The organism is Caproiciproducens sp. (assembly GCF_053840905.1).
In genome coordinates, this window is record NZ_JBNLXQ010000006.1 from 56,055 (window position 1) to 112,373 (window position 56,319).

Consider the following 56,319-nt stretch of genomic DNA (forward strand, 5'->3'; position numbering starts at 1 on the left):
ACCATCGGCAAAAGCGGGAAAAAGGGAAACGCAAAAAAACTGTTTTCCGTTATGAGCCTTGCGGCCAAAAAGGGCGAAGAGGTTACGGTTACGGTGGAAGGCTCCGACGAGGAGCAGACAGTCAGGGATATTCAGGCCTTTTTTAAGGCAAATTTATAAGATTACAAGTTTTCATGATGATATCTCCATCTCACGCACAATTCCTTCCATCTGGAGAGACCGGCTCCAATGCTTCCGCATTGGAGCCGGTCTCTTGCTCTATTCCTCCGTATCCGCAATTTTGCCGCCGCACAGAACGACCTTGCGGTCCTGTATCCTGTAGGTTCCGTCCCTGACATAGGTAAGGGTGGGCACCTGCAGATAATGCTCCCAGCCGCGCCCCGCGAGCTCGGTCTTTACAACGCCGTACCGGTTCCCCCTGGCCTCGATCACCTCGCCCCCGCCGACATAAACGCCGATGTGGCCGCTCCTGTGGACCGCCAGCCCCGGGGTGTCCGGCATCGCGGAAATATCGCCCCTGACTTCGGCCGATTCGAAAAGGCCGTCCGCCGTACAGTCCGGCAGAGCGCCCGGCCGCTTTGCGGAGATTTCCCCCGTCGACTCGTCCAGCCAGCAGTACGCCTTGATCAGCCCGCTGCAGTCGAAGCCCGGCCTCCCCCCGAAATTCAGGTAGATGGCGTTGACCTGCTCCCCGCTCAGGTCCGCCCGGTCCACCCCGTCGAACCGCCGCTGCTGTTTTTGCAGAAAAGGCATCCGGATCGTCTGGCCGACCGCCCCGTAAACGTAGCCGCTCTTGCAGGCCAGCGCGTTCCAGGCGAAATTGGCAAGGCCGATATTGTTTTTCCGCCCGTCCCCGCTTTTCAGGTTTTTTTGCAGCAGGGAAACGGAATCGACGTACCCGGGCGTCAGCTCCGCGCTCATGCCGGCAATGGACTTTCTCTGCGCGCTGTCGACCGAAAGGCCGAATTCCAGCTCGATCCCCTCAAAAATCCCGTCCGTATCCTCAAGGGGCACGGGCGTATCCTTTTCCTCTCTATAGAAGCATTTTACAAGGCGTTCCCTCACGTCGCTTTTGTCCGGGTACCGGCTGTTGTCGAACAGGGTGATGTAGACGGCGTACAGCAGCTTCGTGTTGATCTGTTCCCCCTGCGGGGTACGCAGAAGCACCTGTGAAACCAGGGGCCTGAAATCCTCCGACACCGTTTCCAGCGCGTATTCCCTCAGCCTTCCCTTCTGCCCGGCGCAGCTTTTTACAACGGAAACGATCAGAAGAAGCGCCAGCAGCAGGATGCCGGCAGCTGCCCAAACCCGTTTTTTTATAAAAATTCGCGGAATACTATGTCTTGTGACGATCATGATTGCCGTACCTCCTGAATCTTACCTATTCACGGGCGGAGAAAAGTATGAGCAAACCGGAAAAGTTTTGAAGTTCCGCGCATTGACGGGCATGTCTATATCTGCTAAAATAGAAAATGTATAGTTAATTTGAAATTCAAAGCAGGCGGGGAAAATCCGCCCTTTCCCGGAACTCCGGGCGAATTTTGGAAGATTGTGCCATATTTATGAAAACAGGGAGTAAAAATAGATGAATGAAGAGAAAAAGCAGCGCGGCGACGACATTATCGCGGGAAGGAACGCCGTGAGCGAAGCCATGCGCAGCGGGCGCAGCATCGACAGCCTTTACGTCGTCCGCGGGGCGCACACCGGCAGCCTGAGCGCGCTGATCGCCAAGGCAAAGGAGAAAGGGATCGCCATTAAGGAAGCGGACGGCAAAAAGCTGGATTTCCTGTGCGGCAACGCCAATCATCAGGGCGTGGTCGCCGTGGCGGCGGTCAGGGAATACGCGACCGTCGACGATATTTTCCGGCTCGCCGAAGAGCGGAACGAGCCCCCGTTCATCATTGTGGCGGACGAGCTGGAGGACCCGCACAATCTGGGCGCGGTCCTGCGGGTGGCGGAATGCGCCGGCGCGCACGGCGTCATCATTCCCAAGCGGCGTGCGGCGGGTCTGACCTACGCGGTCGGAAAGGCCAGCGCGGGCGCGGTGGAATACGTTCCGGTGGCGAGGGTGACGAACATCACCGCCGCCATCGACGAGCTGAAAAAGCGCGGCGTCTGGATTTACGCCGCCGATATGGACGGAGAGCCCTGGTGCGGCGTGGATTATTCCGGCCCGGCCGCCGTTGTGATCGGCTCCGAGGGCGCGGGCGTCGGTCGGTTGGTAAAAGAAAAATGTGATTTTGTCATATCTTTGCCGATGAAGGGTAAAATAAATTCGCTTAATGCTTCGGTCGCCTGCGGCATCATCTGTTATGAAATTGCACGCCAGCGCAGTGGGATTAAGACAAAATAATACAGGAGCGATCAATATGGGCGACAAACAAAAAGCTCCGCGCGACAAATTTTCGTTAGACGAGATTTTAGCGGAAGCGCGCACTTTGGAAACAGGAAAACAGGAGCCTGCGCCCACCGAACAAAAGGCAAAGGCTGTTCCGGGACGAAAAAAGGCGGTTGCCACGCCGGAGGAAATTGCCCGGCAGGCAAAAATCGCTCTGGACGCAAAAGTGTCCTCTCTGCCGGAGCACCCCGCCGCGCCGGAACCGGAAAGAACCAAGGGCCGCGGCAGGGGACTTTTCAAACGCCGCAAACGGGACTTTCCGGAGCCGGAGGAGGACCGGGACATTTACTACGGCCTCCAGCTGCGGTCGCTGGAGGATTACCGCGAAGAATACGGAAAAATAGAGACCCCCGTGCCCCGTCCGGAAAAGAAAGAGGGAGATCCGGTCTTTTCCTATCTCTTCAGCGAAACCGGCGACGACGTGGTGGACGACGAGGTTGCCAAACGGTTCGAGCGCCTTCACAGCGAACGCAAAAAGCGTGTGAAAAAAATCATGAGCCAGGTCGGCCTGGATGAGGACGATATTTTTTCCCTGTACGAGGACCAGCCGTCCGGCGAAGGTCCGAAGGCGAAAGAACCGCCGCCGGAGCCGGAGGAGCCCCAGGAGCCGTATGCTCCGACCGTGATTCCTCCCGCGCCGCAGCCCGCCCCCGGCCCGGCTCCCCAGCCAAAGCCGGAGATAGCGCCCGGCCCCGCGCCGCAGCCGGAAATACGCGAGCCTCACCCGGAACCGGTGTTCCAGCCGTCGGCCCCGCCGATGACCCCGCAGACGCCGTTCCGGCCCGACGCCGTTCCTTCCATCCGCTGCCGGCTTCCGGAAGAGCCGGTCAAGGAGCCCGTGGCGGCGCCGGCGGTAAAGGAAGAGGTTCCGCTCCCGCCCCCCGTCAGGGAACCGGACAAGCCGGTGCCGCGGTCGGCGGAAAACGTCCGCGGCTACCGGGCGGATTTCAGAAAGCCCGTTCATTTTATCCAGCTGAATAATTATGAGGAAGTTTTGTCTGAAGCGGCGGCGGGCTATCCGCCCGCCAAGCCGAAGCAGCCTCCGCCGCCGATCCGGATTCCCGTCGAACCGTCCGGCGGCGCGGGCGTTCCGGAGGAAGGCGCGGAGCGGACGGAAGATTTTTCCGAGGAAGCTCCGCAGCCCATCCCCTTCCCCGAGCCCGTTCCCTCCCTTGCTGTGGATCCCGAAGAAGGGGAGGCGCCCGAAAGCTCTTTGCGGCCCGAGGAACCGGACGGAACCAAGCCGGCGAAAAAGAAGAGCTTCAGCGTGTTTGGAAATGAAGAGGAGGAAAACGACTCCACTGACAACCTGCCCGGCGAACCGGAGGAGCTGGACGACTACCAGAGTCCGTCGGACGCCCCCTCCATCTTCCACGACCTCAGCGCCAATATCCGGACGCTGTATCTCCGGCTGGCCGTTGCGGGCATCAGCTTTGCGATTCTCCTGATCTTCGGTATCCTGCGGGATCATTCCTCCCTGCTGCCGGAAATGGTCCGGGACTGGACGGGAGCGCAGCCGTACATAATTCTGAACCTTGTATTCCTGCTGACCGCCACCGCTTTCAGCATTACGCCCATCCTGAACGGATTAAAGGGGCTGGTCACGTTCCAGGCAAACGCGGACAGCGGCGTCGCCGTTGCGGATATCGCCGCGCTCGTCCAGAATATTTCCCTGCTGTTTTCCGTGCAGAGCCTGCAGGCGGGAAATCTGCATCTGTACTCCATCCTTGTGGTCATGGCCCTGTTTTTAAACGCCGCGGGGAAGCTCAGCTTTGCCAGGAGGATCGACCGCAATTTCCATTTTGTCGCCGCGCCCGACCAGAAACAGGCCGTGCAGCTTTTTGACGACCACAACATCGCGCTGCAGATGACGAGCGGCTGCGTGATGGACGCGCCGGTCGTCGCCTATCAGACAAAGACGAATTTTTTAAAACAGTTTTTAAGCCTTTCCTATGAGCCGGACCCAAGCGAGCAGTCCTCGCAGATAGCCGCTCCCATCGGATTCGTATCTTCTCTCATACTGTGCATCGTTACGCTCCTGTTATTTAAGGATATTTTCAGCGCGCTGACCGCCTTCGCGGCCGCCGCGTGCGTCTGCGTCCCCTTTGTCAATATGCTCAGCGTCAACCTTCCGGTCAACCGGGTCAGCCGCATCGCCGCCCGCTGCGGCGCGATGATCGTCGGCTATCCGGCGATCGACCGGTTCAGCGGGGTCAACGCCGTGCTGGTGGACGCGAAAGAGCTGTTCCCCAAGGGCACCGTCGTGCTGAACGCGATCAAGACCTTCGGCGGGCAGCGCATCGACGACGCCATTGTGGACGCCACCGCCCTGATGTGCGCGGTGGGCGGGCCGTTAAGCGACCTGTTCGACCAGATCATCAAGAGCCGCCGCGACATGCTGCCGAAAATCGACAATACGGTCTATGAGGACGACAAGGGCGTTACCGGGTGGGTTTCCGGGCGAAGGATTCTGGTGGGCAGCCGAAAACTGATGGAAGCCCACGGTATTGAGCCGCCCTCGCGCGACTATGAGGAAAAATACATCCGCACCGGAAAGAGGATCGTTTATCTGGCCTCCGGCGGGGAGCTGGTCGCCATGTTCGTTGTCTCCTACAATTCCGACCGCCGCCGCGCAATGGAGCTAAGGCGCATGGAGGACAACGGCATCAGCCTGATCGTGCGCACCTGCGACCCGAACATCACCCCGGCTCTGCTCGCGGAATGCTTCGGGCTGGACGAACACTCCGTGCGCGTACTGCCGGAGCGGCTGGGGAGCCTCTATACCGAAATGACGGCTTCCCCGCAGGAACGCTCCGAAGCGGTCATGGCCACAAAGGGCAGGCCGACCGCCATGATGCGTCTGCTGACGGCGTGCGTCCGCCAGCGCAGCAACATCTCCATCGCGCTTGCCCTGCAGAACGTCGCGGTGATTCTCGGCTTTCTGCTGGTCGCGTTTTTGACCTGCTACTCGGGGCTTGGCCAGCTGACCGTCACCGCGCTGATGATTTACGAGCTGTTCTGGGCGGCAGCAATCCTGATTGTGCCCAGGCTTCGCAAGCCTTGATTTTGACACGGATTGTGAGAGCGAACATATGAACAAAGACCTTTGCAAGCGCATGGCGATGGTGTGCGTCGGCACCCTGATCATGGGCTTTGCCGTGTCCCTTTCCGTATATGCCCGCCTGGGAACGGACCCCTGCACCTGTATGAACACCGGGCTGGCGCATCTGCTCGGCATGAGCTTCGGCGTATGGCAGCTGATCATGAACAGCATCGTGCTGGTTTTCACCTTTTTCTTCGCCCGCGACAAGATCGGCTTCGGCACGATCGTCAATATGGTCGCCATCGGCTTTCTGGTGGATTTTTTCAGCTGGCTCTACACCTTTTTCCTGCCGCCGGAGCCGCCGCTCTACCTCAGGATCGCCTGCATGCTTCTGGGCATCGGCATTCTCGCTTTTACCGCCGCGCTTTACATGTATCCCGATCTGGGCGTTTCACCCTACGACAGCATCGGCTTCATTCTCGCCCGCTTCCTTCACGCGCAGTACCGCTGGTGCCGCATCGGTTACGACGTTACGGCCGTCCTCCTCGGCGCTTTTTTTGGCGGCGTGGCGGGGATCGGCACCGTCATCACCGCGTTCTGCATGGGGCCGCTGATCAAATTTTTCGGCGACCGGATGCCGAAATGGTTTCCCCTTGAAGGGAAACCCCCGATGAGCAAATAAAAAAAGACCCGAAAAAACGGGCAGTGAAAAAAGAGACCTCCTGTTGTAGAATGGAAACTACGACAGGAGGTCATTTCATGCCCAGAAAATATACAAAAGTTGAAATTCTAAGCGAAGAGATGTTTCGGCGCGCGCCGCTTTCCGCGAACCGGCTATTCCAGAAAGCCGTCGATGATTTTCTGCGCTCCGGCGTTGTCGTCGGACACGCACAGGACGACATATTTTCCGCTTTTCACCAGAACGGGCGATTTCAGCTTCGCCATTTCCTGCGGCTGATAATCCGTGAAACCGGCCCGCTGGTCTTCTATTCTGTTCTGCGCGGCCTCTTCCACCTTCCCGGCGGAAGCTTCGTCCTTCGCTTCAAAAACCGCCACTTCCTCCGCCGTGGCCCCGGTGCTTTCATAAACGTCCGATCTGGAAACGGTGCTTTCGTCAAGCCCGTACAGCTTGAGCGCCGTTTTGCCGTCGAGCTTCGACATTTGATCCGCAAACCGGATCGAGGATATCAGTTTTTCCGCAGCCTCCCCGGTGTCCACCGACTTCGGGGCGCCCGCGGCACAGCCCGCCGCAAACAGCAGCGCGCCCGCCAGAATCACCATGATCGCTCTCTTCATTTTCTTCCTAATCCCTTTCCCCATTCGTGTGCGTCCGCAAATACTCGCACCATTTTTTACAGTATTCCCCATTCAAATGCACTCCGTCGACCGAAGCGTCTTCGGGCAGGTTTCCCTCCGAATCGGAAACCGCCGTATTGACCGCGAGATAGCGCACCCTGCTTTTCGCGGCCATCTCCTCGATCGCTTGATTGTAGGCTTCGATTTTCTGGTTGTTGTACACCTTATCCGTTTCGGATTTTTTCGCCGTTACCGGAAGGATGGACTGCACGTAAATCACAGCGCCCGGCTGGCTGGTTTTGATTCCGTCAATGACCTTCTGGTAGTCCTGAATAAAGGTGTTGAAGCTGCTCCAGCCAAGCTCGTTTACGCCCAGCATAATATAGATTTTCCCGTATTTCTCTTCTTTAAGCGCCTGCATCACCGGCAATTTTTTACCGTGGATTTCAATGGACGGCTTCGTGAAGATCGTGCTGACCATCAGCCCTTTCACGGCGTAATAGGTCGCGTTGTCCAGCCCGTCGTAATTTCGCAGCGCCTCCGTACGGCTGTCCCCGATCAGCAGCGCGTCGTCAAAATATCCCGTCGGAGCGACGGCGTCCCGCGGGGTGCTGCTGAGCGGTACGGCGGGCGACGAAATCACCTCGGGCGGATGGCTGGCCGACGCCGACTCCGCCTTTGACGGGCTGCTGCTGGCCGGCGGCGCGCTGCTCACCGTCTCCGAAACGGAGCTCTGCGTCCGCGAGGCGCCGTGGGCCATCTGGCCGATTCCCCGGAAGGCGGCAAAAGCGCCCAGCCCGATCAGATACAGGACCCCGGCCAGAAGGATGCAAATGACCAATCTCCGGAAAAAGCGCCTTCTCTTGTATTGTTTGTACCTTGTAACCTGCATATAACCGCTCCCCGCGTTTACTGACAGCCATTTGCAAAATAAAGTGACGATATTTCAAACGGTTTTTCTGATTCCCCATTAAAAAAGCCGTAATTCGATACTCCCTCTTGATTTGTTGCGCTCACTGCCGTGCTTATTCTGGAACGTTCGAACAGGTTTTATTATACCCCAAAACCTGTTTTTTGGGAAGTACAAAACAAGGGTATGACAAAACTGTCATGCCCTTGTAATCATTGTTATCATTTGCTTCGGATTGTCACAGACCTGTAACGGTTGCTTCTTCCAAAAGCTTATTTCTGCGCCTCGAAAACCGCGACCGCACAGGCCACCGTAGCGCCGACCATCGGGTTGTTGCCCATGCCGATCAGGCCCATCATTTCCACGTGCGCGGGAACGGAAGAGGAGCCGGCAAACTGAGCGTCGCCGTGCATGCGTCCCATGGAATCCGTCAGTCCGTAGGAAGCGGGGCCGGCGCCCATGTTGTCCGGATGCAGGGTGCGGCCGGTGCCGCCGCCGCTGGCGACGGAGAAATACTTCCTGCCGTTTTCCTGCGCCCACTTCTTGTAGGTGCCGGCGACCAGATGCTGGAAGCGGGTCGGGTTGGTGGAGTTGCCGGTGATGGAAACGTCGACGCCCTCCGCCTGCATGATCGCAACGCCCTCGCGGACGTCGTTCGCGCCGTAGCACTTGACCGCCGCGCGCTCACCGTCGGAGAAAGCTCTTGTCTCAACAACCTTCAGCTCGTCGTTGAAGAAGTCGAAATCGGTCTTTACATAGGTAAAGCCGTTGACTCTTGAAATGATATACGCGGCGTCCTTGCCGAGGCCGTTCAGGATGATCCGGAGCGGCTCCTTGCGGGCGCGGTTCGCGGTGCGGGCAATACCGATGGCGCCTTCGGCGGCGGCAAAGGATTCGTGGCCCGCGAGGAAAGCAAAGCACTTCGTCTCGTCACGCAGGAGCATGGCGCCCAGGTTGCCGTGGCCCAGGCCGACTTTTCTCTGCTCGGCGACGGAACCGGGAACGCAGAACGCTTCGAGGCCTGCCCCGATCTTTTCCGCGGCCTCTGCGGCGGACTTTACGCCGGTCTTGAGGCCGATCGCGCAGCCGAGGGTATAGGCCCAGCTTGCGTTCTCAAACGCGATGGGCTGTACGCCCTTGACAATTTTATCTACATCGATTCCTTTGGAAAGGCAAAGGTCGCGAGCGTCTTCGAGGCTGGCAAGGCCATACTCGGCAAGACACTTCTCTATTTTGGCCATTCTTCTTTCTTTTCCTTCAAACATGACATCGTTAGCCATATAGTTTGTCCTCCTTTATGGTCTTTATTATTCTTCACGCGGGTCAATATACTTTGCCGCGTTGTCAAAGCGGCCGTACTGACCGATATTCTTTTTATAAGCCTCTTCGGGGCTCACGCCGTGACGGATGTCCTCCATCATCTTGCCGAGCTTGACAAACTGATAACCGATTACCTCGTTGTTCTCATCCAGCGCGGTTTTCAAAACATAACCCTCCGCCATTTCCATGTAGCGGACGCCCTTCGCGCCGGTGCTGTACATGGTGCCGACCTGGGAGCGGAGCCCCTTGCCAAGGTCCTCCAGACCCGCGCCGATCGGAAGCCCGCCCTCGGAAAACGCCGTCTGGCTGCGGCCGTAGGCGAGCTGCTTGAAGATTTCCCTCATGGCGACGTTGATCGCGTCGCAGACAAGGTCCGTGTTCAGGCACTCGAGCATGGTTTTGCCCGGCAGGATTTCGGCGGCCATCGCCGCGGAGTGGGTCATGCCGGAGCAGCCGATGGTTTCCACCAGAGCCTCCTGTACAATACCTTCCTTCACATTCAGAGTCAGCTTGCAGGCGCCCTGCTGCGGAGCGCACCAGCCAATGCCGTGGCTCAAACCGGATATATCCTTGATTTCATATGCCTTGACCCATTTTCCTTCTTCAGGAATCGGTGCGGGGCCGTGTTTTGGTCCCTTTGTTACAGTACACATTTTTTCCACTTCTGGGGAATAATTCATATCGGTACTCCTTTCGGTTTCAGTGTTGGTTTTATTATTACCATACAACCAAACATACTGTTTTATTATAGTTTATTTTTCGCCTTTTATCAATAGAAACATGCCCGATAATTAATAATTTAACAAATAAAAAGCAGGGAATCCGGGGCTTGAAATCCTGCCATAAAATCCCATAAAAAAATAAAAGTCGGATTCTTGTATGAGCCGTCGAAAAATGCTGCGATAGAGACAAACCGGGGCGGCGGGTTACGGACCGGTTCGGCGCGGACGGCGGGCAGGGTACCGGCCGGGTCAATGTTCATGAATTCTTCTTTATTTTTATCGGACCGTATGCTATACTGATTTTATATGCAAAATCCATAAATTGATTTTTATGATATTTCAGAGGTGACTTTATGAGTAATATTCTGACTGCCTTTTTCGGCAATTACAGCAAACGCGAGCTGAAGCGCATTCAGCCAATCTGTGATGCCGTTCTGGCACTGGAGGACAAGTATAAAGGGATGTCCAACGAAGAGCTGATTGCCCAGACCCCCGCGCTGAAGGAGCGCCTGTCGAACGGGGAAACGCTCGACGGCATCCTGCCGGACGCTTTCGCGGTCTGCCGCGAGGCTTCGGACCGCGTTCTGGGGATGCGCCACTTCCCGGTACAGATCATCGGCGGGATCGTGCTCCACCAGGGCCGCATCAGCGAAATGAAGACCGGCGAAGGAAAAACCTTGGTCGCCACCCTTCCGGCCTACTTGAACGCCCTTTCCGGAAAGGGCGTTCATGTCGTAACCGTCAATGACTACCTTGCCCGCCGCGACTCCGAATGGATGGGCAAGATCTACCGCTTTCTGGGCCTGAGCGTCGGCCTGATCGTACACGATCTGGAAAACGACGAGCGCAAGAAGGCGTATAACGCCGACATCACCTACGGCACGAACAATGAGTACGGCTTCGACTACCTGCGCGACAACATGGTCATTTACAAGGAAAACAAAGTGCAGCGCGGCCACAACTTCGCCATCGTCGACGAAGTGGACTCCATCCTCATCGACGAGGCGCGCACCCCGCTGATCATTTCCGGCCAGGGCGACAAATCCACGGAGCTTTACAATGTGGCGGACCACTTCGCGCAGACCCTGAAAATGGTGAAGGTCGCGGAGCTGAACGACAAAGAGGACAACGACGAGCTGTACAAGGGCGCCGATTACATTGTGGATGAAAAAGCAAAGACCGCCACGCTGACGCAGTCCGGCGTGAAAAAGGGCGAAGCCTATTTCAAGCTTGACAACCTGACCGATGCCGACAACATTACGATCCAGCACCACATCAATCAGGCGATCAAGGCGCGCGGCGTCATGCAGAAGGATATCGACTACGTCGTCAAGGACGGCGAAGTCATCATCGTCGACGAGTTCACCGGCCGTCTGATGTACGGCCGCCGCTACAACGAGGGCCTGCATCAGGCGATCGAGGCCAAGGAGGGCGTAAAGGTCGCGCACGAAAGCAAGACGCTCGCCACGATCACCTTCCAGAATTTCTTCCGGCTATACGACAAGCTTTCCGGTATGACCGGAACCGCCATGACGGAAGAGGAAGAATTCCGTGAAATCTACAAGCTGGACGTCGTCGAGGTCCCGACCAACAAGCCGATGGTCCGCAAGGACTTCCCGGATGTTGTCTATAAGACGGAAAAAGCGAAGTTCAACGCGGTCATCGAGGATATCATCGAGCATCATGAGAACGGGCAGCCGGTTCTGGTCGGCACCATTTCCATTGAGAAGTCGGAAGAGCTCAGCGCGCTGCTGCGCCGCCGCGGCGTCAGGCACGAAGTGCTGAACGCGAAATACCACGACAAGGAAGCGGAAATCGTCGCGCAGGCCGGCCACAGGGGCGCCGTCACCATCGCCACCAACATGGCCGGACGCGGCACCGACATTGTGCTGGGCGGCAACAGCGAATATATGGCGAAGTCCGAAATGCGCCGCCTGCAGTTTTCGGAAGAGCTCATCAGCGAATCCACCGCCTACTCCGAGACAGCGGATGGGGAAGTTTTAAACGCCCGCAAAACCTTTGCGGAGCTGAATGAAAAATACAAGGCTCAGATCAAACAGGAAGCGGAAGAGGTCAAAACCGCCGGCGGCCTTTACATCATCGGCACGGAGCGCCACGAATCCCGCCGTATCGACAACCAGCTGCGCGGACGTTCCGGCCGTCAGGGCGACCCCGGTATGAGCCGTTTCTACATTTCGCTGGAAGACGATCTCATGCGTCTGTTCGGCGGAGAGCGCATCAATAACCTGATGGAACGCCTGAACGTGGACGAGAGCACCCCGATCGAAAACAAAATGCTCAGCAACACCATTGAGGGCGCCCAGCGCAAGATCGAAGGCCGCAACTTCGGCATCCGCAAAAACGTCCTCCAGTTCGACGACGTTATGAGCCGCCAGCGTGAAATCATCTACGGCCAGCGCGACCAGGTGCTGAACGGAGAAAATATCAAGGACCAGATCATCAAGATGATCGAGCAGGCCATCGAATCCCAGGTCCACCAGTACATGCCCGAGAACGCGCTGCACGACGACTGGAATTTCCAGGGCCTGCGCGACCACTACATGGGCTGGCTGCTCACCCCGGCGGATCTGGTGTACACCAAGGAAGAGATCGAAAAGCTGGAACCCGAATATGTCCGGAACGAGCTGTTCGAAAAGGCGAAAGCACTTTACGAAAAACGCGAGCGGCAGTTCGGCGAGGAAATCACCCGCGAGCTCGAGCGCGTCATCCTTCTGAAAAACGTCGATTCCGAGTGGATGGACCATATCGACGCCATGGAAGAGCTGCAGAAGGGCATCCGCCTGCGCGCTTACGGCCAGCACGACCCGGTGGTCGAGTACCGTCTGGAAGGCTTCGACATGTTCGACGCGATGATCGCGACCATCCGCGAAAACACCGCGCGCATGATGCTCACCGTCCAGCTCCGTTCCGCGGAAGAACCGAAGCGCGAGCAGGTCGCCACGCCGACCATGAGCAGCGGCGGCGACGGCAGCGACACGAACCGCACCATACGCAAAGGCAAGAAGCCGGGCCGCAACGACCCGTGCCCGTGCGGCAGCGGCAAAAAATATAAGAAATGCTGCGGTAGGGATGAATAATCCAGCCCCGCTCAAAATAGAAAACAGCATGGAGTCCGGCTGAGCTCCATGCTGTTTTCTATTTGGATGTCTTCATTCCACCGCGTCCGGAAGTGAGGGTTTTGATCAGGTCGAACACGTAATTGCTTCCCCGGCTGACGAGAATTCCCGTCAGGATGCTGCCGACAAGCGGGACCGAGGTTTTCAGCCCCACCATGGCCAGCATGTCGACCCCGTAGGCGACGGAAACGAATATGCCCAGCAGGATGGAAAAAACCATTTCCCATTTCAGGACCCCTTTGACAAAAAACTGGTTGATATAGGTAATGACCCCTTCCACGATGACCGCCAGAAAAAACAAACCGAAATACTCCATATGACCGCCCTCCTCATCTGACCGCCGCGGCGTGTCTCGCCGCGGCCCGGTTTCCCTTTGCCTGTTTCCATTCTATGCGGGAAATCCGCCGTTCAATACAGAGTCCGAAAGTTTTGACCTCCCGGTGAGGGACCGCGGTCGGGAAGCGGACCTGCCGGTCGGGAAGCGCCTACGGCGATGCTCTCAGACAGCATGTGTGATCGACTCCCTCCGTCGCGCCGGGTTAGGCAATAAGCAGGCCGACAAAAAGGGCCCACCGCCTGGCAGGCCCCTGATGATTTATTCGCCAAACATATCCTTGATCTTATCGATAAAATTCTTGCGTTTCTGATAGTTCTTTTCCTCGGCGACATTGTCGAATTCCTGTAAAATTTCCTTTTGCTTCTGGGTCAGGTTTTTCGGCACCTCGATCGTCATGCGCACGAACTGGTCGCCGCGCCCGTGCCCGCCGATCCGGGGGATGCCCTTGCCCTTCAGCTTAAATACGTCGCCGGGCTGCGTGCCCTCGCGCACATGGTAGCTGACGCGGCCGTCGATGGTCGGCACGACGACCTCCGCGCCGAGCGCCGCCTGGGTATAGGTAATCGGCACCTCGCACCAGATGTCGTTGCCGCGGCGCTCAAAAATGGGATGGGGCCGCACATTGACATACACGCGCAGGTCGCCGCCCGGGCCGCCGTTGGTTCCGGCGTTTCCCTGTCCGCTTACGCTGAGGATCTGCTCGTTGTCGATCCCGGCGGGGATGTTGACCTCGATCGTTTTCTGCCGGCGGACACGCCCGGTCCCGCCGCAGGTCCCGCAGGGACTGTCGATCACCTTTCCGGTTCCGCCGCAGCGGTCGCAGCTCCTACTGGTCTGTACCACGCCGAACGGCGTGCGCTGGCTGATGCGCACCTGTCCCGTCCCGCCGCAGTTCGGGCAGGTTTTCGCGGAGGTTCCTTTTTTCGCGCCGCTGCCGCCGCAGTCGCCGCAGGTGTCTATCTTCTGGTAGGATATATTTTTGCGGCAGCCCTTTGCCGCTTCCTCAAAGCTTATGTTCACCGTCGCTTCGGTGTCGCTGCCGCGCCGCGGCGCGTTCGGGTTGGCGGAATGGCCGCCGCCGAAACCGCCGCCGAAAAAGCTGTTGAATATGTCGCCCAGATCAATGTCGCCGGTAAAGGGGCTTCCGCCGCCCGCACCGCCGCCGAAGTTGGGGTCGACGCCCGCGTGGCCGAACTGGTCGTAGCGCGCTTTTTTATCCTTATCGGAAAGCACTTCGTATGCTTCGTTTACCTCTTTGAATTTTGCCTCGGCTGTCTTATCGCCCGGGTTCAGATCCGGGTGATACTTCTTCGCAAGCTTGCGGTAAGCTTTTTTGATCTCTTCGTCCGTGGCATTTTTCGGCACGCCCATAACTTCATAATAATCCCTTTTATCAGCCAAACCAAATCACTCCTAAAATAATGAAAAATGAATAAATGAAGGAGGAAGAGTCCCTTGGCGTTCCTTCAAAATGCATTTTACTGTCATCGCTGAAATTGCCGCTCAACCCATGATTGCCAGCTCCCCAAACGAAGAGCTGGCCACCACAGTCATTCATCTTTCATGAATCGCTATTCATTGTAAAAAGCAAGCCGAAGATTACTTTTTGTCGTCGTCGTTTACGTCCTTGTACTCCGCGTCGTAGACGTTGCCGCCGTTCGCCGCGTCCTGGGGCGGTACGGGCTGGCCGTCTGCCGGCTGCTGCGGCGCCGCGCTCTTATAGAGCTTTTCGCTCACCGCGTACATCGCCTTCTGCAGTTCTTCCGACTCTGTCTTCATATCGTCGACATTGCCCGCGGAGATGGCCTCTTTCAGGGAAGCGACCTTTGCGTTCAGGTCGGATTTGTCGGACTCGTCGATCTTGTCGCCGTTGTCCTTAAGAAGCTTTTCAACCGCGTAGCACATATTCTCCGCTTCGTTCTTCTGGTCGACTTCCTCACGGTGCTTCTTATCCTCCGCCGCGAATTTCTCGGCTTCCTGAACCGCCTTGTTGATGTCGTCCTTGCTCATGTTGGAGCTGGAGGAAATCGTGATCTTCTGCTCCTTGCCTGTGCCCATATCCTTGGCGGATACGTTGACGATGCCGTTGGCGTCGATATCAAAGGTGACCTCGATCTGGGGGATTCCGCGCGGCGCCGGGGCAATGCCGTCCAGCTTGAACAGGCCGAGCTGCTTGTTGTCGCGGGCGAATTCGCGCTCGCCCTGCAGGACGTTGACCTCAACCTGGGTCTGGCCGTCCGCCGCGGTGGAGAAGATCTGGCTCTTCTTGGTCGGGATGGTGGTGTTGCGCTCGATGACCTTGGTCATGACGCCGCCCATGGTCTCCACGCCGAGGGACAGCGGGGTAACGTCCAGAAGCAGCAGGCCTTCGACCTCGCCGCCCAGCACGCCGGCCTGAATCGCCGCGCCGATGGCGACGCACTCGTCCGGATTGATGCCCTTGAACGGGTCTTTTCCCGTAAAGCCCTTGACAGCGTCCTGCACGGCGGGGATCCTGGAGGAACCGCCGACCAGCAGAACCTTGTTGATCTGCTCGATCTTCAGCCCGGAATCGGAAAGCGCCTGACGGACCGGGCCCATGGTCTTTTCCACAAGGTCCGCGGTCAGCTCGTTGAACTTCGCCCTGGTCAGGGTCAGATCAAGGTGCTTCGGGCCGGAGGCGTCCGCCGTGATAAACGGCAGGTTGATCGAGCTGGAGGTCATGCCGGAAAGCTCGATCTTCGCTTTTTCGGCGGCTTCCTTCAGCCTCTGCATCGCCATCTTGTCGCCGGAAAGGTCAATGCCGGTTTCCGCCTTGAAGGAGGAGGTCATCCAGTCCATGACGCGCTTGTCGAAGTCGTCGCCGCCGAGGCGGTTGTTGCCCGCAGTGGCCAGAACTTCCTGTACGCCGTCGCCCATTTCGATAATGGAAACATCAAATGTACCGCCGCCAAGGTCGTAAACCATGATTTTCTGGTCCTCGCCCTTGTCGATGCCGTAGGAAAGCGCGGCAGCCGTCGGCTCGTTGATGATACGCTTTACATCCAGTCCGGCGATCTTACCGGCGTCCTTTGTCGCCTGGCGCTGTGCGTCGGTGAAATACGCCGGGACGGTGATCACCGCGGAGGTGACCTTTTCTCCCAGATAGGCTTCCGCGTCGCCCTTCAGCTTCTGAAGGATCATTGCGGAAATTTCCTGAGGAGTAAAGCTTTTCCCGTCGATATTGACCTTATAGTTGGAACCCATTTCTCTTTTTATGGAAGACACGGTGCGGTCCGGATTGGTAATCGCCTGACGTTTCGCAACCTGACCGACCATACGCTCGCCCGTTTTGGAAAAAGCAACAACGGAAGGGGTGGTTCTGGCGCCTTCCGCGTTCGCAATGACGACCGGCTCGCCGCCCTCGATCACCGCAACGCAGGAATTGGTAGTGCCTAAGTCTATGCCTATTGTCTTTGACATACTGTTTACCTCCAAAAAATAAGTTTTGAAATTGAAAAATCAATCTATGAAAAATTTTGAAAATTACCTGAAATCAGCCAAATCAGTTCGCGACCTGCACCATCGCGTGGCGCACGATCTTATCCCCGATTTTGTAGCCCTTCTGGAACACCTGCACAATGGTGTTTTCCCCGGCGTTTTCGTCCTCCACGTGGGAAACCGCGTTGTGAAGATCCGGATCAAAGGCTTCCCCGGCTTCTCCCATCTCGGTCACGCCGAGCTTTGCGAGCGCCCCTTTCAGCTGCGTGCCGACCATTTCAACCCCCTTGCGAAGGTCCTCCACGGTGCAGTCCCGCTGCTTCAGCGCCCGTTCAAGGTTATCCGCCACGGGTAAAAACTCCGTGACCGCAGCGGCGGTCGCGTCGGCGTATACCGCTGTTTTTTCGCGTTCCGTGCGTTTGCGGTAGTTGTCGTATTCCGCGGCTGTGCGGAGCAAAAGCTCTTTTTGCTTTTTCAGCTCCTCCTGCGCCTGCTCCAGCTGAGCCTGCGCACCGTCCTTCGGCTTTTCCTGTCCGGCCGGATTTTCCGCCGCCGCAGTTTCCCCGGCGCGGGCCTTCTCCGCCTTAGAGGTTTCCTCCGGCTTGCCCGCAGAGGTTTTTTCGGGCGTTCCGGAAGCTTTCGTCTGCTTTTTATCCACTTGTTCTTTTTGGTTTTTTTCCAAAACAGTGACCCCTTTCTATTCCATATCCAATAGCTCTGTCAGCATTCTTCCGACGGAGCCGGAGAGATATTCAATATTGGAAATGATCTTCCCGTAGTTCATGCGCGTAGGGCCGATAATGGCGATCGCGCCCGCGTCCCTGCCGCCGACCGAGTACCGGGAGACCACCACGCTGGACTCGCTCAGCTCGGGCCGCTTGCTTTCCTGACCGATCAGCACCTTCATGCTGTTGGTCTGCTGCATCAGAAGGCGGGAAAGCTCCTGCGGCCGGGAGAGGAAATCCATAATGCGGCGGATACCCGCCTGCCCCAGCTCGCTGCAGAACAAAAGGTTCATTTCCCCGTCCAGACAGACCTCCGTCTGCATGGTGTCCTGCGCCACGTCCAGCACCGCCATCAGCGCGTCGCTCATCAGCATCGTCATGTTTCCCAGGGACGCGGCAAGGGACTGAATGTACGCCGGCGTAACGGTGGAAACCGGCAGCCCGACCAGCTTTTCGTTCAGCACCCTGAAAAACACGCGCAGGATCTCGGGGGTAATATCGAAATCGCAGTGGAAAACGCGGCTTTTCATGGTGCCCGCGGAGGTCATCAGAATGGCCATCGCGGTCCTGCGGCTGGTCTGCACAAACTGAATGGCGCGGATGTCCGCCGAGCTTCCGCTCGGCGTGGTGGAAACGGCCGCGAACCGGGTCATTCCCGCCAGCGCCCGCGCAACACCGTCCAGCAGCTTTTCGGGGTCGTACGCGCTCGGCAGCAGCAGGCTGTCGATATAGCGCTGCTCTTCCCTGGAAACCGGATGCTTTTTCATCAGCGTGTCGATATAGACGCGGTAACCCTTATGGGAAGGAATTCTTCCCGCGGAGGTGTGCGGCTGCTCCAGCAGCCCCATTTCCGCAAGGTCGCTCATTTCATTGCGCACCGTCGCGGAGGACACGGTGAAATCAAGGGTGTCGCAAAGCGCCTTGGAACCCACCGGTTCGCCGGTCGCGACATATAAATCAACGACAGCCGCCAGAATTTTCTGTTTCCGTTCGCTTAACTCCAACCCTTTCACCTCGCCTTTTTATATTTTAGCACTCTAATAGTTCGAGTGCTAAATCTAATTAATAATTTACCATTACTTTACCCCATTGTCAATATAGTATTTGTAAACTCTTTGTGAAATCGTAAATTTTATAAAAAAGGCCGCGTTTTCGCAGCCTTTAAGGGTATCCGCAATCTCCGCGGTTTTCCGCTATCCGCTTTCCCCGCTGTACAAAATCTCCGCCGTCAGCAGGTTGGAAACCAGAAATCCCCGCGGCGTAAAGCGGAACCCGCCGTCCCCGCAGACGGTCAGCCCGCCCTTTTCATAAAGCTTCGCCGCTTTCCGCATCCGCGCGGGAAGCCCCGTGCCGAACCGCGCGCGGCAGCCTTCGTCCGTCAGCCCCTCCGTCAGGCGCAGGGCAAGCATGGCGTATTCCTCAAACCCGCCGCCCTCCCCGTCCGGCACGGGTTCTCCGCCTTCGAGAAAACCCGAAAGGCTTCTTGGATAATAGAACCGTTTCCCTTCCATAAACGAATGCGCCGCCGGGCCGATTCCCAGATATTCTTCACAGCGCCAGTATTTCAGGTTGTGGCGGCTCTCAAAGCCCGGCTTCGCGAAATTGGAGACTTCGTACTGGTGAAACCCGCGCTTTTCCAGCTCTTCGCAGGCGAACAGATAGAGGTCGCCCGCCTCGTCGTCGTCCGGAACGCACAGCGTTTCCTTCTTTTTTCCGTAAACCGTATCCGGCTCGATTTTCAACAGATAGGCGGAAAGATGTTGAATCCCCGCGTCCGCGCAGAAATCGATCGAGCGCAGAAGGCTTTCCCTTGTCTGTTTCTGGATGGCAAGCATCAGGTCGAGGGAGAGATTGTCAAAACCCGCGTCTTGTGCGTAAGCGACCGTTTTTTTCGCCTGTGCGGCGGTGTGCCGCCGGCCCAGAAGCGAAAGCTCGTCCTCGTTTGCGGACTGCAGGCCGATCGACAGGCGGTTTGCCCCCGCCGCGCGGATTTCCCGCAAAAAGCCGCGCAGGTCCTCGGCGGGATTGACCTCCACGGTAATTTCCGCGCCGTCCAGCCCGAAGCATTCCTTTGCGCGCGCAAGGATCGCGGACAGTCGCTTTGCGCCGAGCAGGTTCGGGGTGCCGCCGCCGAAGTACAGCGTGTCGGCCCTCCGCCCGTACCGCCCCGCGTACGACCCGAGCGCCGAGAGCACCTGCCGGGTGTACCGGTCCATTTTCTCCCCGTCGGCGGGCAGGGAATAAAAATCGCAGTACGGGCATTTGCCGTCGCAGAACGGCACATGGAGATAAAGGCCGAAAGGCTTTTCGTTATTCATCCAGCTTCAGCACACTCATAAACGCCTCCTGCGGCACCTCCACCGTGCCAAGCTGGCGCATGCGCTTCTTGCCTTCCTTCTGTTTTTCCAGCAGCTTCTTTTTGCGCGTGATATCTCCGCCGTAGCACTTGGCCAGAACATCCTTGCGCATGGCCTTGACCGTTTCGCGCGCGATGATCCTGCCGCCTACGCAGGCCTGGATCGGCACCTCAAAAAGCTGACGCGGGATTTTCTCCGACAGCTTCTCCGCCATCTTGCGCGCGCGCGGGTAAGCCTTGTCGGCGTGGATAATAAAGGAAAGCGCGTCCACCACGTCGCCGTTGAGCATGATGTCCAGCTTGACGAGGCTGCTCTTTTTGTATCCGCTCAGCTCATAGTCGAACGAGGCGTAGCCGCGGGTACGGGATTTCAGCGCGTCGAAAAAGTCGTAGATGATCTCGTTCAGCGGCAGCTCGTAATGGATGTCCACACGGTCGGTGTCGATGTATTTCATATCCTTAAAGACGCCGCGCCTGTCCTGGCAAAGCTCCATAATATTGCCGACATATTCGCTCGGCGTATAGATGTGGGCGTTGGTGATCGGCTCCTCCGCCTGCGAAATCAGCGACGGGTCGGGGTAATTGGTCGGGTTGTCGATAGAAATCACTTCGCCGTTGGTTTTCGTGATCCGGTAAACCACGCTGGGGGCGGTGGTAATAATGTCGAGGTTGTATTCGCGTTCCAGCCGTTCCTGAATGATCTCCATATGCAATAGGCCCAGAAAGCCGCAGCGGAAGCCGAAGCCGAGCGCAACGGACGTTTCCGGCTCAAACGACAGCGCCGCGTCGTTCAGCTGCAGCTTGTCCAGCGCGTCGCGCAGGTCGGGATAGCGCGCGCCGTCCGCGGGGTAAATCCCGCAGAAAACCATCGGCTGCACCGAGCGGTAACCCGGCAGCGGCGTTTTGGCGGGGTTGTCCGCCAGCGTAACGGTGTCGCCCACGCGGGCGTCCTTCACCGCCTTGATGGAAGCGGCGATATAGCCGACCTCCCCGGCGCTGAGCCCCGCGCTCGGCTCCAGGCAGGTCGCGCGGCCGTAGCCGCACTCCACCACGGTGAACTCCGCGCCCGTCGCCATCAGCCGGATGGTGTCTCCCGGACGCACCTGCCCGTCCTTCAGCCGTACGTGGATGATCACGCCCTTGTACGCGTCGTAGTAGGAATCAAAAATCAGCGCCTTGAGCGGCGCGTTTTCGTCGCCCTGCGGGGGCGGAACGTGTTTGACGATCTGCTCCATCACCTGGTCGATGTTCGTTCCCAGTTTTGCCGAAATACACGGCGCCTCGTCCGCGGGAATCCCGATGACGTCCTCGATTTCCGCGCGCACCTTTTCCGGCTGTGCGCTGGGCAGGTCAATCTTATTGATGACCGGAACGATTTCCAGCCCGGCGTCCACCGCCAGATAGGTGTTCGCCAGCGTCTGCGCCTCGATCCCCTGGGAAGCGTCCACCACCAGCACCGCGCCTTCACAGGCGGCGAGCGAACGCGAAACCTCGTAGTTAAAGTCCACATGGCCCGGGGTATCGATCAAATTGAAAACATAGTCCTGCCCGTCCTGCGCGCTGTAAACGAGCGTAACGGCGTGCGCCTTGATGGTGATGCCCCGTTCGCGCTCCAGATCCATGCTGTCCAGCAGCTGATTTTCCATATCGCGCAGCGCGACGGATTTCGTCTGCTCCAAAATGCGGTCGGCCAGCGTGCTTTTCCCGTGGTCAATGTGCGCAATAATGCTGAAATTCCGTATTCTCCCGCGTGGTATCGACAAATTTATCACCTAATCCTCAAAGATAATATGGCTTTGGCAGCAGTTCCGGCTGTTCAATGCCTCGTGTTCCCCCGTCAAAAACGGGAGCAATACAGAGCTGCTCCGCAGTCAGACTGAAAATGCCGGAAAGATAATGAATAATATATTATAACACAGATCGCGAATCCTGAACAGTAGGCCGTGCGGCAGGGTGAAATTTTTATAAAACGCGCGAAACAAAGCCCGGTGAAATCCGGGCTGTAAGACACGCATAAAAACAGCGGCGTACCGGGAAATTTTTTCTCCGGCGCGCCGCCATGATCAATATTTCAGATTTCTGTAATACTTGTCGTTCAGCAGGCGTTTCTTGTGTGAGCGGTTCGGACGGCGGTAGCGTTTGCGGCCTCCGCCTCTCGGCGGACGGCGGTTGCTGAACACGACGATCAGCACCACGACGATGCCCAGCGCGATACACACCCACGACAGGATCCCGATCCAGTTCATTTTCTTGTTGGCCGCGGTGTCCACGATCACGGAGCTGAGCGGATTGTTTTCCTCTATGCTGTCCACGCTGGGAAGAACAATCTCGCTGGATTCCTCTCCGCTGCTGAAAATCCCGTCGGAAACGTCGCCGGACTCTTCGGAGAAAGCTTCCGAGGACACCGGCTTTCTGCTCGTGGCCGGCCTTCTGGAGCTGACGGCTGCTTTGCTGGAAACGGTGCTCGCGGCGGGCCGCGAGGAAGCCTGGGAGGACTGCTGGTTCAGGATCTGTTCCACCTGTTCGGGCGTTATCTCAGTTGCCAAGGCGGTAACGGAATACAATGAAAACATAAAGATCAATATGAATACGGAAAACCATATTTTCTTATGTTGATTCATGATACGTTTCCTCCACAGCATTCTCTCTCAATGATAATACGAAATTATTATACCATACTTTCGCCACATTGCAAGTTTCCTGCCATGTTTTGCCGGTAATCTGGTAAAGAAGGGTTTTGTCGTCGCCAAAGCCGATTCTGCGGGAATTGGCGTCGACCTCCGCCATGCCGAAAAGCAGCGCAAGGACGCAAAGCGTGCTGAAAAACGATGCGAAGAAAGTTCTTTTCCTTTTTCTGTTCATTTTTTTAACATCTTTTCCTTTCCGCTTAGGTCAGGCCGTTCAGAACGTTGACCAGCGCTTTTCCAAACAGCTCCCCGGAGTACGCCGCCTCGTCAAGGGTGTTGACCTCGGTGCCGAACTCGATCAGCAGGGAGCCTTTCGTCAGATTTTCATTGTACTTCCTCGCGCAGAAATTCAGGGGCCGCGCCAGACCGGGGTATAGGTCCGCCAGCGACTTCTGCAGCCGCACGGCCAGCCTGAAATTGTATTCCCAGTTGGGGAACCCGAGCGTGCCGTCGTCGTCGCAGCCGGAGATGATCATCACCTGCGCAGCCTTCCTGCCGTTGACCGTCGCAGTCGGCTTGATCCTTGTTCCGTCGGAGGTGCCCATCGCGTCGCGGTGGATGTCGAGCGTCACCTGGATGCCCGGATATTTCTTCAGGTTGTTCTGCATCGTCACCTTGGAGCGGTCATACGAGCCGTTGTAGCTCGGGTAGTCGTGCAGGGTGGTGTCGTGTACCACGTTGATTCCCGCGGCCTTCAGCTGCTCGGCGATCCGATCGCCCACGGCGACCACGCTTTTCGCTTTGTCCTGGCTGCGCGTATCGCCCAGAAACGCCTCCGTCGTGTGGGTGTGGTAGATCAGGACCTGCGGCGTCGAGTTCTTGACGATTTTCACCGCCGGCTGTTTCTGAAGCTCCGAAGCGATATCGACCGTATGATTTTTATTCGTATTTTTTACCCATATATTATTGTATTGGGAACCGGAATTGGCAATGCTCATTTCCTTCACGCCCTTCGGCAGCGCAACGGACGACTGCGCGCCCGACGCCGCGTCCGAAGCGGCCTGTGAGCTTGCCCCCGTACCGGAGCTGCTTTGTGACGAAACCGGGGCGGAGCTTACGCCCGAAGAAACCGGCGCCCCGCTGCTCCCGTGCTCATTATCCTCTTCATCCTCTTCCAGATATTCCTCTTTCATTGCTTCGGCGGCGCCCGCGGGCATGATAAAGCCCGCCGCGGCGAACGCCGCGTCCTTTGCCTGCGGCACGGGCAAACGTCCCAGAACGCACGCGACCGCCGCAAACACCAGTGCAACCGAGCAGATTCCCATTCCCTTTTGCATCCAGTTTTTCATATCCTGCCCCCATTGAATGATATTCATTCTTATGCGGGCGGGACAAATTTCATGATGCTTCAGGTCAATTCTTCAAAATCCTGGATGCTGAGGGAGGGGTTCAGCGCCACGTTGATCCCCATGCTCAGCAGTCTCGCGCCTCTGGAAATAATCAGGTCGATTTCGCGCGGGGTCACCATCATCTGGGCGCCGCGCGGCGCGATTTTCTCCTCCGACCCGTCCGTTTCGCCGTCCAGCAGGTCCGCCGCCAGAGTGGCCGCGTCCACCACGGTCGGAATCCCCATGCTGACCACCGGTACGCCGAGCGTGCTTTCGTCGATGCGCGGCCTTGCGTTTCCCACGCCGGCCCCGGGAGAAATCCCCGCGGAGCAAAGCTGCACCGTGCAGCCCAGCCGGGCGGGGCTGCGCGCCGCAAGCGCGTCGACAGCAACCACGGCGTCCGGGTTCAGCTCCTTGACCAGCGCCTGTAAAAGCTCCACGGCTTCGATCCCCGTGCAGCCCAGCACCCCGGGGCTCACCACGGAAACGGGGCGCAGCCTGTCCAGGCCCGTCACCCTTGCCAGCTCGCCCTTGATATGCCTTGTCGCCAGAATTTTTTCGGCGACGAGCGGCCCCAGCGCGTCCGGTGTAATGGCGCGGTTCCCAAGCCCCGCCACCAAAACGCTTCCCTTCTCCGGCAGCAGCGCGGTCAGCTCCTGCGCGGTCAGGGTCAGAAGGCTGTTGTCGCTGTCGATATGGTCGGAGATCGCCTGGACCTCCAGCGTGACATAGGCGTTGCCCTCCTCGTCTATCCGCGTGACCGTGCAGTCCTTTTCTTTCCGTGTAACGTGCCTGCTGGGTTCCGTATTTTCCAGCGCCAGATCGGTACGGAATACCATAAAAAATCAGCCCTTTCCTATTTTTTTTAAAACACTTGCATTTTTTATCCATCGATGGTATTATTATTGATACGTGACAATGTCAAAGGAGGTGGAATCATGCCCAACATCAAATCAGCCAAAAAACGCGTAAAGGTTATTGCTACAAAAACACTCGTCAACAAGTCCTTTCATTCCGGACTGAAAACTGATATAAAGAAAGCAAACCTTGCCGTAGAATCCAATGATGCCAACAAAGCGGATGCCGTTAAGGTTGCGATTAAGAAGATTGACCAGGCTGCGGCAAAAGGAATCCTGCACCAGAACACAGCCGCAAGAAAGAAATCAGCTCTTGCACGCAAGCTGAACGCGGCAAATGCATAACCCTGAATACGCGGTTTAAAAGCAAAAGCAGAGCCTTGCGCCCTGCTTTTTTATTATCCTCCGGCGCGAGGGGGCGAATTTCCATAAACTTGCCGCTTCGATTGACTTTTCAAAGAGAATTGGTTATTATATAAAAAGATTGAATCATTGAAAATGGAGGTGCTCGTTTTGAAAAAATGTAATACATTATCCATATTGATTACCGTTATTTCCGCTATGACGGCCGTCGCGGCGGCTGTTGTTGCCGTCGTCCTCTTCTTTGAGAAAAAGAAAAAGGATGAAGAGGAGCTTGAGCACTACCTGGATTGTTCCATACAGTAAGGGACTTCCTCCGGTGCCGTAACAGGATACGGGCAGGTTTTGATACCTGCCCGTTTTTTTATGCCTTTTGCCTTACCATATATTTTTTAAAATACGTACGGTAATACAGCTTCCAGAGCTCCCACAGAAGCATGCCGATGATCTGGCCGTTGATAATCCGGAAGACCCTGTACAGGATCTTCAGAACGAGAAAGCCTTTGCTAGCTCTTATCTCCCGACTTTGAAAACAGGGCGGCAACGTATCCGAAGAACACAGCCGCCGCGATACCCGCGGCGCTCGCCGCGACGCCGCCGGAAAACGCGCCCAGCAAACCCTGTTCCCTGACCGCTTCAAGCGTCCCTTTCGCCATCAGATACCCAAAACCGGTCAGCGGCACCGTAGCGCCGGCCCCCGCAAAGTCCACAAGCGGCCCGTACAGCCCCAGCCCCGTCAGCGCCACACCCAGTGTGACAAACAAAACAAGGATTCTGGCCGGCGTCAGCTTCGTAAAATCGATCAGCACCTGGCCGATCGCGCAAATGGCGCCGCCGATCAGAAAAGCCCATAAATAATCCATGTTTTTCACCTCGGCTTTATTGTCGCCGGATGACCGCTTCAATATACATTCCAAAGAATTAAATCAGCAAAAAACACCGCCGGAAGCTCTCCGGCGGTGTTTTTCGGCGTTCTAACGGACCGCGGGCATATCGCCCGGCTCGTGGGAACCGCCGTTAAAATAAATATCGTACCAGACGAGGAAGACGAAAACCGTCCAGATCTTGCGGTTGTTGTCCCGCTTCCCGCTGTAGTGGTCGTCAAGGAATTTCATCAGCTCGCCGGTGTTGAAGAACTGCTTCGCGGTTTCGCCCGTAAAGGCGTCCTTTACAAGGTTATAGTATTTTTCCTCCCTGAGCCACACGCGCGTCGGCACCGGGAACCCCAGCTTTTTCTTCTGCGCGGTCGCGTCCGGCAGATGCTTCATCGCGGCAAGGCGCATCGCGTACTTGGTGTTTTCCTTATTCACCCGCAGCTTTCTCGGAATGCGGGAAGCGACCCCGAACACCTCTTTGTCGAGAAACGGCACGCGCAGCTCCAGCGAATTCGCCATGCTCATGCGGTCCGCCTTCAGAAGGATGTCGCCGACCAGCCAGACGTTGATGTCCAGATACTGCATCTTGGTCACGTCGTCCTTGTCCTTTACGCGGTCGTAATACGGCTTTGTCAGCTCCTGCGGACGGGTAACCGGAATATCGCTTTTCAGCAGGCGGCGTTTTTCGTCCATGGTAAACATGCTGCAGTTGCCGATGAAGTTCTCCTCGATCGGCAGCGCGCCGCGCATCAGGAAGCTTTTGCCCCGGAAGGAAAACGGAAGCGCCTTCGCGATCGCCGCCAGCGCCCTGCGCAGGCCGAGCGGCAGTTTTTTGTAGCCTTCAAAATCATCCGGCTCGTGATAAATATTGTATCCGCCGAACAGCTCGTCCGCGCCCTCGCCGGAAAGCACCACCTTCACGTACTCGCTCGCCATTTTGGAAACAAAATAGAGGGCGATACAGGACGCGTCGGCCAGAGGCTGGTCCATATGGTACTGCACCTTGCGGATATTTCCCCAGTATTCGTCGGCGGAAATGACCTTATAGTGGTGTTCCACGCCGATCTTTTCGGACAGGCTCTTCGCCCAGTCGATTTCGTTGTATTTTTCCCCGTAGTCGAACCCGACCGTAAAGGTCTTCTGCCCGGCGAAGTAGGTGGAAACATAGCTGGAATCCACGCCGCTGGACAGGAAGCACCCGACCTCCACGTCGCTGATCTTATGCGCGGCGACCGAGTCCTCAAAGACCTTTTCGATTTCCCCGACGGCCTGTTCCCGGGTCATGCCGGGGTCCTCGCTGAATTTCGGCTCCCAGTAGCGGTGGGTTTCGACCTTGCCGTCCTTGTACCAGAGGTAGTGCGCCGGCATCAGGCAGTAGACATTCTCGAAGAAGGTTTCCGGCGGAACGGCGTACTCGAACGAGATATAATTGTTCAGCGCGTTTTTATTGAATTTCTTTTCAAAGCCGGGAAATTCCAGAATGCTCTTGATTTCGGAGCCGTAAACAAAATGGCCGCCGGCCTGCGTGTAGTGCATCGGCTTGATTCCGAAATAGTCGCGGGCAATAAACACGCTCTTGTCGACGGTGTCGTAGATAGCAAACGCGAACATCCCGCGCAGCTTGGTCAGAAGGTCTTCGTGCCATTCCTCAAAGCCGTGGACCAGCACCTCGGAATCGGTCTGGGTATAAAAACGGTGCCCCTTTTCCAGCAGGATGTTTCTGAGCTCCCGGTAGTTATAGATTTCCCCGTTAAACGTAAGCGCCAGGGTTTTGTTCTCGTTGTAGATCGGCTGGTCGCCCGAGGAAGCGACGTCGATGATGCTCAGGCGCCGGAAGCCCATGGAGATATCGGAATCGGTAAAAAACCCGCTGGAGTCCGGGCCCCTGTGGGTGATTTGATCCGTCATGTTTTTAATCACTGCGTCGCGGTCGATTACTTCACCGGTAAATCCGCACAATCCGCACATCTGTCTTAGTCCTCCCCGCCGCGGTACACCCGCAGAATATTTTCAGCGGCGGCGGAATCCACCGCCACGAAATCGTCGTCCCGTGAAACCGCGCCCACGCTTTCCACAATTTCCAGCGATTTGCGGTAAACGTCCATACGCGTTCCCTGCTGAACCGGCTCGTCCTCTCCCTGCAGGAAAAAGGAAAACACGATCCGGTTCTCTTTTTCATCCGCGCGGCAAAAGTATCCGGCGGAAGTCTTTCTGTCGTGTTTTTTGCCAGCCACGTCGGTGAGCGCCAGCTTGACCAGCTCCACCGCAAAATCGTTGAGCCCGGCCTCAAAAATAAGCACTTTTTCCTTCAGCCCCGCCAGCGAGGTCACCGCCCGCTTGGCCATTCCGTTAAACTGCGGAAAAGCTTCGCCCACACTGACCGGTTCCGGCCGGCAGCAGCCGCTGTTCGGCACAACATATACCATAAACTGATTTTCTTTATCGTGATAAAGGCAAGGATAAACAAGCTGCGCTTCATAGCCGCATTCCGGACATTTCCAGTCAAACAGCGTTTCGTCCAAAATGCGCTGCCGCAGCTCCGGATTTTCCCCGGCGTTGATTTCGGGGCTCATCGCTGTTTTTACCACGGCGCCGCAGTGAGGGCAGCTTACGTCCCTGTTTCCAACCGATGGCATTTTTATTTCCTCCTTAGCCTTTGCATGTTTGTTCATTATATCACAACGAATTTAAAAAAGGAATAGAATTAAATAATCCTGTTATTTTTCAAACTTTTGAGTTATAATAATAACAAGTAAAGCCCATCATGAACACCGCTATTGCGGCAGGAGGTACGCTATGAATTTTTTTGAAACCGTAACCGGCAGGGTAACAAAAGCAGTCGACTATGTCGTTGAAAAAAACCGCAAAGCCGCGCTGATAAATCGCATCAGGATCGTGATCAAAAACGAAAGGGAAAACGAAGCGCGCGCCTACGTCGCATTGGGAAAATATTATTTTCAGAATCTGCGCGACGCGCAGAACGAGGAAACCGAGCCCCTGTGCAAAGCGGTGGAAGCCGCCGACAGGCGCATCAAAAAGGCGTTTGACAAGCTCGACGAGCTCACCGCCGACGAGGAGTACGAGGACGACGCCTGTACCGACTGTACGGACGACTGCGATTACTGCCCGTGCGGCTGCTCCGGCGAGCCCGGCGCGGAAAGCGCGGACGTCCCCGCGCCGGAACCGGAGGACGAGATCGCGCCCGCCGATTTTCCGCTCCATTTCCCCATTGTCGACAAGGCAAACGACAGGGATGACGCGTCCGAAGAAGCGGCCGAGGAAGCGGCGGACGACGAGGACGAGGTCCAGCCCACGCTGGACTGAGCGGGAAATATGAAGAAAAAAGTAATGCTCGGCATGAGCGGCGGCGTGGACAGCTCCGTTGCCGCGCTCCTGCTTCTCAGGGACGGGTACGACGTTACCGGCGTCACCCTACGGCTGCGGCCGGACGAATACATGTGCCAGAGTCAGGCGGGCGGCTGCTGCTCGCTGGACGATATCGACGACGCGCGCAGGGTTGCCTACAAGCTCGGGATCGACCATCTGGTCCTCAATTTCACGGACGTTTTCGAAAGGAACGTCATCGACTATTTCGCGGCGCAGTACGCGGCGGGGCTGACGCCCAACCCGTGTATCGCCTGCAACCGCCACGTCAAGTTCGACGCCATGCTCCGCCGCGCGAAGGAGCTGGATTTTGACTATATCGCCACCGGACACTACGCCGTGATCGAACAGAACGCGGCCGGGCGCTGGCTTTTGAAAAAGGCGCCCGCCAGCAAGGACCAGAGCTACGTGCTGTACTCCTTTACACAGGAGCAGCTCAGCCGCACCCTGATGCCGCTGGGGAAATACACGAAGCCCGAGGCGCGCGCCATGGCGGAGGAAGCCGGGCTGCCCGTCGCGCACAAGCCGGACAGTCAGGAAATCTGCTTTGTGGAAAACAACGATTACGCCGGATTCATTGAGCGCTACACCGGGAAAACCGCTCCGCAGGGCGACTTCGTGGACCAGAGCGGAAACGTGGTCGGCCGCCACCGCGGCATCACCCGCTACACCGTCGGTCAGCGCAAGGGGCTGGGTGTTTCCTTCGGAAAGCCCATGTATGTGACCGGGATCGACACGGTACATAACCGGATTACACTGGGGGAAGAGGGCAGCCAGTACGCGTCCTCCCTGATTGCGGCGGACCTCAATTTCATCCCGTTCGACACCTTGGAAAAGGAAGCGGATATCACCGCCAAGGTGCGGTATCAGGCGAAGCCCGCAAAGGCGAAGCTGGTTCCGCTCGGGGACGGAAGAGTCCGCGTGGATTTTGAAGAAGCGCAGCGCGCGGTCACTCCGGGACAGGCCGTCGTCTTTTACGACGGGGACCTCGTGGTCGGCGGCGGCACGATTCAGCCGGAATAATCGTAAGGGCGGAGCCAAAAATGGCTCCGCCCTTTCAGCGTTTATTTTCCAGAAGATACAAAAGGAAGAGTCCTACACAAAAGATCCCGAAGACGACAAAAATCCCTTTCAGGCGCGTCCGCGTCGGACGATTTCCGTAGCTGTAGGAGCATAGCAAGGCAAAGACAATGACCGAACATACCCAGTTCTGCCATTCGCCGCGCGTGAATCCCGCAGAATAAAGCACCGCCGCAAAAGCGCCCCACAGAACAATCTGAATCGACCGAACGCGGCTGCCGTCTTTGTTCATTTTACCGCCTCCCTTTTTGCCTGAAAGCCGGTCACTGCTTGAAACCGTACCCGCAGTGCGGACATTTCGGGTAATCCATATCGCATTTCTTCCCGCAGTTCGGGCAGGTGATCTGCATGATTTCCGGCGCGTCGTCCCGACGGTCTTCGCTGATTTTCAGCTGATCCTCCAGCGCATCGACCCTGTTCATCAGGTCGCCGACGGCAATCAGCAGCAGGCCGAGAAGTCCCGCGGTAAAAACGCTGAGGAAAACCCGGAAGTCCTTGTCGGAGGACGCGAGCTCCGCAAGGAAAAGACCGGTCCCTGCAATCAGGAACACCAATCCCGCCCCTTTAAAAAATCTGGCCATCTTACACCACCCTGTAATTCTTATCGGTAATTATATCACAGATATCCTGCCGATACAAACGGATTTGGCAAGTCGGGCCACTGAAAAACATACGCCGTAGGCGCGTGCCGACCGCATGGTCCGCATCCCGGCAGGCAGGTCCGCGCCGAAGGGAGTACTTCTCCCTCAATTTAACCGCGAGAAGGAATACCCCACCACCCGGCGCAGCCGTTCCCGCGCTTTTTTCAGATGCTTCGACACGGTCGGCGGCGTAACGCCGAGGATCTCCGCGACCTCCTGTACGCTTTTCTGCTCGAAATACCGCAGCCGCAGACAGTCGCGCTGCCGTTCGGTCAGCTCTCCCTCCATCGCGCGGCGCAGCGTCCCGCGTATCCTGAGATGCTCTCCCCCGTCGCCGCCCTCTTCCCGACCGACATTCAGCCGGTCCCCGAACAGGTCCAGGCTCAGATTGCTTTTTCTTCTCATCTTTCCGCCCCGATTCTCACCAGATACCTGCCTGTGTGCAGGCAGTCCAGATACATGTCGTTCAGCAGGGCGATCCTGCGGTACAGCCCGGCGGCCTCCTCGTTGCCCGCCTGCCGCGCCTGCCTGCGAAGCGGCGCCAGCCGTTCCTTAATCCTCTCTGCCTCATTCAAATATTCCGCGCCCCATTCGTTATAGTCCATATTGCTCCTTTCCTTCCCCGAAGCGGACCGCAAGCATCCGGATTCGTGTCCTATAATTCCATACTATCCAAAGAGGAGCGATTTTTCAAGATATTTTAGAACAAATGTTCTATTTAAACCCCTGGCAGGGACAAACTTGGTACAGCGAATCGGGCTTGTTTCCGTTTTACAGGGATGTTAAAATAAAAGAAAACCTGAGCGGAAAATTTTCCTGCCTCCGGAACAGCTTGCCGGGGCGGGAACAGGATCCAAAGCGGAAAGCGGGAATCAAAATGGAAAGCTTCGCCCCCTTATTGATCATTGCGGGATGTTATATCCTTGTCTATACATTTGGCAAGATCAACAAAAAGAGATACAATGCTCCAGGAAAATTCCGGGATTCCCGGAAGCCACATCGCGGGGAAAGAAAGTAAGCGAAACGGCCCCGGTTTGATTGAAAAAGAATAAAAAGCCTGACAGAACCGGCGCCGCGTCGGATTTGTCAGGCTTTTGCTTTTCCGGCGGCGGGGCTTGCCAGGGCGGAGCGCGAAGATCGGAAAAGAAAAAATGGAAATTTTTTATAAAAACGGATAAGATTTCTTGACCTTCCGCACAGAGGGAAATTTTTCTGCTACGCTGAAGCTGTACCGGAATAGGATAGAAAGTCCGGCGGAAACGAGGTGATACCATATGCTGCAAATAGCCCGGGTGGATATCCTGGACGGTCAGACCTTGGATATCGAGCTCAGTAACGGCCATCTGATCCTGTTCGACACCCAGTGCCTGCCAAAAGCGGACCACCGCTATGACAGCCTGCGGAATCTGGAATTGCTGCCCCGCCCGAGCACCGACGGCCAGAATATCTTCTGGCGGGACGGTACCCGGATCGCCCTGACGGAAATACTGAACTGGCTGCCGATGCAAACCATCAAAGAATAAACCGGGATCCAAGGAGGAAATCACCATGAAAAAAATTACGAAAAAGGCGCTGGCGGTGCTTTGTGCCGCTGTTTTGACCTTTTCGCCGGCGGGCTGCGGCGAAAAATCGGCGACCGGCGCGGAGAGCGGCGAAGCGGCGTCCTCCGGCGTCGGCACGGACGATCAGACGGGCGGAGTGTCCGCGCTCAACGGAACCTGGTGGTACCGCGCGGAGCCCAAAGAAGCGGCCGTTTCCCTGAATATTTTCAGTTTTGACGGAAATGCCGCCGTCTTTTACGACCCAAACGGCAACGAAATCATACGCGGCGAAACCAAAGACAACGGCGACGGCACCTTTGTCATTCAAGCGCTGGACCTGTTTGGCGACCTGGAATGCCGGATCGGCCAGAAGGACGGCGGCCGGACGATCACCATCGTGGAGGACGGGTCGGTATTTCTTCCCGGCGATCCGATCGACAGCGCGGCGGCAGCCGAAAATTACACCGGAAAATGGTATAAAAGCGGCGATTTAAACGACGAGTACGTTTCCATTAACACGGATGGCTCCTACGCCATTTACGCCCGGGTGGGCGACGAGGACGTAGCCAAAGAGGAAGGCGGCTGGCAGCTCAGGGACGCGGAAAGCAGCGACGCCCACGGACGCTCCAAATTCCAAGTCATCCGTTTGGATACTTCCTTCCGCCCGCGTTCCTTTACGATTGCCGAAGATAAAACCGCGCTTTGGATCAACGATATGACCTATTATGACTATTATCTTAAAGAAAGCCTGATCGGCGGCCCGGAGGGCGAACGCGCCCGCCAGACGGTCAGCCTGTACTGCGCCGACCTCTGGCGTCCGGCAGCGCGGGAAACAGGCGCCGTTTACCTGAAGTTCTATGACGACGGCTCCCTCCTGCTTCAGACACAGCAGGCGGACGGCTCTCTTTCCGAAACGGGCGTCGGCTCCTGGGAGCGGACGAAAGACGCTTTCGCGCTGACCCTTCCCGACGGCTCAAAGCAGGCCTTCACGGTGGGCAAAGAGGCGCTGACGCTGGAAGACGGCAGGGAATTCAGCCGCGGCGTCTGATTTTGAGCCGTATTCGAAAACAGTTCCTTCCCGCCGCGCGGGCAGGGCGGGAACACAAAATCGATAGGAGGATCTGTCATGAAAAAACAGAAAAGAAGAGTTTTTACGCTCTTTTGCGCGCTGGCTCTCGCGCTGACCGCCTGCGGCGGCGCGGCACCGGGAAGCTCCGGTCAGCCGGAAAGCAGCCCGTCGTCGGCGCCGCAGTTATCCGGGGTTTCCGTCTCCCTCTACGCCGACTTTTCGGCGGGGAACCCCGACGGCGAAGCGGGAGGGCGGGTGAAGCGCAAAACCGTCGAAATGGACGCGGCGCCGTCCGTCGAAGCTTTGGCGGACGCGTTAAGCGAGTGGAGCGGGCTGGATTTCTCGTTGGCGAGCGCCCGTACCGACGCCAACGGCGCTTATGCGGATTGGTCCGCGGCCAGTACGCTGGTCAGGGGGCTGGACGACCGCGAGCAGAAGGAGGACTTTCATTTTTTTGACTCGGTAAGCCTCAACTGGTTCATGATGGACAGTTTGGCCCGCACCGTCAAAGCGAATCTGCCGGTAAAGACGGTCTATTATTCGATGGACGGCGGCAAGGAGCTGAGGTTTACGAATCCCGAGGATATGGCGGCTCAGGGGCTTCCCGCCCTGCCGGCGGATCAGCCCTACGAGGGCAGCGCCTTCTTTGTCACGCACAGCGGCGGCAGTTCGGGCGGCGACGACGAGCCCCCGTATTGGGACGGCCTGGATTTCGGGCCGAACCTTGAATATTCCGAGGAATATAAGCTGCAGGGCGATCCCGGCGACTACCTGAACGCGGCCGAAGCAGGAAAACGGGTGTTTGAAACCCTGCGGGACGGCGGCCATATCCCGAATTACAGCAAGGACAAAGACTACAAGATGGTCCTGGTCAATCTGGATACGGTTGAGAACCAGGAATGCTATCTTTACCGTCTGGACGGTTCTTTGCTCAGCTGCGCCTATGCCTATCAAAGCGGCGGCGTTTATTATCAGGACGGCGGGAAATGGGTTCTGTCGAAATAGGCCGCGCGCGGCGCAAAACCGCGGGATGGAAGGAGCGGTTGGAATAGGAGGAATTGCAATGGAAAAAAAACAAACCTTTGCGCGGATCATCCTCGCGCTTGTCGGCGTTTTCTGTCTTCTGTTTTGGCTGGGGCTGCTCTTTTACAGTTCTTTCCTGGGCGGCAGCCCGGGCCCCGGCTATGAGAGAAATGTGCCGGCCGCCTATGTCGGTATGATCGCTTCGGGGCTTTTGGGCGCGATCCTGGGTTTGATCGGCGTCGTCACCCGAAAACCCCGGACGCCGCTGTTCGCCGCCGCGTTCGGCATTCTCGGCAGCATCCCGTTTTTCCTGCTGAGCCTGCCCGAAATCGGAATCCTTGCCCTGATTGCTGGAATCGAGCCGCTCTTGGGGCTGTTCACACGAAAAAAAGGCCGTAAGGAAGAAAAGGCCATAGACGGATAACGGAAATTTTGGGGCCCGTTCGGTCGGCAGCGCCGTTTTCGTGTCTTTTCACGCGGCGCAGAATGGAGTGTATGACATGTTAACCTTTGTATTTTCAATGTTTCGAAGCAAACGGTTCTTAATTTGCTTTGGCGTGATTCTTCTGCTGTTTCTCCCGGTTTTCCGGTCCTTCGACTTTAACCTGTTCCTGTCCGTTATCCTGCTGATTGTGATTTTTATCCTGTCCCTGGCGGCGACCGCCGTGGTCAACGCCGTGCGGTCGGTCTCCCACGCGGCGGTCAGCTATTCGCGGGCCGCAAAGCTGGCGGAGGAATTTCCGCAGGCGGCGGAGATCGAAAAGCAGCGCGGGCATCTGATAGTATTGCGTCTTGTTTTTGTCGTTGCGGCCGCCGCGCTGATTATCCTCGGCATCCTGGTCGCTGAGCAGGCAGGCGCTTTTATCGGGGGAATCATCGCCGTACTGTTCTATGTTCTGGTCGTTTTGAAAAAGGAGATCGCGGTACGCGATTCCTTTAAGCAGCTTACCATGCTGGATGCGCTTTCCAAAGCCTTTGAAAACATTGAATTTGACGCCCATAAATGTTTCCCGCAGCAGGAGCTTTTCGATTTGAACCTGATTCAGGGTTTTGACACCATGAGCGGCAACGACTGGATCAGGGCCGAGCGCAAAGGCGTCCCTTTCTGCCGCAGCGACGTCCTTATTCAGGAAGAGCACACAAGGGAAGATTCGGAGGGAAATGAAACGACCACCTACGTCACGACCTTTGAGGGCAGCGTGATGCGGTTTGAGCAGCAGCAGGACTATCCTACGCGGCTGGTGGTGATTACGGAAGGCTTTCCGAACGTCCGCAGCCTTTCCGAAAGCTTCAAAAAGCTGACCGGAAGGGTCAGCGACAGCAGCGTGGAAACCGAGCTGGACGAATTCAACCGCCTGTTCGACGCCTATTCTTCCGATCAGGTGGCGTCCCGTATGATTTTAACGCCGCAGATGATCGAGGGGATGCTTCGCCTGAAGCGCTATGCCAATTACCAGCTGGCGTTTGTGTTTGAAGGGAAATTCCTGTACCTGTTCGTCAGTATGCCCGGCGTCGACAGCTTTGAGCTCTCCGTTTCCAGCGGCAAGTCGGTTCAGGATCAGCAGAAAACGGTAAACGAGCAGGTCGGTCAGATTGCGGGGCTGATCGACAATATGTATTTCAAGGATGCCGCCCGCGTATGAGTCACGCGGCATTCCAATACAGTTTTACCCCGGTCACGGACCCTGCATTTTCCATAAAAATGAATTTTTAAGGAGGCTTCCGAGATGGACGGCATGGATTCTTCAGCGGTAACCATGATGATCGGCATGGCTGTTTCGATTGTGATCTTTATGGTGGGTTTTCTTTTGCGCAGAAATGACAAGAAGCGGATACAGGCGTGCACCGCGCAGACCGACGGTACCGTGAGCGAAATGGTACGCTCAATCAGCACCGACAGCGACGATAACGGAAAAACGCGGAGAAGCTACGTTTATTATCCTGTTTTCACTTACACGGCGGACGGCAGGGAGATCACAAAGACCTCTCGCTCCGGGACCGGAACCCAGCGGTTTCAAAAAGGGCAGGCGGTCACCGTCCGCTATAATCCCGACGACGTCGAGCAGTATTACGTGGTGGAAGACAAAGCCGCCGCGCGGATCAGTATTTACTTTATGGGATTCGGCATCCTGATTTTTGCTCTGCTGATCCTGATGCCCTTCCTTCATTAGCTCTGTTTATCAATCAAAAATTCTCAGGAGGTGTTGTTATGTCGCCCATTCTTTTTTTGGCCATCCCCGTTGTTCTGGTACTGATCTTCGTCATCTGGTGGATTTCCACCGGGAACCGCTTCCGCCGGCTCACCGTCAAAATTGAAGAGAGCGAATCGGGTATCGACGTCGCGCTGACTAAGCGCTACGATACCCTGACCAAGATGATCGACGTCTGCAAAATGTACGCCAAGCATGAAACCGATACCTTTTCCAACGTCATCAACCTGCGCAAAGGCATGAGCATGGCCGAACGCGGCACGGTCAACGGGCAGATGGACGCGCTGTCCGAACGCATCAGCGTGATTGCCGAGGCCTACCCCGAGCTGCGCTCCAGCGAACAGTTCCGCGAGCTGCAGCTGGGTATCCGGGAGGTGGAGGATCACCTTCAGGCTTCGCGCCGGTTTTATAACAGCAACGTGTCGGCCTTCAACCAGCTTCTGGCGTCCTTTCCCAGCAGCGCGGTAGGCGGCCGTCTCAGGATGACGCCGAAAGATTTCTTTGAAGCGGAAACCGGTAAACGGCAGGATGTCAAAATCGGATAGGCATTCCTGCCGGGCAGCAAGGAGGTGCGCGCATGCCCGTTTGGCTGTTGGCGATAACCTTTTCAGTGGGAATCGCGGGAACCGCGTTTTCCCTGACCAAGGCGTTCCGGCGCAGAAAAAGCGGCGCCGGAATGGGGGCGGCGGTGTGCGCCGCGGCCGTTTTCGGTTTGGTGACGGTGCTGTCCGCGCTGTACCTGGCGGCCGCCCTCCTGCTTTTGGGCGGTGTTTCCTGATCGCCGGTCCGACCCCCATGCTTTGGGATAACAGAGTAAAGGAGAGAGAGTTATGAAATCTCAATTACGGAAGCGTATTTTCTCGCTGGCCGTGGCGCTCGCCATGACGGTGCTGGTATGCCTGCCCGCTTCGGCCTATGCGGAAAACTATAAAGACTATATCGCTGTCCAGAAAAACGCGGACTATGTCAAAAACGGAAAGTATTATTTCAGCTACACCTACCAGAATGTCCACGCCACGAAGGATATGGTTTGTTACGCCTCGCTGTACGATTCCGCGGGCAAGGTCGTGGCCACCTGGAAAAAGAGCTCCGTTCCGGTGGAGAGCGGAAAGCAAACCCGGCTCTTCAGCTACGATTTTTCAAAGGTTGCTTCGGGGAAATACACCTTTGCCGTCACCTTCGCAACCGAGATTCTGTTCAGCGACGATACCACCATCTGGACATGGAAATCCTCGGTCAACCATAACGCGAGCAAAATTTCCTTCGCATCCGCCCAACAGATGATGGACAGCAGCGGCACCCTAACCAACAAATTCAACATCAAATGCAGCAGCATCAAGGGCAAGGCCCTGTCCATCCAGATTTTCGACGCGGACGGCAAGCTCCGATATAAAGACACCGGAAAACCGCGCGCCACCAACAACGAGGTAGGGTGGTTCTCCTGGAACGGGTGGCCCTCCGACGGCGGGCTCAAATGCGGGTCGGGGAAGTACACGGTCCGGGTTTCCTATCCGGGCGGCAACCCGATCCAAAAAACCTATAACCTGGAATTTTAAGGGAGGGGGACGAAATCATGAAAAAGTATCTGGCGCTTTTGGGAGCGCTGTTGATCCTGACGTCTGCGGTCACGGGCTGCAAACAAGCGGCTGCGCCGCCGCAGTCCTCGCAGGCGGAGACATCCTCCTCCGGAACGCAGAACGCCGCCCTGGAAGTATGGGAGGCGGTTTCGGGCAGCTTTGTCCGCGACGACTCAAGCCAGTACAACAACGCCGTTCTGCAAATGAAATACCTTTCCGACAGCTGCGCCATGTTTGAATTCAGGTTGATGGAAGGCAGCGAGGCCGAGGATCTTGCCGATTCCCTGGTGCTTCCCGCCGTGCTGCTGGTGGACGGCAGCGGCGTGGGGCGCTATGAATCGCTGCCCGACAGCGGAAAACCGTTTCACATTGATTTTTCGCTCTCCGCGGACGGAAAGCGGGTGACCGTTACCCACCAGGGCGAGATGTCTGTTTCGCCCGACGGCGCCTATACCTTCACCGGCTCAGATCTGGAGGTTTCGGAGGTCTCCGCCGCCGCCATCCTGGATCATCTGCCGACGGCCGCCACCAGCCTGAACCATAACAACGGCGAATACACGCTGCAATATCCCGAGTCGTTGGTCTCCGGCTGGTTCTATCCGGTCAGCGCCACCTTTAACGATACCGGCGCGGTGCTGGCAAAGTTCATCGTCGCAAAGGACCTCAGCGCCGTTTACCGCGTGGATGACGATATCGATCCGGTGCTGATTTTCGGTTCCGCCCAGCCCATGCTGAGCGCCCGTATCGCGCCCGCCCCCAACGACGGATCGTCGGAGGCGCAGGGCGCGCAAAGCGCGCCGTCACCGGAGCAGAAAGACGCCGAGGCCGAGTCGGCCGATCCGGGCGATGAGCTGCCGCTGGTTTCGGTCACTCTCCAGAACAGCGCGCTCCTTACGCCGGGCGAAAGCGACAAACTGATTGCCGTTCTTCCGTGGGAGCTGCCCTACACGCTGACGGCGAAAAGCTCCAAGCCCGAAGTGGCGACGGTCGATGAAACCGGCGCCGTAAAGGCGGTTGCGCCCGGAGAAACCACCCTCTCCGGCACGCTGACCGCCGACGACGGTGAAAAGCCGTTTGAAATCACCCTGACTGTCACGGAGAAGGCGCTGCCGGAGAGCGCGCAGAGCGGGAAGCCGTCGTAACGGCGTTGCTTACCCTCTGCCCTCTCCCGCACGGAAAGCAAAGCGAAAATGAAAAGCTTCTCCAGTCTTACCGGCATCGCCGGCGGTTTCCCGATAAAGAAAATGCGCCCTGACGGATTTTTAAAGCCCCGTCAGGGCGCGTTTTTTGCATGATTTTATGGAGGGGATCCTGCCGCGGCCCCTCTATTTTTTATCCCTCAGCTTTTGGAAAAAATCCGTAAGCAGCAGCGCGCATTCGTCGGCAAGCACGCCGCCCACCAGCTCCGGACTATGGTTGTACGGCAGTTCAAACAGATTTACGACGGAGCCGCAGGAACCGGCTTTCGGGTCCCGCGCGCCGTAAACCACCCTGGGAATCCGCGCGTTGATGATCGCCCCCGCGCACATGGGGCAGGGCTCCAGCGTGACGAACAGCTCGCACTGCCACAGCCGCCAACCGCCCAGCAGCCGGCACGCCCGGTCAATGGCTTCCAGCTCCGCGTGGCAGAGCGCGTTTTTTCCGCTTTCCCGCCGGTTGCGGCCCGTGGCAACGACTTCCCCGTCCTTTACGATCACCGCGCCGACCGGCACCTCGCCCTCCCGCGCCGCCTCCCGCGCGAGAGCCAGCGCCAGGCGCATAAATCGTTCCTCCCTGTCCATATCAGCCCGCGTACAGATATCGGAACGAGGACACAACCGTTAACAGCAGCACCGCCACACCGCCCGGGTTAAAAAACAGCGCGTTCAGCTTTGCGGAAAGCCGAAAATACGGATTTACCCCGTCGCTGTGGAAAAACCGCTTGTCCTTTACCAGCAGATAGACAAAGGAAGCCACCCCCAGCGCCAGAACGACGCCGACCACCGTGTTGTTTACATAATCGGCCATCTGATCCCCGCCGAAGCGCTGCATCATTTCCATCGCGAAGGAAATCCCGTTGTTGAAAAAATGGATCAGGATGGACGGCCACAGGGAATTGGTGCGGACGACCACCAGCGCCATAGCCAGGCCGGCGATAAAGGCAAACACCATCTGTACAAAATTGCCGTGGTACAGCCCGAAAAGAATCGCGGAGCCCACTACCGCGAACCCGTCCCCGTATTTTCTCAGGCTGTGAAGCACCACGCCCCGGAAAAACAGCTCCTCCACCAGCGGCGGAATGACCGCGATCGTAAGGAAATACAGGAACAAAACCGGCGGATCGCCGGTCAGGGGCATCTCCGGCAGCTCGCCGGAAAAGCCGAACCATTTCTCGATTTCCACCACCGCGTTGGCCGGAATATTCGCCAGCATACAGACGGCCGTACCGAAAAAGACGCACGCGCCGATTTTCAGAAACCCGGCCTTCTCAAAGGGCAGCGCACTGCCCAGCGGAATATGCCGCGCGGCGAAAAAAACCAGCGCGGGAGCGGCCAGCCCGACCAGATAGCCCGCCCCGGTCGCAAGATAATAAAGCACCGGCGTAAAGCCCTGAAAATCGCTGTTCGTATAGTCGTGCGTATATCCCACCGCGCGGAGATAGAACACGCAGACATACAGGAAGCCGGTCATCAGGAACATGGCGGCGAGCAGGGTCCAGCAGACCGCGTTGGAGGTTTTCCTCAGGTCGCGCTTGCTGTTCTGGGCTTCCACATAGGGATGCACGTTATCATAAGGGCCGTATTGGGTGTAAGGCGAATTGTTCATTGCTCTCTCCTTTTATCAAAAAAGCCCTCTCCCGCAAGCAGGAAAGAGCGTCTCCTTTTTTAGCAGGTCATTTGAGAAAGAGCGCAGGGCGCGGTTAACATTCTCAAAGATACTGATTGATATTATAACATGTCAGTGATTGTTTGGCAAACATTTTTGTTATACGGAAGTTTTTGGAAAATGCCAGTCCCAGCCCCGGAATCGATCGAATTGCGCATCCCCGAGGACGCCGGATCCCGGCGACAAACCGGGTCGTCTTCAGAAGGACGGCGCGGAGTCTTCATTCATAAAGCTCGCGGTAGATCTTCAGAACCCGGTCCGCGTCCAGCGGAACAAAATTGTTGGCCATCAGGCGGCCCTGCGTCTTCATCACGCTCTCGGTGAACGCGGGAAGGTCGCCCCCGGTCACACCGTACTCGCGCAGCGCCTTTTTGGGCAGGATGTGGTTCAGCAGCTTTTCCAGTTCGTCATAGACGACGTCCGTCCCGCAATCGAGCAGTCCGGCAAGGTAGCGGTTCAACTCCTGAATCGGGCCGTCCGACCGGATTTCCATGTAATTCCTGAGCACTCCGGTAAAGATGGCGTAATTCGATTCGCCGTGCGCGACGTGGTATTTGCTGCCCAGCGGGTAGCTCAGCGCGTGGACGGCCGCGCAGCCCGCCGTGCCGAACGCGATGCCAGCGTAATTGCTCGCGGTCAGGAAATCGTCCAGCAGCGGCCTGCGCGCCTCGGGCCCCTTCTCGGCGATGACCTGATAGCCCCTGAGAATCATTTCGATCGCCCGGTAGCCGAACAGCTGCGTGTAGGAGGTCGCCTTCGGGGAAAGGCTGGATTCCACCGCGTGTACCAGCGCGTCGATCGAGCTGGCGGCAAACACGGAAAACGGCAGCCCGCTGAGAAGCTCCGGAATCAGCACGGCGCTGTCGGCGTACATATGATCCGATACAAGCCCCATTTTCGTACCGATGCGGGTGCGGTTGATGATGGCGATATTCGTCACCTCGCTGCCGGTGCCGCAGGTGGTCGGGACGATGACCAATTCACGTTTCTTGCTCAAATCGTTCATACGGTCGTAAAGCCCGTCCACCCGTTCCCCGTCCGCGACGGCGAGGACCTTGGCGATATCGATGATGGTGCCGCCGCCGATGGCGATCACGCGTTTGCTGCCGGTTTTTTCCGCTTCCGCAAGAATCGCGTCCACCATGGCGTCCGTCGGCTCCCCCGAACCGTATTTTTCCTGAAAAACGGTATGCGCCGGCAAATGCAGACCGCCGAAGCAGGGGGTATAGATGTATTCGTTTGTCAGGATCAGGTCGTCCGCATTCAGTCCGAACGTCTCGGCAAACTCCTTCGCGGTACGGAATTTATGTAACGCGGGCTTTAATATAATCTGTTGCATCATTCTTCTCCTTGTTATAATAGTCATAGGCGGACAAAGCCCTGTTTTACTGGCCGCGCCTCAAGGCGCCTGGCGTTATCTCGCGCTTGCAGCGACACTTTTCTTCCCTGCCCCTCCCGCACAAAAAACATTGTGAAACTTGAAAGCATTCCGGTGCGGAAAGGGATTAAGGAGGGCTCTCACCCGCAAGCAGGAAAGAGCGCCTCCTTTTTTAGCAGGCCGGCTGAATATAGCGCCGCCGGGCGGCAAAGGAAACAAAAATCGCCGGACCCGGGCGCAGTTCTACATCCACAGGGCGCGTGACCGTATTTCCTGCTGCGATCAGCAGAAAATCAGCCGGTTTGTGTTCACTTTGTTCTATTTAATATTTTATCCCGAATGAGCGATAAATACAAGGAGGCGTTATGTCGGATAATATTATTTGACTGTTCGGATTCCTTCCATATGGTGTACGGCATAATATGCCCCCATTAAGCCAGCTGTGTTTCCAAGCTGTGCAGGCAGTAGTTTGATGCCGCGGTAACTGGGCATAATCAGCGAAGGAAGTAAGGCGCGAAGTTGTTCGATAACATAAGGTTCTTTCATAATACCTCCGCCCAGGACAATGCCCTGTGGGTCAAAAATTTGTGTGAGCCCGGCTAAGCCGGAAGCTATCTCATCAATCCACAAGTCGATGATTTTTTTAATGGAAGGGTTCCCTTCTCTCAGTTCACAAAAAATCTGTCTCCCATCCATATTGCATCCCAGTTGTTGTTCGACAGAACGAACCAAAGCGCCAGTTGAGGCATAGCTTTCGTAGCAGCCACATTGGCCGCAGGTGCAGGGCAATCCATTTTTGTGACTCACAAAGTGACCAAACTCACCGGCGCTGCCGTGCGTACCGATGTAGAGTTCCCCGTCTATGATGATAGCACCGCCAATTCCGGTACCGTAGGTGAGACACAGAAAATTCCTGAGACCCTTAGCCGCACCAAAATGTGCTTCCCCCAAGGCCGCCGCGTTAACATCATTTTCCACAGACACTGGGAGCACATATTCCTTTTCTATGATTTCTTTAACTTTCATGCCGCTGTAATTCGGTAGGTTGTCCGTTGCAAAAAGGATGCTCCCCGTACGGTTGTCAACCTGCCCGCATGTGCTAATGCCGATCCTGCAATAACCTTGCATCGAATCAAGCAGGGCAATCACTTTTTTTATAACGGCAGGGCCGCCTGCGGCGGCGTCAGTGGGCACCTCTGCGGAAGTAATTATTTTGTCTGTTCCGGGATCAATTAAGCCGTATTTGATATTTGTGCCGCCTATGTCAACAACAGCCGTATAGTCCATTGTCATTCCCACCCGTCAACGATTTAAAACGGAGGTGAATCGCCGAGTGATTTCCAGAGGTCGGGTGATGGCGCCGCCTACGACAGCGCACCATGCGCCCGCGTCCAGAACCTGACGTAATTGCTCGGGATAATGGATGCCTCCTTCTGCGATGATTGGTACATGTACGGTTTGCGCCAGCTTCGTAATCATTGCAACATCCGGCAGGCTGGTTCCCTTGGTATAGGGAGTGTAACCCGCCATTGTGGTCCCGACACAATCGAATCCGATTTCCTGCGCATGAAGCGCTTCCTCAAAACAGGAACAATCCGCCATGAAAGTCATTTGCGGGTATCTTTGACGCACCGCCGCAAAAATCTCATCCAGTGATTTCCGGCCGGTTCGCATACGCCTTGTTGCGTCCATTGCAATGATATCGGCACCGACGCTGACCAATGCGTCGACTTCTGTTTCTGTAGGTGTAATATACACATCGCTATCCGGATATTCCTGTTTAATGATTCCAATAATGGGTAAGTCAACTGCTTTTTTGATTTCTGCAATATCAGCAACCGTGTTGGCACGAATTCCGCATGCACCACCCTGCATGGCGGCAAAAGCCATCCGCGACATGATATAGGAACTGTACAACGGTTCCTGCGGCAGGGCTTGGCATGAAACGATCAGGCCGCCTTTCAATTTTTCAAACAAAGATTTATTATCCATATCTTTTTTCTCCTTTATAACGATTTTTTCAATCTGTCCTTTGTACGGGATGCCAATAAAAATCCCTGTTCTTTGCAAATATGAAAGGCACAGATCATTGATAAAACGACTTTGCTTTTTTGCTATTCAGCTTTGCATACCATTGCCCCGTTTTGAATGGAGATTTTATATCTGTGGTCAAAAGCCGGGTCTGTTTGAGGATAATCTTCCCTAAAATGAGAGCCTCTGCTTTCTTTGCGGTTTTTCATGGCGGCAAGCAGCGCTTCAGAAAGAACCAGAAATCGATGCGCTTGCATGGCCGCGGAAATTTGCTCTGCGGTTCCGAAGAAAGCCATGGCGTTATATTGCTTTCGCAGCTGCTGTATGCGGTCAGTGGCTTGCGTCAGGCCATCCTCAGTTCTCAGAATATTGGCGTAAATCCACATTTCTTTTTTGATAGCGGCGATTATCTCTTGCGGCAAAAGGCTTTGGCTGACTGAAGAAGAATAGGTGTCTTCCAAAAGCTGGCTCAGTTCTGCTCCGGAAATATCGGTATAGCTGTTTTTTGTTTGTTTGGCGTAGGCGCAGGCAGATTCTGCGGCCAAATATCCGAAAACGAGGCAGCTCCCCGTGGCGTTGCCGCCAAGCCGGTCGGCACCATGAATACCGCCGGCAGCTTCGCCACAGGCAAACAGTCCTTTTATCTTCGTCTCACAGTGATGATCCACAAAAATTCCGCCGTTTGCCGCATGGAAAAACGGAGCAATGGTAATCTTTGTATTGCAAAGGTCAACACGGGGTACATTTTTCAGCCATTCCAGATAGTTGACGACATAGTCCCGGGTGTCGTTGTAAATTTCCGGCGAATACTGAATTTCCATCCCATCAGTGTGCTGTTCTTTCAAACAGGCTTTCATCAAAGCAATATCAAAATACTTGGAAAGATCCATGCTTGTAAACGGACCGTGGGATGCCCGCATGCGCAGACATTCGGCGTAATCCTGGGGATTGGGAAGCAACTCCCGGAGAATTTCCGTCCCGTTTTGGTCAACCAGCTTGTCGCAGTAATCCAGCGTACCCTCCCGAAACACAATTTTGTACACCGGTTCAATAAAGCCGGGAATGAACTGGTTGAATTCAAGATTGATCAGCTCGGCGCCCGCTTCCAGTGCGAGCACATGACCGTCACCCGCAACATCCGGGCTGTTCAGGTTGTGCTCGTAAAGTGCGCCGAAGCCGCCGGTTGCGAAAATAACGGACGAACACGCAACATATTCAAAAACTGATTGCTGCTTGTCAAACAACAAAATCCCTTTTACTTTTTTGCTTTGGCCCGGCCCTTTATTCGTTACAATGGTCGCCGCTTCGGCTTTTTCCCTGACGGTAATATTGGGGGTCCCCGCAAATATTTTTTTCACGCGTATACGAATTTTTGGCCAGTCGGTCCAGAAATACAGACTGTGCGGATGGTTGGCAAAGCAGGCCAATTTCGGGTCAGGCAGCTTTTTATACTCGATTCCCATTTCAGGAAATTCGGTGATGCGGTCATTGATATGGTCAATATAATATTGATTCATCACAGGGTCGTTCATTTTATAGCTGCAGTCTGCAATATCCTGCATGAAAACGGCTTTATCCGCTTCATCAATGACGGCCTGACAGTGGAGGGTGTCCATAAGCGTATAAAAGCTTGAACCGGAGCAAAGCGCCGACTTTGTACAAACGAGCACGGAACTTCCTTTATTCGCCGCGGTGACGGCAGCCTTGATCCCTGCAAGGCCGGCGCCGACTACAACCACATCATAAAATTTATTACTTTTTACAATATTCATATGTAAAATGATAAATCATCGCTTGATGATACTCTTCATAATCGTGTTTGTAAAGTGCGTTCATGATTCGTTCGTGCTTGTCAATCGTGATATCCATAGCGTTGGGCTTGATTTTTTGCGTGTAGTATTTATCATACGCCCAGAAAAAGTCAATGATGGAAGACAGCAGAACATTATCCACGCGTGAGAACATGGTTTTATGAAAAAGCGCATCGGCCTTTGCAAAGTCAATACCCAAAGATTTGTGTTCTTTATTTATTTCGGTGTTGTGGCTTTTCATGATTTTAACTTGCTCGGCCATAATGGTGATTTCCGCATTGCTCAAAGTGTTAAAGGCTTTCTCATCAAACCCGATTTCAAGCACATGGCGAAGTTCCTCAACATACTCTTTTATAGCGCGGTCGTTGGTTACGTTTACATGAGAAATCAATGCTGACATAAAAAAATCTGAATTGAACTCGCGAATGATAATTCCAACACCGGGCTTGGAATTTACAATGCCTGTAATTTCCAGTGATTTAATGGCTTCCCGCAGTACATTGCGGCTCACGCCCAGCGAACTGCACATCTCCATTTCGGTGGGCAATTTGTCTCCCGGCTGCAGATCTTTATCTTTAATATACTTTTTGATTTCATCGTACACTTGTAGGTAAAGTTTTTTTGATTTCAGGTTTTTCATTTTATCATGTGTAACCATAATGCTAACCTCACTCTTCAAACAATGATTGTACTACAAAGTAATACTACTTCACAGTATATTACCAATAAAACAATTAGTCAATCCATTATTTTATTATTTCAAAGCATACACCCAGCTTTATTTGTTTTATACAAACAAAATTATTAATAAAATATAAAAATTTTAGTTGACATCATGTAATTTATTTTGTATGATAAATTCATTCCAGATCAATTTGTATTACAAAGTACAAATAAAAATGTCAAGGGGGAAAAGTTATGAAATTGAAAAGAGCAGTCAGTCTGCTGTGCATAGCTGCAATGGTAATATCCACATTGTCGGCATGCGGCAGCAAGACAACGCAAGAACCTTCCGGCTCACAGGCTCTTGTGTCCACCACGTCAGAAAAGAGCAGTCAAGAGCTTGGCACGCCGTTGGCCGATATAAGAGTAAGGCAGGCTCTTGCATATGCAATTGACATGAAGAGCATTATCGACACCCTGTTCAACGGCAAAGCGGAGGTTGCAAAAAGCTTTACAGCCCCCGGCGACTGGCTGAATGCCGGTATTCCTACATACGAATACAATCCGGAAAAATCGAAAGAGCTTTTAAAGGAAGCAGCTTGGCCGTCAGATTACACTCTGGACGTTGTTTACTACTATGATGACCAGCAAACCGTAGATCTCATGACAATTATAGGTCAGTATTGGGCGGCTGTTGGTGTGAAGTCACAGTTCAGGAAACTGGAAGGCGATCTGGCGTCACAGTTGTGGATTCCTCCGACGGATCGTGTAAACGGGCCTTCCAGCGTTAAGTGGGATCTTGCCTATGCCGCTGTTGCCGCTTTGACCGAATCAGAATTTTACAACAGGTTCGCTTCCACCGCTTCCAACAACTCTTCTGTTCCGAAGCAGGAAGGGCTGGATAAACTGATTGCAGATTCCAATTCCACAATGGACACAAATGCGCAGAAGAAGGCTTTTGGTGAAATTCAGCAGTTTGTTGCCGAAAAAGAGCTGGCGATGCCGCTTTATCACCAGGTATGCTTCATCTATACCAGCAAAAATCTGGATACGGCCGGTATAAAATATGGCAATGACCAGTTTTCCTATGAAAAAAAGATTCTTGACTGGAAGATTAGCCGTAGCGACAAAACACTTTATACCAACGGCGGTCCGCAGGAGTTCTTCTGGTATCCGATGGTGAATCCCGGTTATATGATCAACACCGAGCTTGTGTTTGACAAGCTGATCAATGCAGATGAAAACCTTAACCCCACCGACGGCATGCTGGCCCAAAGCTACAAGGTCAGCGAAGATTCCAAATCCATTGAATTTGTAATGAGAGACGGTCTGAAGTGGCATGACGGCAAGCCGCTGACAGCGGACGACGTTAAGTTTACCCTTCAGCTGATGTTGAAGGCCCCCGGCACAAACGCTGTTGCCTCGGGAGTGGTAAACGATATCACCGGCGCCAAGGACTACATCGACGGAAAAACCAAGGACCTTGCAGGCGTAGTGGTGGACGGAAACAAAGTTACCGTAAAATTCGACACCGTAGCGGCAAATGCGCTTCAGGTGTTTTCCCAGTGGCCCATTCTTCCTAAGCATTGTCTGGAAAATGCCAACCCCGCAGCCCTTCAGCAGGATCCTTTCTGGCAGAAGCCCATTGGCTCCGGTCCATACAAGGTGGATCAGGTTGTGATGAACAACTATGCTACCCTGAAGAGATGGGATGGCTATTATAAGACTGGTACCGGTAACATTGAAACCATCTACATGTTTGCAAGCGGCGAAAATGATGCGAACCTCGTAAAAAATGCGGGCGCCGGAAAGATCGACTACGCATGGTCCAAGTCAACTGACGATGCAAAGGCCATCGAAGCCATGCCTGGCATGAAGATGGATGCGGTCAACATCCGTTATACAAGATGTTTCTATATCAATCAGTTCCCACACGAAGCAAATATAAAGTAAACCTGTAAAGAAACTGCACAAACGGTGAACCTAAAAGGTTCACCGTTTGTAATGGGAGGGGTAAGTAATTGGCATCCTATACGCTTAGAAAAATTCTGTCTCTCATTCCCATGGCACTTATTATCAGCTTTCTGATTTATCTTGGAATTGAATTAATGCCTGGTGATGCGGTTGACTTTTTAATTCCGCCGGATGCGCTGTCTACCATGTCGGCAAATCAGTTGAATGAAATGAGAAATTCACTGGGTTTGAACGACCCGTTTATGCTTCGATATTTAAAATGGCTTGGCGGTATTCTGCACGGGGATTTCGGCTATTCTCTGCAGTCGGGCGTTCCCGTAGCCGAAATTATGAAAAACCATTTGCCGGCAACGCTGGAATTGTCGGTTGCCGCTTTGATTATGTCCTCCATTTTCGGCGTTCTGTTCGGCGTAATCAGCGCTTTGAAAAAGGGAAGCTTTACCGATCAGATTTTAAACGTAATCGGTATGATCGGTGTTGCCATTCCACAGTTTTTACTCGGTCTGATCTGCATCAATGCGTTTGCGCTGCACAGCAGCATCCTTCCTGTCGGCGGGCGCATGGCGTATGAGGGCCAGAACTTTTTTGAGCGTCTGCCGTATCTGGTCATGCCTGCCACGGTGCTGGGCTTTTCCATGACTGCCGGCGTAATGCGCTACGCGCGCGGCAGCATGCTGGATTCCATGGGAAAAGATTACATGAAAACCGCGCGGTCCAAAGGTATTCCGGAATGGCGCGTAAACCTGATACACGGCTTGCGCGCGGCGTTGACCCCTGTGGTGATTCTGATTGGTTTCCGCCTCCCCATGCTGATTGGAGGCGCAGTGGTTGTAGAAGAAGTATTTCAGTGGCCGGGTATAGGGGGGTTGTTCATCAAAGCGGTAAGAGCCCAGAACACACCGCTGGTAATGATGATCGGATTTTTCTCAGTGCTAATCGTTCTTGTTTCCAGTATCATTGTCGATATTGTTACTGCGATGCTGGATCCGAGAGTCAAGTTAAGCTAAGGAGGTGCAAGATGAAAAATTCATTGGATAAACAGATGGATCATATCCTCGCGCGCGAAGAATCCGGCAAAGTGAAAAAGCGCGTCCAGAGTCGTGTGATGCGCAAAATGTTTGCAAACAGGCTTTCCATTGCCGGACTCATCATTTTTTTCATTATCGTATTTGCCAGCATCGCTGCACCTTTATTAACCCCGTATTCCTCTACGAAAGTGGATTTAAGAAGCATTTTAATGCCGCCCTCCGCAACCCATATTCTTGGAACCGACAAAATCGGCCGCGATATTTTCTCCAGAATTTTGTACAGTGGAAGGGTGTCCATTTCTGTAGGCCTCGGGTCTGCGTTGATTGCCACATTTGTCGGCGTCTCTCTGGGTACAATCGCGGGTTATAAGGGTGGGCTTTTGGACGGTATTGTAATGAAAGTGTCGGAAATTCTGCTGGCCTTCCCACAGATGATTTTGGTGCTGATTCTTGTCACCATTACAGGGCAAAGCATGTGGAACCTGGTTTTTATTTTTTCAATCACGGGTTGGCCAACCATGTATCGTATGGCACGTTCCCAAATGCTTTCGCTGCGTGAGGAGGAATACGTTCAAGCGCTCAAGGCGTTCGGTATCGGCTCGTTGCGAATTGCCTTTGTACATATCCTGCCCAATGCGATCGGTCCCATCTTTGTGAACATTACATTATCCACCGCAATGTTCATTTTGCAGGAAACCTCCCTGAGCTTTTTGGGGCTTGGCGTTCCGCTTGAAGTTGCAACATGGGGCAATATTTTGAATGCAGCTCAGGACATTACAATTTTGCGCGACGCCTGGTGGGTGTGGCTTCCGACCGGGATCATTGTTACGCTTTTTGTAATCAGCATTAACTTTATCGGCGATGGCTTACGTGATGCAACTGACCCATCGCAGATTGGTTAGGGGGGCAGTGTATGGAAAACGAGGCAGTAGTACGCGTAAAAGATCTTCACGTGAGTTTTTATAACAACAACCGGTGTAACAAAGTAATTCGCGGCGTGAATTTTGAGCTGAAAAAAAGTAGGATTATGTGCATTGTAGGAGAAAGCGGCTGCGGAAAATCTGTGACCGCGAATTCCATCATGGGGCTTTTACCGGATTTGTCGAGAATTGAACAGGGAGAAATCCACTTTTATGATAAAGGAAAAGATATTGAAATTGATCAGCTCCCACGAAAAGGTGCCGCCATGCGAAAAATACGGGGGGAAGGAATCTCGATGATTTTTCAGGACCCCATGACTGCGCTGAATCCCGTGTTTACGGTGGGCTACCAGATCAACGAGGCATTATTGTACCACAATCGCGCAAAAAACAAAGCGGAAGCCAGCGAAATTTCGATTCAGTTGCTGAAGGACATGGGAATCCCGCTTCCTGAAAAGCGTGTGAAGGAATATCCACATCAATTTTCCGGAGGCATGTGCCAGCGCGCAATGATTGCCATGGCGATGAGCTGTCGGCCCAAGGTGCTGATTGCCGACGAGCCCACAACTGCTTTGGATGTTACCATTCAGGCGCAGATTTTTGAGCTGATGCTTGATTTGAAAGACAACAATGATACGGCAATTTTGTTGATTACCCACGATATGGGCGTTGTTGCGGAGCTTGCCGATGACGTTGCTGTAATGTATATGGGCAACATCGTTGAAAGCGGCGATGCGCGCTTAGTGTTTACTCACCCTTCCCATCCTTACACAAAAGCGCTTCTCGATTCCATCCCCGTGCTTGGCAGGGGAAAAGATCAGCAGCTGGAGCCCATCCGGGGTTCGACGCCGGATCCATACAACAGGCCAAAGGGCTGCCAGTTTGCTCCCCGATGCAGTTACGCCACGCCGGAGTGTGAATTGAAGATGCCCGATGAGGCTTTTGTGGAACCGGGTCATATGTGCCGTTGCCACCACGATCTTTTAAAGAATGGAGGACTCAAATAATGGCAGAAAACAAACAGGAAAAAGAAGTCCTCATTTCTATAAAGGGGTTAAAAACATATTACCCCGTTAAAAAAGGGGTTTTTCGCAGAACGGCTGGTTATGTAAAAGCCATAGACGATGTGAGCTTTGATATCTACAGGGGAGAAATTCTTGGGGTTGTAGGTGAATCCGGCTGCGGAAAAACGACCATGGGGAAAAGCATTCTCCGTCTGATTGAGCCTTACGGAGGGCAGGTTCTCTACTCGTTCCCCGACGGCAGAAAAGATATTTTCTCAATGCCGAAAAAAGAGTTGGACGCCGCCAGGAAGAAAATGCAGATCGTGTTTCAAAATCCCTATTCTTCGCTAAATCCTTCCTTTACTATTTTCGGAACGATGCAGGAGCCGCTGATTAGGTTCGGTATGAAGAGCAAAAAGGAACGAAAAGAAAAAATCGCCTCTTTACTGCAGGACGTCAACCTTCCTCCTGAGTATATGGAACGGTACCCGAATGAATTTTCCGGCGGTCAGCGGCAGAGAATCGGCATCGCGCGCGCACTTTCAGTGGATCCCGAGTTTGTTGTGTGCGACGAGGCCGTGTCGGCTCTTGACGTTTCCATTCAGGCACAGGTTCTGAAGCTTTTAAAGGAGCTGAAAGAAAAGAAGAATCTGACTTATATGTTTATTACGCACGACCTGTCAGTAGTGGAATACATCAGCGACCGCATCGTGGTAATGTACCTGGGCCATATTGTTGAAATGGCCGAAACGCAAGAATTGTTTGAAAACACGCTGCACCCGTACACGGAGGCTTTGCTAAGCGCAATTCCTGTGGCTGATATCGACAAGCGCCGTAAGCGAATCCCGCTTCAGGGCGATGTTCCAAGCCCTGTAAATCCACCGAGCGGATGTCCCTTTCACCCCCGTTGCCCCAAATGCACCGAAATCTGTAAAACAGAAATCCCGCAAGCAAAAACAATTATCAGAAACGGACAAGAGCATATGGTTTGCTGCCACCTGGCAGAAAACTTAAAGTAAATATAATTAAGATTAGGAGACTGCATAATATGGGTAAGTATCAGATAACAGATATCAAGGGCGTAATTCCTGCGACGATGACTTTTTTTGACAAGGACGAAAACATCGACGAAAAGCGCACCAGAGGCATCATTGAGTTCTTGCTTGGTGCGGGCGTCGACGGCTTATACCTGACCGGCAGCACGGGCGAGTGCTTCACCATGTCGCTGGAAGAAAGAAAACAGGTTGTTGAAATTGTAATGGATCAGGTAAAAGGACGGGTTCCCGTAATTGTACACGTGGGCGATATTGGCACCAAAAAAAGCATTGAGCTTGCAAAGCATGCTGAAGCGGTAGGGGTCGACGCCATTTCGTCCGTACCTCCGTTTTACTGGAATTTCAGCCCGGATAATATCTATCATTATTATGAAGACATTGCCAGATCCACAAGTCTGCCCATGATTGTATACAACATTCAGTTGGCGGGAATCATGGACAAGAACATGCTGTTGCGAATTGCGGAAATTGAAAACGTCAAGGGTCTGAAATACACGGCCAGAAGCCACGATGAGCTGGGCTCCTTAAAAAGCATTCTGGGAAAAGACTTCATGATCTATTCCGGCTGTGACGAGATGGCATTTTCCGGACTGTGCTTTGGCGCGGACGGCATTATCGGTTCGTTTTATAACGTGATTCCCGAACTGTACAAGAGTATTTACGAATGTGTCAAAAAAAGCGATATTCCAGGCGGCATCCGGCTTCAGAAAATTGCGGATGAACTCATTTTTGCCGCGCTCCAATATGATCTGCCGTCCATCATTTATGTTCTGATGAGATGGCGCGGCCTGGATGCCGGTTATTCCAGGCGACCGTTCCAAAACTATCAGGATGATGAAATGGCAGAAATGAAACAAGCCGTCAAAGACATCCGGGAAAAATATCACGCGGAAGAGCTGAATATTTTTAAGGTTTAATGTCTGAAACACTGCATGGCGAGTGTAAGCAAGCCGGCACAAAATGAAAGCGAATATAAAAAATGATTTATGACAAGCTGAGCAAAATCAGTCGGTACAAGGGCCTTCACCCCAATATTGACACAGCAATAGAATTCATCTTGACCCATAGCCTGGATACGCTTCCGAATGGAAAAAACATAATTGACGGCGACAACGTATATGTAAACGTAATTTCTGCGACAACAAGGGAGGCGGCACAAGACAGGTGTGAATTTCATGAGCGCTATATCGATTTGCATATCGATATCAGCGGCGAAGAAAAAATCGAGGTAAGCCTTTCTGCGCCCGTTCCCGTCGGAGAATTTGACGAAACCACAGACAGCGGTTTATGTGACGCTCAAAACAGGACAGAGTTTTTATTGGGTGATAATTTTATCATGATCTTTCTTCGCGAGCCGCATCTCCCCCTGATTGTAGCCAACAAAGAAAAAAACGTTCGAAAATGTATTTTTAAAATTCTCTTCGATAATGAATGTGCAAAACGGTAGATTTTCCTTTGAGTGCGGCAAGCGTTGAACCAACCTTTATATCGAAAAAATGTCATGCTGATTATTCTGAAAAAAACTGTACCCGCACCAGCCTTGAGCTGTTGCGGGTACAGTTTTGATCCTTGATAAATCAAGGCTTTCGGCTTTGCTTTCTGGCGTCCCCGGCGCGATTCGAACGCGCGGCCTTTCGCTTAGGAGGCGAACGCTCTATCCGGCTGAGCTACGGAGACAAATAAAGCTGTAAAGCGGATTCCCGCCAAACGGTTCTCTTTCAGCGGAAATCGCATACAACTTTTATATTATAGGATATCGCGGCGCCTTTGTCAATTACTCCTTTTTGGGGAATTCCTTCCCATCCCCGTCCTGCATTGCCTGGAAAAACCCAAAGATCAGCAGCATCATGGAGGTCAGGGAAATCAGAATAATGATATACGGCAGCCAGGTCATGGTCGCGTAATCCACCATTTTCCTTTTCGCCGCGCTGTAAAAGCAGGCCGACGCCGTCGCGTACAGCGCGCAGAGCACCACGGAAGCGCCGAAATTTTTTCTTTCCTTCAGAACCCACATGCAAACAATCGTCGCGGCCGGGAGCACGCACGCCATTACCATGTAAAAAAGCGCGTCGTCGGAAAAGCCCATGCCCGCGTAGCGGTTAATCATCTGAAAAACACTCAGCGAAGTGTCTCCTGCGGCGGCATCCCCGACAATGGTCCCCGCCGGTAAAAACAGCGCCCCGATCAAAAAAAGCTGCAGCAGGGTCACCATGATTTTAATCTGCCTCTTGTTCAACCGTACCCGCCTCCTTCCGGTAAATATCCCTTGAATACAAATCCCCATGCTCCTGAGAGCATGGGGATTGTCTGTCAAAGTACGGAAATTTATTTTGCTCTCTTTTCCTTTACAGCGGCCTGCGCGGCGGCCAGACGTGCGATCGGCACGCGGAACGGCGAGCAGGATACGTAGTTCAGGCCGACATTGTGGCAGAACTCGACGGAAGTCGGGTCGCCGCCGTGCTCGCCGCAGATGCCGAGGTGGATCTCGGGTCTGGTCTTGCGGCCAAGCTCAACCGCCATCTTCACCAGCTTGCCTACGCCGTTCTGGTCAAGGTGGGCAAACGGATCGGACTCGTAAATCTTGTTCTCATAGTAGTAGTTCAGGAACTTTCCGGCGTCGTCACGGCTGAAACCAAAGGTCATCTGGGTCAGGTCGTTGGTGCCGAAGCTGAAGAACTCCGCTTCCTTGGCAATATCGTCCGCGGTCAGGGCGGCGCGCGGAATCTCGATCATGGTGCCGACCTCGTACCGGAGGGATACGCCGGCTTCCTTGATGATCTTATCGGCGGTCTCCGTAACGATATCCTTTACAAACTTGAGCTCCTTCTGCTCGCCCACCAGCGGAATCATGATGCGCGGCTCGGTCTTGAACTCAGGATGTTTCTTATTGACTGCGATGGCGGCGTTGATGACGGCCGTCGTCTGCATTCTGGCGATTTCCGGATAGGAAACGGCAAGACGGCAGCCGCGGTGGCCCATCATCGGGTTGAACTCGTGCAGGCTCGCAATGACGTTCTTCAGGTCCGCGACGGTAATGTTCAGCTCGCCGGCGATTTCCTTGATGTCCTCTTCCTTGGTCGGCAGGAACTCGTGGAGCGGCGGATCGAGGAAGCGGATGATGACCGGACGGCCTTCCATCACTTCGTAGATGCCCTCAAAGTCGCCCTGCTGGAACGGAGTGAGCTTGACAAGCGCCTTTTCGCGCTCTTCGGTGGTCTTGGCAACGATCATTTCACGCATCGCCTTGATGCGCTG

At 54.8% G+C, this 56,319-nt stretch carries 58 protein-coding genes and 1 tRNA gene (2 of these 59 running past the window's edge); 26 read left to right on the top strand and 33 right to left on the bottom strand.

Translation table 11 applies throughout. The annotated features are described in order from the left end of the window. Positions 1-159: the 3' portion of an HPr family phosphocarrier protein gene (locus ACQGQ5_RS07615; RefSeq protein ID WP_444658845.1), read on the top strand. It extends 99 nt beyond the left edge of the window; the window shows 159 of its 258 coding nt (coding positions 100-258); the start codon falls outside the window, past its left edge; its stop codon occupies positions 157-159. A 99-nt stretch (positions 160-258) separates the two neighbouring features. Here ACQGQ5_RS07615 and ACQGQ5_RS07620 read toward each other — a convergent pair whose 3' ends face one another. Continuing rightward, on the bottom strand, positions 259-1,356 hold the full coding sequence (locus ACQGQ5_RS07620; protein WP_455735931.1) for a hypothetical protein: 1,098 nt from the start codon (positions 1,354-1,356) through the stop codon (positions 259-261). Positions 1,357-1,585: 229 nt separating this feature from the next. On the opposite strand from ACQGQ5_RS07620, the gene rlmB reads away from it, so the two are divergent. From rlmB to ACQGQ5_RS07635, 3 genes are read left to right on the top strand one after another with little or no spacing between them, the layout of a single operon-like run. Next, positions 1,586-2,353: a 23S rRNA (guanosine(2251)-2'-O)-methyltransferase RlmB gene (gene rlmB, locus ACQGQ5_RS07625; protein ID WP_455735932.1), complete on the top strand. Its 768-nt coding sequence runs from the start codon at positions 1,586-1,588 to the stop codon at positions 2,351-2,353. A gap of 16 nt (positions 2,354-2,369) precedes the next feature. Beyond that, positions 2,370-5,462, top strand: coding sequence for a hypothetical protein (locus ACQGQ5_RS07630; protein ID WP_455735933.1), 3,093 nt, complete (start codon positions 2,370-2,372; stop codon positions 5,460-5,462). 28 nt (positions 5,463-5,490) lie between these two features. Continuing rightward, positions 5,491-6,123 (top strand): YczE/YyaS/YitT family protein, encoded by a 633-nt coding sequence (locus ACQGQ5_RS07635; RefSeq protein WP_455735934.1) that lies wholly within the window; start codon positions 5,491-5,493, stop codon positions 6,121-6,123. A gap of 152 nt (positions 6,124-6,275) precedes the next feature. On the opposite strand, the gene ACQGQ5_RS07640 is transcribed toward ACQGQ5_RS07635, so the two are convergent. From ACQGQ5_RS07640 to ACQGQ5_RS07655, 4 genes are all read right to left on the bottom strand, one after another. Continuing rightward, entirely contained in the window at positions 6,276-6,761 is a 486-nt protein-coding gene (locus ACQGQ5_RS07640) for a DUF4358 domain-containing protein (RefSeq protein WP_455735935.1), read from the bottom strand. Next, on the bottom strand, positions 6,745-7,578 hold the full coding sequence (locus ACQGQ5_RS07645) for a GDSL-type esterase/lipase family protein (RefSeq protein ID WP_455735936.1): 834 nt from the start codon (positions 7,576-7,578) through the stop codon (positions 6,745-6,747). The genes ACQGQ5_RS07640 and ACQGQ5_RS07645 overlap by 17 nt, the downstream gene beginning before the upstream one ends. A gap of 341 nt (positions 7,579-7,919) precedes the next feature. After that, on the bottom strand, positions 7,920-8,927 hold the full coding sequence (locus ACQGQ5_RS07650; RefSeq protein WP_455735937.1) for a GGGtGRT protein: 1,008 nt from the start codon (positions 8,925-8,927) through the stop codon (positions 7,920-7,922). 27 nt (positions 8,928-8,954) lie between these two features. After that, entirely contained in the window at positions 8,955-9,647 is a 693-nt protein-coding gene (locus tag ACQGQ5_RS07655; protein WP_455735938.1) for an iron-sulfur cluster assembly scaffold protein, read from the bottom strand. A 395-nt stretch (positions 9,648-10,042) separates the two neighbouring features. Here ACQGQ5_RS07655 and secA point away from each other — a divergent pair, with 395 nt between their 5' ends. Then, on the top strand, positions 10,043-12,787 hold the full coding sequence (secA, locus tag ACQGQ5_RS07660; protein WP_455735939.1) for a preprotein translocase subunit SecA: 2,745 nt from the start codon (positions 10,043-10,045) through the stop codon (positions 12,785-12,787). A 58-nt stretch (positions 12,788-12,845) separates the two neighbouring features. Here the strand turns inward: secA and ACQGQ5_RS07665 are convergent, their stop codons facing one another. The 11 genes from ACQGQ5_RS07665 to gpr form a co-directional block, all read right to left on the bottom strand. Continuing rightward, positions 12,846-13,142 (bottom strand): hypothetical protein, encoded by a 297-nt coding sequence (locus tag ACQGQ5_RS07665; RefSeq protein WP_455735940.1) that lies wholly within the window; start codon positions 13,140-13,142, stop codon positions 12,846-12,848. 279 nt (positions 13,143-13,421) lie between these two features. Further along, complete coding sequence (gene dnaJ, locus ACQGQ5_RS07670; RefSeq protein WP_455735941.1) at positions 13,422-14,564, bottom strand: molecular chaperone DnaJ; 1,143 nt, start codon at positions 14,562-14,564, stop codon at positions 13,422-13,424. Between the two features lie 198 nt (positions 14,565-14,762). Then, the gene (dnaK, locus tag ACQGQ5_RS07675) at positions 14,763-16,604 is read right to left on the bottom strand and encodes a molecular chaperone DnaK (protein WP_455735942.1); all 1,842 of its coding nucleotides are present in this window, start codon (positions 16,602-16,604) and stop codon (positions 14,763-14,765) included. Positions 16,605-16,686: 82 nt separating this feature from the next. Next, positions 16,687-17,304, bottom strand: coding sequence for a nucleotide exchange factor GrpE (gene grpE, locus ACQGQ5_RS07680; protein ID WP_444658857.1), 618 nt, complete (start codon positions 17,302-17,304; stop codon positions 16,687-16,689). 15 nt (positions 17,305-17,319) lie between these two features. Continuing rightward, entirely contained in the window at positions 17,320-18,351 is a 1,032-nt protein-coding gene (hrcA, locus tag ACQGQ5_RS07685) for a heat-inducible transcriptional repressor HrcA (protein ID WP_444658858.1), read from the bottom strand. Positions 18,352-18,540: 189 nt separating this feature from the next. Then, on the bottom strand, positions 18,541-19,665 hold the full coding sequence (gene hemW, locus ACQGQ5_RS07690) for a radical SAM family heme chaperone HemW (protein ID WP_455735943.1): 1,125 nt from the start codon (positions 19,663-19,665) through the stop codon (positions 18,541-18,543). Continuing rightward, positions 19,658-21,466 carry a translation elongation factor 4 gene (gene lepA, locus ACQGQ5_RS07695; RefSeq protein ID WP_455735944.1) on the bottom strand — a complete coding sequence of 603 codons (1,809 nt, stop codon included), beginning with the start codon at positions 21,464-21,466 and terminating at the stop codon, positions 19,658-19,660. Before lepA ends, hemW begins: the two co-directional genes overlap by 8 nt. A 300-nt stretch (positions 21,467-21,766) precedes the next feature. Continuing rightward, positions 21,767-22,324, bottom strand: coding sequence for a hypothetical protein (locus tag ACQGQ5_RS07700; RefSeq protein WP_455735945.1), 558 nt, complete (start codon positions 22,322-22,324; stop codon positions 21,767-21,769). Continuing rightward, on the bottom strand, positions 22,311-22,565 hold the full coding sequence (locus tag ACQGQ5_RS07705) for a hypothetical protein (protein WP_455735946.1): 255 nt from the start codon (positions 22,563-22,565) through the stop codon (positions 22,311-22,313). The genes ACQGQ5_RS07700 and ACQGQ5_RS07705 overlap by 14 nt, the downstream gene beginning before the upstream one ends. 25 nt (positions 22,566-22,590) lie before the next feature. Beyond that, on the bottom strand, positions 22,591-23,679 hold the full coding sequence (gene spoIIP / locus ACQGQ5_RS07710; protein WP_455735947.1) for a stage II sporulation protein P: 1,089 nt from the start codon (positions 23,677-23,679) through the stop codon (positions 22,591-22,593). A 59-nt stretch (positions 23,680-23,738) separates the two neighbouring features. Then, the gene (gene gpr, locus ACQGQ5_RS07715; protein WP_455735948.1) at positions 23,739-24,557 is read right to left on the bottom strand and encodes a GPR endopeptidase; all 819 of its coding nucleotides are present in this window, start codon (positions 24,555-24,557) and stop codon (positions 23,739-23,741) included. Positions 24,558-24,656: 99 nt separating this feature from the next. Between gpr and rpsT the strand changes: the two genes are divergently transcribed. Both rpsT and ACQGQ5_RS07725 read left to right on the top strand, forming a co-directional pair. Beyond that, complete coding sequence (gene rpsT / locus ACQGQ5_RS07720; protein WP_455735949.1) at positions 24,657-24,920, top strand: 30S ribosomal protein S20; 264 nt, start codon at positions 24,657-24,659, stop codon at positions 24,918-24,920. 168 nt (positions 24,921-25,088) lie between these two features. Further along, on the top strand, positions 25,089-25,241 hold the full coding sequence (locus ACQGQ5_RS07725; RefSeq protein WP_170949943.1) for a hypothetical protein: 153 nt from the start codon (positions 25,089-25,091) through the stop codon (positions 25,239-25,241). Between the two features lie 200 nt (positions 25,242-25,441). On the opposite strand, the gene spoVAE is transcribed toward ACQGQ5_RS07725, so the two are convergent. The 3 genes from spoVAE to ACQGQ5_RS07740 form a co-directional block, all read right to left on the bottom strand. Beyond that, entirely contained in the window at positions 25,442-25,798 is a 357-nt protein-coding gene (gene spoVAE / locus ACQGQ5_RS07730) for a stage V sporulation protein AE (protein ID WP_455735950.1), read from the bottom strand. A gap of 111 nt (positions 25,799-25,909) precedes the next feature. Further along, a complete protein-coding gene (asnB, locus tag ACQGQ5_RS07735; RefSeq protein WP_455735951.1) occupies positions 25,910-27,778 on the bottom strand; it encodes an asparagine synthase (glutamine-hydrolyzing) in 1,869 nt (622 codons plus the stop codon). 5 nt (positions 27,779-27,783) lie between these two features. Beyond that, positions 27,784-28,446 carry a CpXC domain-containing protein gene (locus ACQGQ5_RS07740; RefSeq protein WP_455735952.1) on the bottom strand — a complete coding sequence of 221 codons (663 nt, stop codon included), beginning with the start codon at positions 28,444-28,446 and terminating at the stop codon, positions 27,784-27,786. 160 nt (positions 28,447-28,606) lie between these two features. On the opposite strand from ACQGQ5_RS07740, the gene ACQGQ5_RS07745 reads away from it, so the two are divergent. Both ACQGQ5_RS07745 and mnmA read left to right on the top strand, forming a co-directional pair. Beyond that, on the top strand, positions 28,607-29,134 hold the full coding sequence (locus ACQGQ5_RS07745; protein WP_455735953.1) for a hypothetical protein: 528 nt from the start codon (positions 28,607-28,609) through the stop codon (positions 29,132-29,134). 9 nt (positions 29,135-29,143) lie between these two features. After that, positions 29,144-30,217, top strand: coding sequence for a tRNA 2-thiouridine(34) synthase MnmA (mnmA, locus tag ACQGQ5_RS07750; RefSeq protein WP_455735954.1), 1,074 nt, complete (start codon positions 29,144-29,146; stop codon positions 30,215-30,217). Between the two features lie 34 nt (positions 30,218-30,251). Here the strand turns inward: mnmA and ACQGQ5_RS07755 are convergent, their stop codons facing one another. From ACQGQ5_RS07755 to ACQGQ5_RS07770, 4 genes are all read right to left on the bottom strand, one after another. Continuing rightward, complete coding sequence (locus ACQGQ5_RS07755; protein WP_455735955.1) at positions 30,252-30,506, bottom strand: hypothetical protein; 255 nt, start codon at positions 30,504-30,506, stop codon at positions 30,252-30,254. A gap of 31 nt (positions 30,507-30,537) precedes the next feature. After that, positions 30,538-30,855 (bottom strand): hypothetical protein, encoded by a 318-nt coding sequence (locus ACQGQ5_RS07760; RefSeq protein WP_455735956.1) that lies wholly within the window; start codon positions 30,853-30,855, stop codon positions 30,538-30,540. Between the two features lie 165 nt (positions 30,856-31,020). Beyond that, a complete protein-coding gene (locus tag ACQGQ5_RS07765; protein WP_455735957.1) occupies positions 31,021-31,320 on the bottom strand; it encodes a sigma-70 family RNA polymerase sigma factor in 300 nt (99 codons plus the stop codon). After that, positions 31,317-31,520, bottom strand: a complete 204-nt coding sequence (locus ACQGQ5_RS07770; RefSeq protein ID WP_455735958.1) for a hypothetical protein — start codon at positions 31,518-31,520, stop codon at positions 31,317-31,319. Before ACQGQ5_RS07770 ends, ACQGQ5_RS07765 begins: the two co-directional genes overlap by 4 nt. 669 nt (positions 31,521-32,189) lie before the next feature. On the opposite strand from ACQGQ5_RS07770, the gene ACQGQ5_RS07775 reads away from it, so the two are divergent. From ACQGQ5_RS07775 to ACQGQ5_RS07820, 10 genes are all read left to right on the top strand, one after another. After that, a complete protein-coding gene (locus ACQGQ5_RS07775; protein ID WP_455735959.1) occupies positions 32,190-32,438 on the top strand; it encodes a hypothetical protein in 249 nt (82 codons plus the stop codon). Positions 32,439-32,463: 25 nt separating this feature from the next. Beyond that, a complete protein-coding gene (locus tag ACQGQ5_RS07780; RefSeq protein WP_455735960.1) occupies positions 32,464-33,504 on the top strand; it encodes a hypothetical protein in 1,041 nt (346 codons plus the stop codon). Positions 33,505-33,582: 78 nt separating this feature from the next. Continuing rightward, positions 33,583-34,530: a hypothetical protein gene (locus tag ACQGQ5_RS07785; protein WP_455735961.1), complete on the top strand. Its 948-nt coding sequence runs from the start codon at positions 33,583-33,585 to the stop codon at positions 34,528-34,530. 58 nt (positions 34,531-34,588) lie between these two features. Then, positions 34,589-34,972, top strand: coding sequence for a hypothetical protein (locus tag ACQGQ5_RS07790; RefSeq protein ID WP_455735962.1), 384 nt, complete (start codon positions 34,589-34,591; stop codon positions 34,970-34,972). Between the two features lie 76 nt (positions 34,973-35,048). Then, the gene (locus ACQGQ5_RS07795; RefSeq protein WP_455735963.1) at positions 35,049-36,191 is read left to right on the top strand and encodes a DUF3137 domain-containing protein; all 1,143 of its coding nucleotides are present in this window, start codon (positions 35,049-35,051) and stop codon (positions 36,189-36,191) included. A gap of 84 nt (positions 36,192-36,275) precedes the next feature. Further along, on the top strand, positions 36,276-36,719 hold the full coding sequence (locus tag ACQGQ5_RS07800) for a DUF3592 domain-containing protein (RefSeq protein WP_455735964.1): 444 nt from the start codon (positions 36,276-36,278) through the stop codon (positions 36,717-36,719). Between the two features lie 38 nt (positions 36,720-36,757). Continuing rightward, a complete protein-coding gene (locus ACQGQ5_RS07805; protein WP_455735965.1) occupies positions 36,758-37,303 on the top strand; it encodes a LemA family protein in 546 nt (181 codons plus the stop codon). 32 nt (positions 37,304-37,335) lie between these two features. After that, positions 37,336-37,536 (top strand): hypothetical protein, encoded by a 201-nt coding sequence (locus ACQGQ5_RS07810; RefSeq protein ID WP_455735966.1) that lies wholly within the window; start codon positions 37,336-37,338, stop codon positions 37,534-37,536. Between the two features lie 52 nt (positions 37,537-37,588). Further along, entirely contained in the window at positions 37,589-38,314 is a 726-nt protein-coding gene (locus ACQGQ5_RS07815; protein ID WP_455735967.1) for a hypothetical protein, read from the top strand. 17 nt (positions 38,315-38,331) lie between these two features. Next, positions 38,332-39,477, top strand: a complete 1,146-nt coding sequence (locus ACQGQ5_RS07820) for an Ig-like domain-containing protein (RefSeq protein WP_455735968.1) — start codon at positions 38,332-38,334, stop codon at positions 39,475-39,477. Positions 39,478-39,660: 183 nt separating this feature from the next. Here ACQGQ5_RS07820 and tadA read toward each other — a convergent pair whose 3' ends face one another. The 7 genes from tadA to ACQGQ5_RS07855 form a co-directional block, all read right to left on the bottom strand. Beyond that, the gene (gene tadA, locus ACQGQ5_RS07825) at positions 39,661-40,116 is read right to left on the bottom strand and encodes a tRNA adenosine(34) deaminase TadA (protein ID WP_455735969.1); all 456 of its coding nucleotides are present in this window, start codon (positions 40,114-40,116) and stop codon (positions 39,661-39,663) included. A 1-nt stretch (position 40,117) separates the two neighbouring features. Then, positions 40,118-41,140, bottom strand: coding sequence for a CPBP family intramembrane glutamic endopeptidase (locus ACQGQ5_RS07830; RefSeq protein ID WP_455735970.1), 1,023 nt, complete (start codon positions 41,138-41,140; stop codon positions 40,118-40,120). Between the two features lie 280 nt (positions 41,141-41,420). Next, the gene (locus ACQGQ5_RS07835) at positions 41,421-42,539 is read right to left on the bottom strand and encodes a 4-hydroxybutyrate dehydrogenase (protein ID WP_455735971.1); all 1,119 of its coding nucleotides are present in this window, start codon (positions 42,537-42,539) and stop codon (positions 41,421-41,423) included. A 417-nt stretch (positions 42,540-42,956) separates the two neighbouring features. Continuing rightward, positions 42,957-43,865 (bottom strand): ROK family protein, encoded by a 909-nt coding sequence (locus tag ACQGQ5_RS07840; protein WP_455735972.1) that lies wholly within the window; start codon positions 43,863-43,865, stop codon positions 42,957-42,959. A 15-nt stretch (positions 43,866-43,880) separates the two neighbouring features. Continuing rightward, entirely contained in the window at positions 43,881-44,570 is a 690-nt protein-coding gene (locus ACQGQ5_RS07845) for an N-acetylmannosamine-6-phosphate 2-epimerase (RefSeq protein ID WP_455735973.1), read from the bottom strand. A 122-nt stretch (positions 44,571-44,692) separates the two neighbouring features. Beyond that, entirely contained in the window at positions 44,693-46,381 is a 1,689-nt protein-coding gene (locus ACQGQ5_RS07850; RefSeq protein ID WP_455735974.1) for an FAD-binding protein, read from the bottom strand. Then, the gene (locus ACQGQ5_RS07855; RefSeq protein ID WP_455735975.1) at positions 46,362-47,078 is read right to left on the bottom strand and encodes a FadR/GntR family transcriptional regulator; all 717 of its coding nucleotides are present in this window, start codon (positions 47,076-47,078) and stop codon (positions 46,362-46,364) included. The genes ACQGQ5_RS07850 and ACQGQ5_RS07855 overlap by 20 nt, the downstream gene beginning before the upstream one ends. Positions 47,079-47,338: 260 nt before the next feature. Here ACQGQ5_RS07855 and ACQGQ5_RS07860 point away from each other — a divergent pair, with 260 nt between their 5' ends. The 7 genes from ACQGQ5_RS07860 to ACQGQ5_RS07890 all read left to right on the top strand — a co-directional run bounded on the left by ACQGQ5_RS07860 (position 47,339) and on the right by ACQGQ5_RS07890 (position 54,511). After that, entirely contained in the window at positions 47,339-49,036 is a 1,698-nt protein-coding gene (locus tag ACQGQ5_RS07860) for an ABC transporter substrate-binding protein (RefSeq protein ID WP_455735976.1), read from the top strand. Between the two features lie 68 nt (positions 49,037-49,104). Then, on the top strand, positions 49,105-50,064 hold the full coding sequence (locus ACQGQ5_RS07865; protein WP_455735977.1) for an ABC transporter permease: 960 nt from the start codon (positions 49,105-49,107) through the stop codon (positions 50,062-50,064). Between the two features lie 11 nt (positions 50,065-50,075). Beyond that, a complete protein-coding gene (locus ACQGQ5_RS07870) occupies positions 50,076-50,987 on the top strand; it encodes an ABC transporter permease (protein WP_455735978.1) in 912 nt (303 codons plus the stop codon). 11 nt (positions 50,988-50,998) lie between these two features. Beyond that, positions 50,999-52,012, top strand: a complete 1,014-nt coding sequence (locus ACQGQ5_RS07875; RefSeq protein WP_455735979.1) for an ABC transporter ATP-binding protein — start codon at positions 50,999-51,001, stop codon at positions 52,010-52,012. Then, the gene (locus ACQGQ5_RS07880) at positions 52,012-53,028 is read left to right on the top strand and encodes an ABC transporter ATP-binding protein (RefSeq protein WP_455735980.1); all 1,017 of its coding nucleotides are present in this window, start codon (positions 52,012-52,014) and stop codon (positions 53,026-53,028) included. The genes ACQGQ5_RS07875 and ACQGQ5_RS07880 overlap by 1 nt, the downstream gene beginning before the upstream one ends. A gap of 29 nt (positions 53,029-53,057) precedes the next feature. Further along, on the top strand, positions 53,058-53,981 hold the full coding sequence (locus tag ACQGQ5_RS07885; protein ID WP_455735981.1) for a dihydrodipicolinate synthase family protein: 924 nt from the start codon (positions 53,058-53,060) through the stop codon (positions 53,979-53,981). Between the two features lie 62 nt (positions 53,982-54,043). Continuing rightward, a complete protein-coding gene (locus ACQGQ5_RS07890; RefSeq protein WP_455735982.1) occupies positions 54,044-54,511 on the top strand; it encodes a YhcH/YjgK/YiaL family protein in 468 nt (155 codons plus the stop codon). Positions 54,512-54,664: 153 nt separating this feature from the next. On the opposite strand, the gene ACQGQ5_RS07895 is transcribed toward ACQGQ5_RS07890, so the two are convergent. The 3 genes from ACQGQ5_RS07895 to ppdK form a co-directional block, all read right to left on the bottom strand. Continuing rightward, positions 54,665-54,741 (bottom strand) — tRNA-Arg (locus ACQGQ5_RS07895). 97 nt (positions 54,742-54,838) lie between these two features. Continuing rightward, entirely contained in the window at positions 54,839-55,300 is a 462-nt protein-coding gene (locus ACQGQ5_RS07900; RefSeq protein ID WP_455735983.1) for a hypothetical protein, read from the bottom strand. An 89-nt stretch (positions 55,301-55,389) separates the two neighbouring features. Further along, positions 55,390-56,319: the final stretch of a pyruvate, phosphate dikinase gene (gene ppdK, locus ACQGQ5_RS07905; RefSeq protein ID WP_455735984.1), read on the bottom strand. Its footprint extends 1,707 nt past the window's final position; 930 of the gene's 2,637 nt are visible here — the last part of the coding sequence; its start codon lies off the right edge, out of view; the stop codon is at positions 55,390-55,392.

Excerpts from the sequence above, each read along its gene's own strand:
- ACQGQ5_RS07620 (WP_455735931.1), bottom strand. The coding sequence starts at position 1,356 with ATGATCGTCACAAGACATAGTATTCCGCGAATTTTTATAAAAAAACGG.
- rlmB (WP_455735932.1), top strand. The coding sequence starts at position 1,586 with ATGAATGAAGAGAAAAAGCAGCGCGGCGACGACATTATCGCGGGAAGG.
- ACQGQ5_RS07630 (WP_455735933.1), top strand. The coding sequence starts at position 2,370 with ATGGGCGACAAACAAAAAGCTCCGCGCGACAAATTTTCGTTAGACGAG.
- ACQGQ5_RS07635 (WP_455735934.1), top strand. The coding sequence starts at position 5,491 with ATGAACAAAGACCTTTGCAAGCGCATGGCGATGGTGTGCGTCGGCACC.
- ACQGQ5_RS07640 (WP_455735935.1), bottom strand. The coding sequence starts at position 6,761 with ATGGGGAAAGGGATTAGGAAGAAAATGAAGAGAGCGATCATGGTGATT.
- ACQGQ5_RS07650 (WP_455735937.1), bottom strand. The coding sequence starts at position 8,927 with ATGGCTAACGATGTCATGTTTGAAGGAAAAGAAAGAAGAATGGCCAAA.
- ACQGQ5_RS07655 (WP_455735938.1), bottom strand. The coding sequence starts at position 9,647 with ATGAATTATTCCCCAGAAGTGGAAAAAATGTGTACTGTAACAAAGGGA.
- secA (WP_455735939.1), top strand. The coding sequence starts at position 10,043 with ATGAGTAATATTCTGACTGCCTTTTTCGGCAATTACAGCAAACGCGAG.
- ACQGQ5_RS07665 (WP_455735940.1), bottom strand. The coding sequence starts at position 13,142 with ATGGAGTATTTCGGTTTGTTTTTTCTGGCGGTCATCGTGGAAGGGGTC.
- dnaK (WP_455735942.1), bottom strand. The coding sequence starts at position 16,604 with ATGTCAAAGACAATAGGCATAGACTTAGGCACTACCAATTCCTGCGTT.
- hemW (WP_455735943.1), bottom strand. The coding sequence starts at position 19,665 with ATGAATAACGAAAAGCCTTTCGGCCTTTATCTCCATGTGCCGTTCTGC.
- ACQGQ5_RS07700 (WP_455735945.1), bottom strand. The coding sequence starts at position 22,324 with ATGAATCAACATAAGAAAATATGGTTTTCCGTATTCATATTGATCTTT.
- ACQGQ5_RS07705 (WP_455735946.1), bottom strand. The coding sequence starts at position 22,565 with ATGAACAGAAAAAGGAAAAGAACTTTCTTCGCATCGTTTTTCAGCACG.
- spoIIP (WP_455735947.1), bottom strand. The coding sequence starts at position 23,679 with ATGAAAAACTGGATGCAAAAGGGAATGGGAATCTGCTCGGTTGCACTG.
- gpr (WP_455735948.1), bottom strand. The coding sequence starts at position 24,557 with ATGGTATTCCGTACCGATCTGGCGCTGGAAAATACGGAACCCAGCAGG.
- rpsT (WP_455735949.1), top strand. The coding sequence starts at position 24,657 with ATGCCCAACATCAAATCAGCCAAAAAACGCGTAAAGGTTATTGCTACA.
- spoVAE (WP_455735950.1), bottom strand. The coding sequence starts at position 25,798 with ATGGATTATTTATGGGCTTTTCTGATCGGCGGCGCCATTTGCGCGATC.
- asnB (WP_455735951.1), bottom strand. The coding sequence starts at position 27,778 with ATGTGCGGATTGTGCGGATTTACCGGTGAAGTAATCGACCGCGACGCA.
- ACQGQ5_RS07740 (WP_455735952.1), bottom strand. The coding sequence starts at position 28,446 with ATGCCATCGGTTGGAAACAGGGACGTAAGCTGCCCTCACTGCGGCGCC.
- ACQGQ5_RS07745 (WP_455735953.1), top strand. The coding sequence starts at position 28,607 with ATGAATTTTTTTGAAACCGTAACCGGCAGGGTAACAAAAGCAGTCGAC.
- mnmA (WP_455735954.1), top strand. The coding sequence starts at position 29,144 with ATGAAGAAAAAAGTAATGCTCGGCATGAGCGGCGGCGTGGACAGCTCC.
- ACQGQ5_RS07755 (WP_455735955.1), bottom strand. The coding sequence starts at position 30,506 with ATGAACAAAGACGGCAGCCGCGTTCGGTCGATTCAGATTGTTCTGTGG.
- ACQGQ5_RS07760 (WP_455735956.1), bottom strand. The coding sequence starts at position 30,855 with ATGGCCAGATTTTTTAAAGGGGCGGGATTGGTGTTCCTGATTGCAGGG.
- ACQGQ5_RS07765 (WP_455735957.1), bottom strand. The coding sequence starts at position 31,320 with ATGAGAAGAAAAAGCAATCTGAGCCTGGACCTGTTCGGGGACCGGCTG.
- ACQGQ5_RS07770 (WP_455735958.1), bottom strand. The coding sequence starts at position 31,520 with ATGGACTATAACGAATGGGGCGCGGAATATTTGAATGAGGCAGAGAGG.
- ACQGQ5_RS07775 (WP_455735959.1), top strand. The coding sequence starts at position 32,190 with ATGCTGCAAATAGCCCGGGTGGATATCCTGGACGGTCAGACCTTGGAT.
- ACQGQ5_RS07780 (WP_455735960.1), top strand. The coding sequence starts at position 32,464 with ATGAAAAAAATTACGAAAAAGGCGCTGGCGGTGCTTTGTGCCGCTGTT.
- ACQGQ5_RS07785 (WP_455735961.1), top strand. The coding sequence starts at position 33,583 with ATGAAAAAACAGAAAAGAAGAGTTTTTACGCTCTTTTGCGCGCTGGCT.
- ACQGQ5_RS07790 (WP_455735962.1), top strand. The coding sequence starts at position 34,589 with ATGGAAAAAAAACAAACCTTTGCGCGGATCATCCTCGCGCTTGTCGGC.
- ACQGQ5_RS07795 (WP_455735963.1), top strand. The coding sequence starts at position 35,049 with ATGTTAACCTTTGTATTTTCAATGTTTCGAAGCAAACGGTTCTTAATT.
- ACQGQ5_RS07800 (WP_455735964.1), top strand. The coding sequence starts at position 36,276 with ATGGACGGCATGGATTCTTCAGCGGTAACCATGATGATCGGCATGGCT.
- ACQGQ5_RS07805 (WP_455735965.1), top strand. The coding sequence starts at position 36,758 with ATGTCGCCCATTCTTTTTTTGGCCATCCCCGTTGTTCTGGTACTGATC.
- ACQGQ5_RS07810 (WP_455735966.1), top strand. The coding sequence starts at position 37,336 with ATGCCCGTTTGGCTGTTGGCGATAACCTTTTCAGTGGGAATCGCGGGA.
- ACQGQ5_RS07815 (WP_455735967.1), top strand. The coding sequence starts at position 37,589 with ATGAAATCTCAATTACGGAAGCGTATTTTCTCGCTGGCCGTGGCGCTC.
- ACQGQ5_RS07820 (WP_455735968.1), top strand. The coding sequence starts at position 38,332 with ATGAAAAAGTATCTGGCGCTTTTGGGAGCGCTGTTGATCCTGACGTCT.
- tadA (WP_455735969.1), bottom strand. The coding sequence starts at position 40,116 with ATGGACAGGGAGGAACGATTTATGCGCCTGGCGCTGGCTCTCGCGCGG.
- ACQGQ5_RS07830 (WP_455735970.1), bottom strand. The coding sequence starts at position 41,140 with ATGAACAATTCGCCTTACACCCAATACGGCCCTTATGATAACGTGCAT.
- ACQGQ5_RS07835 (WP_455735971.1), bottom strand. The coding sequence starts at position 42,539 with ATGCAACAGATTATATTAAAGCCCGCGTTACATAAATTCCGTACCGCG.
- ACQGQ5_RS07840 (WP_455735972.1), bottom strand. The coding sequence starts at position 43,865 with ATGGACTATACGGCTGTTGTTGACATAGGCGGCACAAATATCAAATAC.
- ACQGQ5_RS07845 (WP_455735973.1), bottom strand. The coding sequence starts at position 44,570 with ATGGATAATAAATCTTTGTTTGAAAAATTGAAAGGCGGCCTGATCGTT.
- ACQGQ5_RS07850 (WP_455735974.1), bottom strand. The coding sequence starts at position 46,381 with ATGAATATTGTAAAAAGTAATAAATTTTATGATGTGGTTGTAGTCGGC.
- ACQGQ5_RS07855 (WP_455735975.1), bottom strand. The coding sequence starts at position 47,078 with ATGGTTACACATGATAAAATGAAAAACCTGAAATCAAAAAAACTTTAC.
- ACQGQ5_RS07860 (WP_455735976.1), top strand. The coding sequence starts at position 47,339 with ATGAAATTGAAAAGAGCAGTCAGTCTGCTGTGCATAGCTGCAATGGTA.
- ACQGQ5_RS07870 (WP_455735978.1), top strand. The coding sequence starts at position 50,076 with ATGAAAAATTCATTGGATAAACAGATGGATCATATCCTCGCGCGCGAA.
- ACQGQ5_RS07875 (WP_455735979.1), top strand. The coding sequence starts at position 50,999 with ATGGAAAACGAGGCAGTAGTACGCGTAAAAGATCTTCACGTGAGTTTT.
- ACQGQ5_RS07880 (WP_455735980.1), top strand. The coding sequence starts at position 52,012 with ATGGCAGAAAACAAACAGGAAAAAGAAGTCCTCATTTCTATAAAGGGG.
- ACQGQ5_RS07885 (WP_455735981.1), top strand. The coding sequence starts at position 53,058 with ATGGGTAAGTATCAGATAACAGATATCAAGGGCGTAATTCCTGCGACG.
- ACQGQ5_RS07890 (WP_455735982.1), top strand. The coding sequence starts at position 54,044 with ATGATTTATGACAAGCTGAGCAAAATCAGTCGGTACAAGGGCCTTCAC.